Consider the following 57,671-nt stretch of genomic DNA (forward strand, 5'->3'; position numbering starts at 1 on the left):
GCCGGGTACTCGATGAAGCGGTAGAACGCTCGTTGCGTGGTGCTGCGCTGTGGGATGAAGTAAAAGACCGTCTTAACGACAATGCTTTTGGTTTATCTGGCGGTCAGCAGCAACGTTTAGTGATTGCCCGCGCCATTGCGATTGAGCCAGAAGTGTTGTTGTTGGATGAACCAACATCGGCATTGGATCCAATCTCAACACTGACCATTGAAGAGCTGATCAATGATTTGAAAAAGCAATTCACGGTTGTCATCGTGACCCACAACATGCAGCAGGCTGCTCGTGTATCTGACCAAACAGCCTTTATGTATATGGGAGAAATGGTCGAATACTCAGACACCAATACGCTGTTCACCACGCCAGCGAAGAAGAAAACAGAAGACTATATTACTGGTCGTTACGGTTAAGCATTGTCATTGCTTTGCAGAATAGAGGAATTACCGTGGATACAGGTCATTTAAACAAACACATTTCTGGCCAATTTAACGAAGAGCTGGAAAATGTTCGTAGCCAGATTCTGGCGATGGGCGGTTTGGTCGAACAGCAATTGATGGATGTATTGGCTGCCGCTCGTGACAAGGACAATGATTTAGCCCATGAAGTTATTAACAATGACGTCAAGGTCAATAACTTCGAAATGGAAATCGATCAGGAATGCACTCGGATTATTGCTAAGCGTCAACCGACTGCAAGCGATTTACGCCTGATGATGACTATTGTCAAAACCATTACCGATTTAGAACGTATCGGCGACTTGGCTGAATCAATCGCTAAGGCGTTGCTTCGCAACGATAGCAAAGCGCCCGACGTGGTGAAGTTCAACCTTGAAGCAATGGGTGAGCAAATTGTCAAAATGCTGCGTGAGGTCCTTGATGCATTTGCTCGAATGGATGTTAAAGCGGCATGGAAAGTTCATTTGCATGACAAGAAGATTGACTCCTTGCATGAAGGAATCGTCCGCCAATCATTGACTTACATGATGGGGGATTCTCGCTCAATTCCAGAAATGTTGGATTTGATGTCGATTAGCCGCTCGTTAGAGCGCGTCGGTGATCACTGTACAAACATTGCTGAGTACGTGGTTTACAATGTCACGGGTAAGGATATTCGCCATACGTCGGCGGCCGATATCGAAGCGATTATTGACGACCAATAGGCAGTTGTTTATGTCGGAAAAACCCTGCAATGCAGGGCTTTTTTGTCGCCAAATTTCAATCAAAAAACATCAGGGACTATGGTTTGATCACTATGAGGTGCTCTGACGTAGCCACTTTTATCGATCTTCGGTAGCTTAATGGTGTCGTATTTGATCTTTTTGTATGGGATTTGCTGAATAAAGTGGCTGATGCAATTGAGCCGGAGTCGGCGTTTATCGTCCGACTGCACCACGAACCAAGGTGATTGCTTGGTGTCTGTGTATTTAAACATGTCGTCCTTGGCGGCGGAGTATTCTGCCCATTTTGCTCGTGATTCAAGATCCATTGGCGAGAACTTCCAGCGCTTGATTGGGTTTTTGATTCGCTCTTGAAAGCGCTTCTCTTGTTCCTCATCAGAAACCGAGAACCAATACTTGATCAGGACAATGCCACTGCGGGTCAACATGCGTTCAAATTCTGGACATGAACGCATGAACTCATCGTATTCTTCATCGGAGCAAAAGCCCATGACTCGTTCTACTCCAGCTCTGTTGTACCAAGAACGGTCAAACAATACGATTTCGCCTGCCGCAGGCAGATGCTGGACATAGCGTTGGAAATACCACTGCGAACGTTCGCGTTCGGTTGGTACACCCAGAGCGACGACACGACAAACCCGTGGGTTGAGTTTTTCGGTGATGCGCTTGATAGTGCCGCCTTTACCGGAAGCGTCTCGTCCCTCGAAGATCACCGCGACTTTCAATCCTTGTGTTTTCACCCATTCTTGCAAATGAACCAGTTCAACTTGTAATCGCGCTAGCTCGTCTTCGTATTTTTTCTTGTCCAACTTGGGGAGCTGCTTTTGCTTCTTATCGCCTTCCATTTGCTACCTCTTTGCGCCAATAAAAACTTGTTTATTCACTATAGCCTTAAGCTGAAAGTAGTGAGAACTCTTGTCATCATGCTGTCGGGAGCGGCAAAAAAAAACTTCTTTTGTAAAATTTCACATGTGTAAATGCGCAAAATCTAAACTGTAATTGGTGTTTTAGAGTTAAAGCTCAAAAAATGATTAGTTTCGCTCTGAAAATCTTTTATGCCAACAAATCTAGAGACTTATTCTATTAACCCGGCTCAGCTATGAACCTCTTTCGTGCCAAAGCATTGTTTGAATAGCTTTCTGAGTAAGACAATTCGTGTAGTAAAATTACGTAAATAAATTTAATTTCGATCAAATGCTTGTCAGACCGAAACCTACCATTTATAACCAAAATAACTCGTTAATGAGGTGGATTACTCACTTGATTTAATTCTATGTGAGTGAAAATAAATAAAAAAATTCATCTTAAAAAGTTTTTCTGAGTGATTTTTATTCGACTAATGGCTAATGGAAAGAACTCAAAAACTAAACGAGATTGTAGTTGCAAGATTACAAATGTTTTGACGCGACGCTAAATACAAACTGCCTGAACGCCCAAGCAAGAGGCGTGTATAAAACCGAGAAGAGGACGCACCATGTCTTTAACACGTGAACAACAAATAGCTGCGATTGAACAAGACTGGCTCACCAACCCACGCTGGAAGGGCGTGACGCGAACGTACAGCGCTGAAGATGTGGTTAACTTGCGCGGTTCGTTTGTGCCAAGAAATGACTTGGCTCAGCGCGGAGCAGATAAGCTTTGGCAACTGATCAACGGCGATGCCAAAAAAGGCTATGTCAACTGCTTGGGAGCTTTGACTGGCGGTCAAGCCGTACAGCAAGCCAAAGCAGGGATCGAAGCCATCTATTTATCAGGGTGGCAAGTTGCTGCCGATGCCAATCTAGCGTCGAGCATGTACCCAGACCAGTCACTTTATCCTGCCAATTCAGTACCAGCGGTCGTTGAGCGGATTAACAACTCGTTTGCTCGAGCCGATCAGATTCAATGGTCTAATGGCCAAAACCCAGAAACTGGCATTGATTACTTCCTCCCGATCGTTGCCGATGCAGAAGCCGGGTTTGGCGGGGTTCTCAATGCCTATGAATTGATGAAAAACATGGTCAATGCCGGTGCTGCTGGCGTGCACTTTGAAGATCAGCTGGCGTCGGTGAAAAAGTGCGGCCACATGGGTGGTAAGGTATTGGTGCCAACCAAAGAGGCCGTGCAAAAACTCATTTCAGCTCGACTTGCCGCTGATGTCGCTGGAACGACAACCTTAGTTATCGCAAGAACCGATGCCAATGCGGCGGACTTGTTGACCTCTGACTCTGACCCCTATGATCAGGAGTTTATTACCGGTGAACGCACCAGCGAAGGTTTCTATCGAGTGACGCCAGGCATTGATCAAGCTATCTCGCGGGGCCTAGCATATGCACCCTACGCCGATATGGTGTGGTGTGAGACTGCAACGCCGTGTTTGCAAGAGGCGAAGAAATTTGCTGAAGCGATTAAAGCGAAATACCCCGACCAAATCCTAGCTTACAACTGCTCGCCGTCATTCAACTGGCGGAAAAATTTGGATGACACCACCATTGCCAAATTCCAGCAAGAGTTGTCGGATATGGGGTACAAGTACCAATTCATTACACTAGCTGGCATTCACAACATGTGGTTTAACATGTTTGAGTTAGCGCATGCGTATGCGCAAGGTGAAGGTATGCGCCATTATGTTGAAATGGTACAAGAGCCCGAGTTCGCTGCAGCCAATAAGGGGTATACCTTCGTGGCCCACCAGCAAGAAGTGGGGACCGGCTACTTTGACAAGGTCACTAACATAATTCAGGGCGGCCAGTCGTCGGTGACGGCGCTTACTGGCAGCACTGAAGAGGCTCAGTTTAGCTGAGCCATCGCGTTCTGGTGATTGCAGCTAGGTGCTTTGCTATTGCTGCAATCAACGGATCACCTCGTGCACTTTGGGTGACCATACGGTCACCCTTTTTTGTTAGTTGGCTGTTTGACAATCCAACCAGGTTGTCAGCTGTGTCATCAATTCAGGGTAGTCTTGAGTGATTGCTCGTTCTAGCTCTGGTCGGCAATACTGCAAACAAAGTGCACCGATGTCTGCTAAATCGACTTGCCGTTTAAGGCGCAAACTGATTCTGTTTAGCGCGTATAACACCTGTTCTTCACTCTGGTAATGACAGAGCCAATTGCCTTCGCTCATCGCCGCTCTCACCTTTTCGTAGCGGGGAGCCATGTGTGGCAGCGGTGTGAGTTGCTGGTAGATGCAGTGGGCAAATGTAGTGAGTGGCGTCGAACAAAATTCGCTCCAGTGCTGACTCAGTTTATGATCAAGCAGCATGTCGGTAACAATGCCCAGGTAACGGCGCTGGCCTTGTTTAAACTTTGGACGTATTGATGCTAAATACGGCATTCGATCGCTGTAGGCATCGACTTTTCGATGCAACAAAATGCCCAATTGCACGTCAGGTGAGAAGTGCAGGTACTGGTTACCACGGACAAAGTCACCCAGCAAAGCGCCCGTTATGCTGGTTTGAGTTGCACTGGCAATATGAAAGTGGGCAAGAAAATTCAATCGATGGTCATATTGGTTGCGGCCGATGATTAATCATACTGCTATGGCAACCAGAATAAAGCCAAAAAAAAGCCCGCTACTTTTGAGCGGGCAAACCAGAAAAGGCTTCAATAACGTGATTCAGCGAATCAATTGGGGGGAAAAGGCGCGTCGGCGAGGTGGTCACCAACGTCGCACATTTACTTGTTGTAAGCGAAGTTGTATCGCTTAGTAGCAGGTGCCAAAGTTGTTGGCTCTTCAGCTGCAGAAATCTGGTCGCCGGAGAGCACTTTGCTGAAAATATCAATCAAAGGTTGCATGGTTTGTGTCCTCCAAAGAACTGTGTTCTCGTTTCGTTGATGGGAATAATAGTGTGACATTCATCACGCGTCAAACTTTTTTTGTAATTAAATTACTTAAAATTGTGAGGTGGGGGCTTTAAACGCAAAAAAGAGTGATGCTATTCACTCTTTTTTGGTTGTTTTTGTTGGAATTTTACGGTTAGAGCTCGTCGATGGGGTCTGGCACAACATTTTCTGCCATTGTCATTAACTGGATGGCAACCTCCACAAAATCGGAGCCGGTCACCATGCCAACTAGCTTGCCATTGTCGACCACGGGCAAGCAGCCAAAGCGCTGTCGCTTAAGCAGGCGTGCGGCTTGAACAACACCTGTTTTGGAGCTGATGGTATAAGGATGATCTGTCATAATGGATGATACAGGCGCAGAGTCTTGCTCGTTGGCATCCATCCCTCCGTGGCTAAGCACATCACGTTGACTAATGATTCCGAGTAGTTGTTGATCAGAGTCGACGACGGGAATATGGCGAATCGGGTGCTCCGACATAAGGTGTTTTGCGTTAGATAGCAAAGCGTCGGGGCCTAGGGTAAATAACTCGGTGTTCATGATTTCATCAACCTGCATTGTCATGAGCTTTCTCCTAGTTGACCGTTACACCTCAAGACTATGACTCCGCACAGAGGCAAAGTTTGATTTACTGCAATAAAGCTTCCGATACTCCGGTCAAACCAGGAGCAATAGTAAGATGTGTAAAGGCGATCAAAAAATGAATCTCAGCATGACTTTAAAAGCGGCATGTCTATCTGTTTGCTTTTCTTTTGGCGCCTCGGCTCAGCAGCCATTAGACACGACGACCAAGATTATCGGTGGTGAGGCTGCTGATATTGGTCCTTATGGGTGGATGGCTTCAGTACAATTCATTGGCAATGATGGTCAGTTTATCGATCAATCCCAACACTTCTGCGGCGGCTTGCAAATCAATGACGACTGGGTGTTAACCGCTGCCCATTGCCTTACCTCGTTTGGTTTGGCTCCCGCAGATCTTGCTGTGGCAGTAGGAGTTGAGCAGCTTAATGCTGTGAATCGTTCGAATCTAAAACGCGTCGAGCAGTTCATCGTGCATCCGCAATACGATGAACAGAGCAATGACAATGACGTTGCTCTCATCAAGTTACTGCAATCAAATCCGTTAGCAGAGTATCCAGAGTTGGCGACTGCTGCTGAGACATCTGGGTTGGTAAATGGCGACGATTTGCTAGTCCTGGGGTGGGGCGATACCGAGGACGAAGAGTCTCCAGTCAACCAGTTGATGCAAGCTTTGGTGGCTTATGTTGCTCCTCAACAATGTCGAAATGAATTTAACCGCACAGGAGTCAGTGTCACAGACAACATGCTCTGTGCCGGCGGCAACAATAGCGCAGATACTTGTTTTGGCGACAGTGGAGGACCACTACTAAACCAAGATAACCATGTTTTTGGCATTACTAGTTGGGGCATTGAATGCGCCGGGCGTTTTCCTTCTGGCTATGCGCGAGTAGCCAGTTTTTTGCCATGGATTGATGAAACAACGGCGGGTCTTGTGACGACAACGCCATTGTATTTTGGCTTGCTGCCAATTGGCCAGTCGACAATACAAACGGTACTGATTACCAATCAGTCGACGGTCACGCCCATTGATATTGGTTCAGCTAGCGTGGCAGGTAACTCCTATTCCATTATTACTGACGATTGCTCAAATCAAACATTGCCAGCGCAGCAGCAGTGCGCACTAGAAATCGAGTTTGAAGCACGTAGCCTTAACTCCACTGCCGGAGTGATTAACTTTGCAACGTCCAGAGAGCCGATTGAAATTGATTTGGTGGCTGATGTCGCCGCTGAGGTGAATTTTGGTAGTGAAGCAGTGCCATCTTCTTTGGCGACCTTCGCTTTTGGCCAAAGCCAATTCGAGCAACAAGGCGCCGAGTTACTCGCATCTCTGGCAGCGGTTGCTCAAGATGAAACAGATTTATTGATTCAGTTTGCTGAAGCGGGGCAGGTATCGTTTGACGTTTCTTTCAGCAACGACGAAGGCCAAAGCCTTTGGATTAGCGAACTTGATGGCGATGTTATTGCTATTTTTTCTTCTCCAAACGGCAACTTCGACTACCAAGTCTCTGCTGGTGATACCTTGCTCATCAACTACACGGTTACCGAAGTAGGAACCGCCACTATTAGTGAAATTGAATTTGAACCAGAGCAACAGCCGCCTGCCGATGTATGTTGTACTAACGATGTCATTACCCCATCAGGAGGCGGCGGAGGATTTGGCGAGTTTGCCATCATGGCGTTAGTCGGTTTGTTGGTCGCGCGGCGTTACCGGATCAGGCGGTAAAAGCCGCTTCAGTTGGGTAATTACTTGATCCCTTACCTGTGGCACTCTAGACTAGCCGCCGCTTAAATTCCGCCCATTGACCAAGACAACACCGGAGCATCGGATGAAAGTCGCTGATTTCTCGTTTGAATTACCTGACGAGTTAATTGCCCGTTATCCTCAACCAGATCGCAGTAGTAGCCGATTGCTGTGCCTTGATGGCAACTCCGGTGAGCTTCAGCATCGCCAGTTCACCGACATTATCGATCATGTTAACCCCGGTGACTTGTTGATTTTCAATGATACTCGAGTGATCCCTGCGCGAGCATTTGGCCGCAAGGTCACTGGTGCCAAACTGGAAGTTTTGGTTGAGCGAATCATCTCGCCACAACAAGCCCTTGCTCACGTCCGTTGCAGCAAAGCGCCAAAACCCGGCACAGTGATCATCCTCGAAGACAAAGTAGAGGTGGCAGTTACCGGGCGCCAAGATGCCTTGTTCGAACTTGAGCTAAGCGAGCATCAAAGTTGGCTCGATGTGCTTGAAGACATTGGACACATGCCGCTTCCGCCATATATCGACCGACCAGATGAAGATTCCGATCGCGAGCGCTACCAAACGGTTTATAACGACAAACCAGGAGCCGTAGCCGCACCGACTGCAGGTCTGCACTTTACCGATGAGTTGATGGCAGCAATCAAAGCGAAAGGGGCAGACATTGGGTTTGTTACTTTGCATGTTGGCGCCGGCACATTCCAGCCTGTGCGGGTGGATGATGTCAAAGACCATGTGATGCATGCAGAATGGGCCGATGTACCGCAAGCTACGGTGGATAGAATCAATCAAACGAAAGCTGCTGGTGGTCGCGTTATTGCGGTGGGAACCACTTCGGTACGCTCACTAGAGTCAGCAGCAAAGGCTTCAGGAGTGGGCAACCAGCTGCAATCGTTTTGTCAGGACACTAGCATCTTTATCTATCCTGGCTATCAGTTCCAGTTGGTTGATGCCATGGTGACCAATTTTCACCTGCCGCAATCGACCTTGATCATGTTGATTAGTGCCTTTGCTGGGTATGATCATGTGATGGCGGCATACAAGGCCGCAGTCGAACAGCAATACCGCTTTTTTAGTTACGGCGATGCCATGTTCATCACGCGTAACGAGCACTTATAGTGGTAACTAGTAAGTTACTACTTACTTCTCTATAAACAACGAGTCAGCACCGGACTGTTTTTCCGGTTAGCGAGGACCTATGAAATACGAACTCATCAATACCGATGGTAAAGCCCGTCGTGGCCGCTTGCATTTTGAGCGTGGCACGGTTGAGACCCCTGCTTTTATGCCGGTAGGCACCTACGGCACAGTGAAGGGCATGACCCCAGAAGAAGTGGCAGGAACAGGAGCAGAAATCCTCCTCGGCAACACCTTCCACCTTTGGCTTCGCCCGGGCATGGAGATCATGGAAATGCATGGCGATTTGCATGATTTCATGAACTGGCAGGGTCCTATTTTGACTGATTCCGGTGGATTCCAGGTATTCAGCTTGGGTGCCCTACGCAAGATCACTGAGGAAGGTGTCAGCTTTAGTTCACCAGTTAATGGTGACAAGATCTTCCTGACTCCAGAAGAATCGATGGAAGTACAAACCTCACTTGGCTCAGACATCGTTATGATCTTCGATGAGTGTACGCCGTATCCAGCGACCTTTGATGAAGCCAAAACGTCGATGGAAATGTCGCTGCGTTGGGCTGAGCGGTGCCGGACTCACTTCGATAAAATTGAAAATCCTAATGCCTTATTTGGCATTATTCAGGGTGGCATGTACGAACCGCTTCGTGAAGTGTCATTGAAAGGCCTGACCGACATTGGTTTTGATGGTTATGCCATTGGTGGTCTGTCGGTTGGCGAGCCGAAAGAAGACATGATCCGCATTTTGGATCACACTACCCCCTTGATCCCCGAAGATAAGCCCCGATATCTGATGGGAGTCGGCAAACCTGAAGACTTGGTTGAAGGCGTGCGTCGCGGCGTTGATATGTTTGATTGCGTGATGCCGACCCGAAATGCGCGCAATGGCCATTTGTTTGTCACCGATGGCGTGGTAAAAATCCGCAACGCCAAGCACAAGACAGATACCGGACCACTTGATCCAGAGTGCGATTGCTACACCTGTAAGAATTACAGTCGAGCGTATTTGCATCACTTAGACAAGTGTAATGAGATCTTGGGAGCTCGTTTGAACACCATCCACAACTTACGTTTTTACCAACGAGTGATGGAAGGTTTGCGGGCTGCGATAGAGCAGGGTAAATTATCCGACTTTGTAACCGATTTTTATGCTCGCCGGGGGCTTCCAGTGCCACCTCTCGAGCAACAAAACACAACTGACTAACTGTTAAGGAAGTATTCATGAGTCTGTTTATTGCAGATGCCTGGGCTGATTCAGGTGCACAAGCGCAAGGCGGTGGCTTTGAGTTGATTTTCATGCTGGTAATGTTCGCCGTGATTTTCTATTTCATGGTGTATCGCCCGCAAGCTAAGCGCGTGAAAGATCACAAAGCTTTGGTTAGCGCGCTGAAAAAAGGCGATGAAGTTCTGACCAATGGTGGTCTGGTTGGCAAAATTGCCAAGGTAAGTGATGACAAAGATTTTGTTGTCATCAGCTTGGCCGAAGGCCTAGATGTTACTGCTCAAAAAGCAGCTATTTCAGCGGTGCTGCCGAAAGGCACAATGAAGTCACTGTAATAAACTCGGCAGGAGCCGATTGTGTTAAATACAAATCCTATTTGGAAAGTGCTGATGGTGATCCTTGTGGTCGCCATTTGCGCACTTTATGCTTCACCAAACTTATATGGTGAGGATCCCGCTGTACAGATCTCTGCTGCCCGCGGTGCGACCGTTGAAGCGCAGACCCTAGACACAGTGAAACAAGCCCTTGAGGCCGAAGGCGTTGAATACAAGCGCTTGACCCTTGAGAACAATCAAATTGAATTACGCCTGCTTAATTCAGATCAACAGCTACCTGTTCGTGAATTGGTTGCCAATGCCCTCGGTGACCGCTTTGTCGTGGCGTTGAACCTCGCGCCAGCGACGCCTGAGTGGCTCGAAAGTCTCGGCGCTAGCCCAATGAAGCTAGGACTCGACTTACGTGGCGGTGTTCACTTTCTGATGGAAGTGGATATGGGCGCTGCGATTGCCAAGACCGAAGAGCAAATGGTGCAGGATTTTCGCTCCGATTTGCGCGAGGAAGGGGTGCGCTACAAAGGCATCCGTCAACGTTCGCAAGGTGGCGTAGAGCTGCGTTTTCGTGATGAAGCTGGCCGCGATGAAGGTACCCGTGCCCTCGAGCGTAAGTATCCAGACTTAGTCTTCACTGATACCGATAGTGACACCGACACCATAGTTACCATGAGTGAGCAGAAGCTGAAAGAAACGCGTGATTACGCTGTTCAGCAGAACATCACTATTATCCGTAACCGGGTTAACGAGTTAGGTGTTGCCGAGCCTTTGGTACAACGCCAAGGTGCTGACCGTATTGTGGTTGAATTGCCAGGGGTTCAAGACACTGCTCGCGCCAAAGAAATCTTAGGTGCTACGGCGACTCTCGAATTCCGCATGCAAGATACCAAGGGCGATGTCGCCGCTGCTGTCGGTGGCCGCTCGATTCCTGGTAGTCGATTATTTACCGACCGCGATGGCCGTCCGGTACTTCTGAAGAATCGGGTGATCCTGACCGGTGACCATATCGTTGGTGCGCAGTCTGGCTTTGATGAGTATTCGCGCCCACAGGTAAACATTTCACTGGATGGCAAAGGCGGCAATAAGATGGCTGCGGCCACCAAAGATGCCATTGGCCAACCGATGGCAACGGTATTCATCGAATACAAGCCTACCGGCAAACGTGATGCCGATGGCCGCCCAATCTTCGATAAGCAAGAAGAAGTGGTGAACGTTGCGACAATTCAAGCTCGCCTCGGACGCAGTTTCCGGATTACTGGTATCGACTCTCAAGCAGAAGCGCACAACTTGGCGTTGGTACTGCGTGCCGGTGCCTTGATTGCACCAATTCAGATTGTTGAAGAGCGTACTGTTGGTCCAAGCATGGGGGCGGAGAACATTGAACGAGGTCTAACCTCGATCATTTATGGCCTTGCCGCCACCATTGCATTCATGCTGTTCTACTATCGTGGTTTTGGCTTGGTTGCCAACGTTGCGTTGGTAATGAACTTGGTACTGATCGTTGGTGTTATGTCGATGCTGCCGGGGGCGACGTTATCGCTGCCAGGTATCGCCGGTATCGTTTTAACCATTGGTACAGCAGTCGATGCTAACGTGCTTATCTTTGAACGAATACGTGAAGAATTGAGGGCTGGGCGCTCGGTACAACAGTCGATTCATATGGGTTATTCCAATGCCTTATCATCGATTGCCGATGCCAACATTACCACCTTTATCACGGCGGTTATCTTGTTCTCTATCGGTAGTGGCCCAGTGAAAGGCTTTGCTTTGACACTGGCTATTGGTCTTGCGACCTCAATGTTTACCGCGATCGTTGGTACGCGTTTGGTCGTTAACTCAGTTTGGGGCGGTCGCCGTCTCGATAAGCTGCCGATTTAAGGAGCCGACAATGTTTCAAATCTTAAAACTCGACAGCGATATCAACTTCATGCGTTGGCGCGGTCCTGCCGGCATTTTATCGGCTATTTTGGTCATTGTGTCATTAGCTCTAGTTGGTGTTCGTGGCTTGAACATGGGGCTTGATTTTACCGGCGGTACATTGGTTGAACTTGAGTTCTCTAAATCTGTCGTTGCCTCTGATATCCGCGGCGTATTGGAAACTGAAGGCTTTGAGTCGGCAACGGTTCAGGCTTACGGCTCTAGTCGTGATATGTTGGTGCGTTTGCCTCCGATTGAACAAGCTTCTGCGGAAACCCTAAACAACAAGATTACCGACGTACTGAAAACTCAGCTTGACGACCAAGTGATTATCAAGCGTACGGAGTTTGTTGGTCCTGTAGTGGGTCAGGAGTTGATGGAATCAGCTCTGCTGGCGATGGTTGTCGCACTCATCAGTATTCTGATTTATGTCGCCTTTCGTTTCGAGTGGCGCTTGGGTGCAGGTGCTGTGGCGGCTTTGTTCCATGATGTGTCGTTGATCTTCGGTTTCTATGCCCTGACTCAGTTGGAGTTTAACCTGACCACCGTGGCTGGTGTACTCTCGGTCATTGGTTACTCGCTTAACGACACCATCGTGGTATTTGACCGCATTCGGGAAAATTTCCGCAAAGTGCGTAAATTGGGTGAGATTGCGATTACTAATGCATCATTGACCCAAACCCTAAGCCGTACCCTGATTACCTCGTTGACTACCCTCGTCGTGCTGTTTGCCTTGTATTTTGCTGGTGGTGAGTTGCTAGCGACATTCTCGGCATCTTTGATCGTTGGTGTTGTGGTCGGTAGCTACTCGTCGATTTACATTGCTACCACAACGGCGTTGGCTCTTGGTCTCACTCGTGAATCTCTGATTCCAGAGGAAATCGAGAAAGAAGGTGCTGATCAGCAAGCCATGCTGTAACGACTGAGTTACTAGCTCTTACACAAGCGGCCCTGATGGCCGCTTTTTTTATGAGCAATCCTCTGACATAAATTATTACATTGGTCTTTTGAGCTTGGAGTCGTTTGCTTACGTTTTACCTTTGGCTAGCAACCAAACTGGAGACCAAGCATGACTTTATTATCAAGTATCTTTGCAGTATCCCTTTTGGCCACTCCCACCGATGTTGAAGTATTTCGAGTGACCAACTATTACCCGCAACAGCTCGAACTACAATCTTCTGAGTATGCCCAACAAGCTCGCATATTGGTCAAGTATGAAGTGGGGCGTGATGTTCGAGAAGCCAAACAGCGAGTGCTGGAACAGGCTCAGCAACAACCCAACTGACCAGTGAATTCGGCGCTCAAGTGCGCGGTGTTGTTACTAGGTACACAACTTTGTTATTGCAGTAGGGGTGTTGATGTAGAAGGGTAACAATTGATGTCGATTATCAGCTTACGACATATTTGCTTACCACCTCGATAGGAACAGCAATCAGAGTTCGGCTTTACTTAGCTGCGGCAAACAACGCTGGAGAGCGACCATGATTATTTCTGCATCTATTGTTATTTCTGCATTGGCATCCCAACCGGTTGATGTGCCGGTGTATACCGTCAATTATCTACATCAACAACAAACAATCGAGTTACCCCGATATCTGCGACAGGCCCATCAAGCAATACATTACGACGTGGTGATGGATGTCCATCAAGCGAGGTTGCGCGTTATTGAATCCGCCGAGCAATTATCCAAGGTTGGTTAATTGCGTCAATGCAGCTGTTGGTTTGGCAGTAATTGTTGAACGAATTGTGGTCAGCCGCTGGATACAAAAAAGGCCCTAGCGAGAGCTAGGGCCTTTTCTATTCGATATCAATAGCGACCATTTAGCGCTTTAGCGCCTCGCCTAAGTGAGGTTGCATGGTCTTCACCAAACGTTGAGTGACACGAGGGTTAGCTGCCACAACGTTGCCGCTTTTCAGGTGGTTGTGACCACCGACGAAGTCACAAACGATGCCGCCAGCTTCGCGAACAATCAATTCGCCTGCTGCGATGTCCCATGGCTTAAGGCCAATTTCCCAGAACCCATCGACGCGGCCAGCTGCGACATAAGCTAAGTCCAGTGCTGCCGAACCGGCGCGGCGCATGTCGCCAACATGCTCGAACAAGTCAGCAAAAATCGCGGTATAAGCTGGCAGGTGGTGTTTCGCCTTGAATGGGAAACCGGTGGCCAGCAGAGTGCCGTTCAAATCAGGTTTGTTTGTTACACGAATACGATAACCGTTCAGCTGGGCGCCTGCGCCACGGCTCGCGGTAAACAGTTCGTCACGGATTGGATCATAGATAACCGCCTGGTCGAGACGATCTTTGTGTTTCAGTGCAATTGAAATTGCAAAGTGAGGTACACCACGCATGAAGTTGGTGGTGCCATCGAGTGGGTCAATTATCCATTGGAAGTCACTTTTCTCTGCGCCACTAATGCCGCTTTCTTCGGCTACGATGCTGTGATCAGGATACGCATTTAATAGCGTTTCGATAATAACTTGTTCGGCATCCTTATCGATGTTGGTGACAAAATCATTGGCACTTTTAGTTTCCGCTTCGACACGGTCCAGTCGTTCGTAACCTTGCAGGATCACTTTTCCTGCCGCTCGTGCTGCACGCACGGCGATATTCAGCATTGGATGCATTCCACTACCACTCGATGTTTTGTTAAAGAACTAGGTCGGCGGCGGAGTATACACGTGGTTGTAGGCTTATTCCAGCTTAAATTTTGACCAGTTTAAATTGGTGCTTTCGTCATTATCAAAAGATCTCAACAAGGTCTAGGATCTCCATCTATAAAACAATGATCTGGCGTGATAAACTTCGTGCCCGCAAAAATTCCAGGTGCATTTCAATCATGTTGGATCAAGTTCGCATTGTGTTGGTCGGCACGACTCATTCCGGCAACATCGGCTCAGCTGCCCGAGCGATGAAAACCATGGGGCTTAAACATTTGTACCTCGTTGATCCTCAGGCAATGCCTGATGGTAAGTCGGTTGCGTTGGCCGCTGGCGCCGTGGATGTGCTTGAAAACGTAACTATTTGCGATTCGCTGCAACAAGCTATCGCTGACTGCGGTCTAGTCGTAGGGACGAGTGCCCGAAATCGCACCTTTAGCTGGCCGATGTTGGACCCTCGCGAATGTGGTGAAAAGGTGATTGCCGAGGCGCCTAACTACCCGGTAGCGATTGTCTTCGGTCGCGAAGCTCATGGTTTGAGTAATGATGAGTTACAGCAGTGTCATTTTCATGTGTGTATTCCGGCAAATCCGGACTATAGCTCGTTGAATTTGGCTGCCGCCGTCCAAACCTTATGTTATGAGGTGCGAATGGCCTGGTTAAGCCATCAGCAACATGAGAGTGAACAAACGGAGTATCCGCTAGCCGAGCAATTGGAAGGGTTTTATCAGCACTTGGAACAGACCCTGCGCCAAACCGGATTCATTATTCCACAGCATCCAGGTGCTGTAATGACAAAGCTAAGGCGACTGTTTAACCGCGCGCGGCCAGAGGTAACAGAGCTAAATATTTTGCGAGGCATGCTGAGTTCAGTGCAAAAACCTGGACGTAAGAAGCATGCATCACATCAGGAAGACGCGCAGCAAGCGAGTGATGTTGACAACAACGACAAGGAATAAGGAGAACAACTCAAATGTTTAGGCACATGAGAGAAGACATTCGTTGTGTGTTTGGGCGCGATCCAGCAGCCCGCAATACATGGGAAGTGCTCACTTGTTACCCTGGGCTTCACGCTCTTTGGCTTCATCGTTTGGCAAATTGGTTTTGGCGTCATCGGATGAAATGGCTAGGCCGTTTTGTGTCGTCCTTTTCGCGATGGATGACAGGAATCGAAATTCACCCTGGAGCCACCATTGGTCGGCGTTTTTTTATTGACCATGGGATGGGCATTGTGATTGGTGAAACGGCTGAGATCGGTGATGATGTGACGCTATACCACGGTGTTACGTTAGGTGGTACCAGTTGGGATGCAGGAAAACGTCATCCGACATTAAAAAATGGCGTAGTGATCGGCGCCGGCGCTAAGGTGTTAGGGCCTTTCACTGTCCATGAGAATGCCCGAATTGGATCCAATGCTGTGGTGGTCAAGGAAGTACCCGCTGGAGCTACCGTAGTGGGGATCCCCGGGCGAATCGTGAAGGCACAGACTAGCACCGACGAAAAACGAGAACATCGTGATGCATTAGCCAAGAAATATGGCTTTAACTCCTATGCGGTGTCACCCGATAATCCAGACCCGGTTGCTCAAGCCATTGGCCAGTTAGTTGACCATATTCATCTGATGGATGCCAAAGTCAATGACATGTGCGGTGCAATTAATGACCTCGGTGGCGACGTTTGCAAAGAAATTCCAGAGCTCGACGTGATTGATTTAGCCGAGGCAGAAAAGGAAGCAGCGCAGGCTCGGCAGCGAGAGCGTGAAGCATTTGATCCAGGAATTTAGCTTGCCGGTTGATCCGGTCGAATAAAACTTGAGTAAATTAGTATGATATTTACTTGACTGTTTTACTCGGGTATGTGACCATTCCCGGCACTGCTGAGAGAGACCGGACATTATAATGCGTTTAACATCAAAAGGCCGCTATGCGGTAACAGCCATGCTTGATGTGGCTCTGCACTCTGAAGATGGCCCTGTGCCATTGGCCGATATTTCAGAACGTCAGGACATCTCATTGTCCTATCTGGAGCAGCTTTTTTCTCGCTTGCGTAAGCAAGGGCTAGTTTCCAGTGTCCGTGGCCCCGGCGGCGGATATCGTCTCGGCAAGGAAGCAGCTGATATTTCCGTCAATATGGTGATCGCAGCAGTCGATGAGTCGATTGATGCAACGCGTTGTCAAGGCAAAGGCGACTGCCAGAGCGGTAATCGTTGCTTAACCCATTCGTTGTGGCTGGGTCTCAGCGAACGCATAGAGAACTTCCTAGCTAGTATTTCGCTGGCTGATTTGATGCAAGAGCACGACGTTCAAGGCGTGACCGAGCGTCAAGATACTCAACTGAACAATAATAAGATTAATATTCCCCTCCACATGGTGGGTTGATAGCCGTACGCGGCGCAGACGAGATTTATACGGAGTAATTCATGAAGCTTCCGATTTACTTGGATTATTCAGCAACCACCCCTGTTGACCCTCGGGTTGCTGAAAAAATGATGCAATACATGACCACCGATGGTGTGTTTGGTAACCCAGCTTCGCGCTCTCACAAGTTCGGCTGGCAAGCGGAAGAAGCGGTTGATATCGCCCGTAACCAAATCGCCGACTTGATCAATGCTGATCCACGAGAAATCGTCTTTACATCCGGCGCGACCGAATCGAACAACCTTGCTATCAAAGGTGCAGCCCACTTCTATCAGAAGAAAGGCAAGCACCTAATCACCTGCAAAACCGAGCACAAAGCTGTTTTAGATACCTTCCGTCAACTCGAACGAGAAGGTTTCGAAGTGACTTACCTTGAGCCTGAGAGCAATGGCTTGATTGACCTGGCCAAGCTTCGGGATGCCCTTCGTGAAGACACCATCGTTGTTAGCATCATGCATGTCAACAACGAGATCGGCGTGATTCAAGACATTACCGCTATTGGCGAGCTATGCCGCGAGAACAAAGTATTGTTCCACGTTGATGCAGCGCAAAGCGTCGGTAAGGTGCCGATCGACATGGTCGAGCAAAAGATCGACATGATGAGTTTTTCTGCTCACAAGTGTTATGGCCCAAAAGGCATTGGTGCTTTGTATGTGCGCCGCAAACCGCGGATCCGTTTGGAAGCACAAATGCACGGCGGTGGCCATGAACGTGGGATGCGCTCTGGCACTTTGCCGACTCATCAGATTGTTGGTATGGGTGAAGCCTTCCGCTTAGCAAAAGAGGAAATGGCGCAAGAGAACGAACGCGTACTAGCGCTACGTCAACGCCTGTGGGATGGCATCAAGGACATGGAGGAAGTCTATGTCAACGGTGACCTAGAACAGCGCGTAGCGGGCAACCTCAATGTCAGCTTTGCTTTCGTTGAAGGTGAGTCACTGATTATGGCATTGAAAGATCTCGCCGTGTCGTCCGGCTCCGCTTGTACATCAGCTAGCCTCGAACCATCGTATGTGTTGCGTGCCCTAGGGCTCAACGATGAGCTTGCGCATAGCTCAATTCGTTTCAGCATTGGCCGTTTCACTACCCAAGAAGAAGTGGATTACACCGTCAACTTGCTGCAAAACGCGATTGGCAAATTACGTGAAATGTCGCCGTTGTGGGAAATGTTTAAAGACGGCGTCGATTTGAATAAAGTCGAATGGACTCACCATTAATTGCGGACGGACAAAGTAGGAGTAAATAGATATGGCTTACAGTGAAAAAGTAATCGACCACTACGAGAATCCTCGCAACGTTGGCTCGTTTGAAAAAGATGATCCACAAGTTGCTACCGGTATGGTCGGTGCACCCGCTTGTGGTGACGTGATGAAGCTTCAACTTAAGATTGATGATGATGGCGTAATTGAAGATGCCAAATTCAAAACCTATGGCTGTGGTAGCGCCATCGCTTCGTCATCGCTAGTAACTGAGTGGGTGAAAGGCAAGACCCTCGATGAAGCGGCAACAATCAAGAACACTGAAATTGCCGAGGAGTTGGCATTGCCACCAGTTAAGATCCACTGTTCAATTTTGGCAGAAGATGCCATTAAAGCAGCGATTGAAGACTATAAAAGCAAGCAACCCGCTTAATCTCAGGAGACATAAGGCATGGCAGTAACAATGACTGACGCAGCAGCCGATCGAGTCAGTGCATTTTTATCAAATCGAGGTAAAGGTGTGGGCCTTCGCCTCGGGGTTCGAACGACTGGTTGTAGTGGCCTTGCCTATGTCCTGGAGTTTGTTGATGAACTGGAAGATGGCGATGAAGTATTCGAGACCCATGGCCTGAAAGTCATCATTGATGGCAAAAGCCTGGTATACCTCAACGGCACTGAGCTTGATTTCGTCAAAGAAGGATTGAATGAAGGCTTCCAGTTCAACAATCCAAATGTAAAAGACGAGTGTGGCTGCGGCGAGAGCTTTACCGTATAGCTTTTTTTGAGCCTTGTTAACGCGCACTGATCATTATGGACAATTACTTTCAACTGTTTGGTTTGGGCGAGCGCTATAGCCTTGACCAAGCAGAGCTAACCAGTACCTTCCGAAACCTGCAAAAATCGGTTCATCCGGATCAATTCGTCAGCCAAGGTGAGCAAGCTCAACGCTTAGCGGTGCAAAAGTCAGCACAAATTAACGACGCTTACCAAACGCTTAAAACGCCGTTGCGCCGCGCTCAATACATGCTCGAATTAGCTGGTATCGATTTGAAGTCCGAGCAACACACCTTGCGCGATCCAAGCTTTTTGATGCAACAAATGGAATGGCGAGAGCAACTGGAAGAACTGAAGCAGGCCGAAGATATCGACGGCTTGGAGCAATTCTCTGATACCATTGCAGCGGCTCAGCGGCAGCTAACTCAGCAAATCGCGCAAGCGCTTGACGCTGGCCAACATCGCCAAGATGCTCCGAAGTGGGCCAATGAAGTGCGCAAGTTATCGTTTATGGATAAGCTGACCGCCGAGATAGCTCAGGCTGAAGACGCACTCGACTACTAATTTTTAGTTTCAATACAGTTAGGCTAATTACATGGCATTGCTGCAGATCGCAGAGCCCGGACAAAGCGCGGCTCCGCACCAAACCAAACGTGCTGTAGGCATTGATTTGGGTACCACTCACTCTCTTGTTGCTACAGTACGTAGCGGTCGAGCGGAAACACTGGTTGATAGTGATGGCCATGCCATCTTGCCATCCGTGGTGAGCTATCAAACTGACGCTATTCTCACCGGTTACCAAGCGATCGCTAAAAGCGAAATTGATCCGGTCAATACGATTGTTTCGGTGAAGCGCTTTATGGGCCGCTCACTGGCCGATATAGAAGCGCGACAACAGAGCTTTCCTTATCAGTTTTGTGAAACTGACAACGGTCTCGTCGCATTTGATACACCGCAAGGTAAAGTCAATGCCATAGAAACTTCCTCGCACTTGCTCACAACCCTTCGTGAGCGCGCCGAGCAATCGCTTGGCGGGGACATTGATGGCGCGGTGATCACTGTGCCTGCCTACTTTGACGACGCCCAACGCCAGGCAACTAAAGATGCCGCGCAGTTGGCCGGGTTGAAGGTTTTACGGTTGATTAACGAACCGACAGCAGCCGCTGTTGCCTATGGTCTCGATAGTGGCGATGAAGGCGTTATCGTGGTCTATGATCTCGGTGGCGGTACGTTCGATGTGTCGGTGCTGCGATTACAAAAAGGCATATTTGAAGTACTCGCTACGGGGGGCGACTCGGCCTTGGGAGGCGATGATTTTGATCAACTACTGGTTGATGATTTTATTGCCCACACAGGACTGACCAACGAGCAACTTTCACAAGCCGATTTGCGCCATTTGGCCAATAGTGCCCGCAGTGTGAAAGAACAACTCAGCGAACATGCTGCTGTCGCTGTGACCCTAAAGTTGTCGTCTGGCGATTATCAACTTGATGTTGCTCGTCAACATTTTGAGGGCCTTATCGATAAATTGGTCCGTAAAACATTGCTAGCCAGCAAACGAGCACTGAAAGATGCCGATATCAGCGCTGACGAGGTGCTACAAGTCGTGATGGTTGGTGGTTCCACTCGGGTACCAAAAGTCCGAACCGATGTCGCCGAATTGTTTGGTAAAGAGCCGTTAACTAGCATTGATCCTGATAAAGTCGTTGCCATGGGGGCTGCGTTGCAGGCCGACGTGTTAGTTGGCAACAAGAATGCCGATGAAATGCTTTTGTTGGATGTTATTCCGCTGTCGCTCGGTTTAGAGACCATGGGTGGCTTGGTGGAAAAAGTAATTCCCCGCAACAGCACTATTCCGGTGGCGAAGGCACAGGAGTTTACCACCTTTAAAGATGGCCAGACTGCAATGATGATTCATGTCCTTCAGGGCGAGCGTGAACTGGTTGACGATTGTCGTTCACTGGCACGATTCACTTTGCGCGATATTCCGCCGCTGGCCGCCGGAGCCGCCCACATTCGAGTGACATTCCAAGTTGATGCTGATGGCCTACTGAGTGTGTCGGCGATGGAAAAATCGACCGGTGTATCGGCATCGATTGACGTCAAGCCATCATATGGCTTGAGTGAAGATGAAATTACTCAAATGATTAAATCGTCGATCACCCACGCCAAACAAGATATGACGGCTCGGATGTTGGCCGAGCAGCGTGTTGAAGCCGATCGCGTGATTGAGGCTCTCGATGTTGCAATTGCCGCTGATGGCGATACATTGCTCAGTTGTGATGAACGTGATGCTTTGCTGAATGGTATCTCCGAACTGAAAGATGTTGCCCAAGGGCAAGATGATAAGGCGATTGAATTAGCGATTGAACGCGTCAATCAGTTATCTGAAGTATTTGCGGCACGCCGGATGGATGTGTCGATTCGGTCGGCATTGGCGGGCCATAAAGTGGATGAGGTTTAAAATGCCAAAAATCGTATTTCTACCCCACGAAGAACTTTGCCCTGAGGGCTTGGTGGTTGATGCCGCAGCTGGAGATACTGTCCTTGATGTGGCACTTCGCAACGACATCGATATTGAGCACGCTTGTGAAAAATCGTGCGCCTGCACAACTTGTCATGTGGTGATCCGCGAGGGCTTTGATTCACTGGAAGAAAGTGACGAGTTGGAAGACGACATGCTAGACAAAGCTTGGGGGCTCGAACCTGAATCTCGGCTTGGTTGTCAGGCTCAAGTCGCTGATGAAGATTTAGTTGTTGAAATTCCCAAGTACACCTTGAACATGGTGTCTGAACAGCACTAGGAGCATAGCTATGGCGTTGAAATGGACCGATTCGCTAGAGATTGCATTAGAACTGATTGATGCTCATCCAGATGTTGACCCAACGCAAGTGAGATTTACCGATCTGATGCAGTGGGTAGTCGAGCTGGATGAGTTTGATGATGACCCCGCGCATTGCGGAGAACGCATCCTGGAAGCGATTCAACAACACTGGATCGATGAAGCAGATTAAAGAAACGGCCGATAGGCCGTTTTTTTTCGCCTTTCGACTTATATTCGCACCGCTCTTCGCTTTATGATGGTTGCGTCACATCTGGTATTTTTTTAACGCTGTTCATTCAGCCTGTTCGATGCGTATAATGCGCCGCGATAATTAAACCTGTGACAACAACAGGAACCTTTGTATTCTTCCCTCAAGGAGAGCTGAAAGATGGCGATTCAACGCACCTTTTCAATCATCAAGCCCGATGCCGTCGCTAAAAACCTGATTGGCGCTATTTACAACCGTTTCGAGTCTGCTGGCTTGACCATTGTTGCTTCAAAAATGATTCACATGAGTCAAGAGCAAGCTGAAGGCTTCTATGCTGAGCACAAAGAGCGTCCGTTCTTTGCAAGCTTGGTTGAGTTCATGACTTCTGGCCCTGTCATGGTTCAAGTGCTGGAAGGCGAAAATGCGGTGCTAGCAAACCGTGAAATTATGGGCGCAACCAACCCTGCAGAAGCTGCTCGTGGCACTATTCGTTCTTGTTTTGCTACTGAAGTTAGCGAAAATGCAGTTCATGGTTCAGACGCGGTCGAATCAGCTGCCCGTGAAATCGCATATTTCTTCTCTGATGATGAAATTTGCCCACGTACTCGTTAATTCGAATGTGGCAACAAAAAGCCCCGCGGAGCGGGGCTTTTTTGATCGTGAGCTAGCGCTCTGACGATTACATCATTGACTGTTGGTAGTTCGCCAGACCAATGCGTTTGATTAATCCCAGTTGTTGCTCTAACCAGTAAGCATGATCTTGTTCGGTATCTTCTAACAGCGTTTGCAAGATATTGCGGGTTTGATAGTCACGTTCCTGTTCGCAGATTGCTATCACGTCACGCAGTGCTTCGGCGACGTCATACTCGAGATCCAAATCGCCTTGCAGCATGGATTCAACATCGGCACCAATCCGCAAGTCGTCGCGCTTGGTCATACATGGCGTGCCTTCTAAAAACAGAATGCGCTCAATAAGCAATTTGGCATGGCCTTTCTCATCATCAAATTCGTGTGAGATTCGCTCGTATAGTTTCGTCAGCCCCCAATCAGCGTACATTTCTGAGTGTATGAAGTACTGATCCATTGCGGCTAGCTCGGCAGCCAGCAATCGGTTCAAAGAGTCGATAACTTGTTGATTACCTTTCATTGCAATTCTCCTCTGGCTGCAGTTTATAGTTGCGCCTGTAAATAGTTTTCGGTGCCAAGTTCTTTGAGTTGATGCTGTTGTGTCTCAATCCAGTCTACGTATTCTTCTTCGTACTCTAAAATTTCCTCAAGTAGCTGACGTGACACGTAATCAGCCTTCTGCTCACACAGCGCAATTGCTTCGCGAAGGATTGGCAGTTGTTCAACTTCAAAAGCCATATCGCAATCGAGCATTTCTTCAGGATGCTCGCCGATACGCAAATGTCCGAGTTGTTGTAGATTTGGTAACCCTTCTAAAAACAGAATGCGCTCGATTAGCTCATCGGCTTGCTTCATGTCTTTGATGGATTTTTTATATGCTTTGTCATTCAGCTTGGAAAAACCCCAGTTTTTGAACATGCGGGCATGGAGGAAAAACTGGTTGATAGAGGTTAGCTCGCTGGTAAGGACTCGGTTGAGTGCCTGAATGACTTCTTTGTCGCCTAACATGTTGCCTCCAATAGCTATTGGTATTGCTTTCAGTTGCTTCAATTTATAAGCCAGAGCTTAGTTCAAAAATTGATGTAGAACAATAAAAACCTTTTATTTTTCATGTGCTTGCAAATGATAATGGTTGTTGTTATTAGTCGCAACAATGGCCGATAACAACAACTCTTTATAATTCTTGTAGTTAACGCTTTGACATTAGAGTGACGCGATAACTTACCGCCATTCGAAGACTTTATGAGATGTCGAGGGTTTTAATATTCTATACTTGGCTAGTGCTGGGCGTTGAACGATGCTTGCTGTCGCTATCTGCCAGCGAATACTAAAGCAATCTTTGTCTGGTCAGATCTCGTAGAAACGTTTAGTCTTCAACGTCATAGTAGTTTTAAAGTCGAGGTGGTGGAATGAATTTGCGATTATCAACCCTGTTGTTCGCTTTGATTATGGTCGTCAGTGGTTGCGCCAGTAAACCAAACATTGAATCAGACTTCACCGAAGAGTTTACCTTTACCTTCCTCAAAACCTATTATTTGATTCCCGCCAATGCCCAAACCTATGACGGTCAAGCTGGAACTAGCTTAGAAGAACAACGGGTCGAAAAAGCCATTAATGATGCACTGCAAATGCGTGGCATGACAGCTGTTGCGCGTGACAAAGCCGATATCTTGGTGAGCTATCATTTGACCAGCAAGGATCGCACGCGGATCCGAAGTTATCACAATAATTTCAACTACTATGGCCGCTACTACCACCGCTATTGGGGGGCTGGTTGGGGCAATGATATCGATGTCGATCAGTTTACCGAAGGGCAGTTGCTCATTGATTTAGTTGATCCAGAGGCCAATCGCGTGGTGTTTCGCAGTGTTGGTAAAAAACGGGTCAGACGATCTACGGTAGATGAGAAGATCGAAGCCGCAAATCGTTATGTTCAAGCCATGTTTGCCGAAGTGCCGGGCTGGTAGTAATTAGCCTGGTTGAGCTCGGACGACTATTAAGGCCACAATCCGATAAGCTGATAGCAGATTGTTCTCCATAATTTGCAGTAATAGGACGCAGTGATGTTTGTTCGTGAAGATACCGATGACAAAACATTTTTTTCTCGCTATGACAAGGCACATCCGTTGTCGAGCCATGTGGAGCGGCCCTTTGAATTAGACGGCATGACCTGGTTGACCATTGAACACTATTTTCAGGCCATGAAATTCTCTGATGAAGAACTGCGGCAACGCATTAATCAAGCTGCATCAGCAGAGCAGGCTGCGAAGATAGGCTCAAAGTGGTATCGACGTCCGCGAGCTGATTGGAAGAAAATTCAAACTGTGGTCATGACCCGGGCTGTTTATGTGTCAGCCAAAACTTACCCCGAGGTGGCGCAAGCACTGCTCGAATCGCTAGGCCAAACTTTGATCGAAAACGATGCGTACGATTATTTTTGGGGATGTGGTAGAGATAAACGCGGCGAGAATCAATACGGGCAAGTACTGATGAAGGTGCGCGAAAAACTAATTGAAGAGCAACCTAGCTCTTAACATCTTGGCCCACATATGCGTGGTTAGGAATAGGGTTAGGTTACCGATAACAGTCATAGCTCACGCAACGATACTTTTCCTCCCTAGGAAGCTTGTGCCAGCACACAGTTACGCTTGTTGATTGGTGAGAAAACTAAGTCAGTGTGGTTCAATCGAGGCAATGATGTTCGCGTAACTTGCCCATACGTTGGGCTGATAAGGGCGTCCGTTTGATTGTTTTGTTCTCTCGCGTCTTGCTGTGTTGTTCGTTACTACTGGTGCTTGCTCTTCCTGCTGCGTTGGCACAACAACCTGTTCGCATTACTCTGCTGTCGCCGGGGGCTGCGGATGACCCCTTTTGGAGTGAATTAGAAGGTGCGATGCAGGTTGCCGCAAGGCAGTTTGAATTTGACTTCAAGATAGAACGACTCAGTCACAAAGAGCATAACCGCTTTTCGGTCTTGTCCCGCTACCAAGAAATAATTGAAGGCCCGAATAAACCCGATTATTTCATTAGTTTCTTTCAGCGCGGTATCGAGCAAAACTCACTGGAAATGTTCGAGAAAAATCGCGTTCACTTCATTTCCATCAACACCGGTTTGCCTAGTGATTACGCCGAACAATTTGGCAAGCCTGGCGAGCGCTATCAATATTGGTTAAGTCATGTCTCGCCAGATGATTATTTGGCTGGCAAGCAGTTAATGCATTCGCTTGTCCAACAAGCATCGCAGAAAACCCCTGACAAAGACGTATTGACGGCTCTCGCCTTTGGTGGTCCAACCCATAGCCAAGTCGGTCGTCAACGCCTGTTAGGAATGAGGGCTGCGTTGGCTGAGATTAATAGTGAAGGTGAGAAAGTTGCGCTGTTGCAACGGGTCTTTTCTGACTGGCGAGGTGAAGAGCTAGTACAAAAAGCGCAAGCTTTGTTTAAGCGCCACTCATACCCCGACGTGCTTTGGGTGCCATCCGATGGCACTGCGATTGACTTGCTTGCCATTATGCCGGAACAGGCCAAACGCCATACCACCGTGGGCAGCTTTGATTGGAGTGATTTGGGAATTGCTAAGATTCAACAAGGCCAGCTATATGCATCGATTGGTGGTCACTTTTTAGATGGTGTGTGGGCACTGGTGATCGCATTCGACCATGCCAACCGGGGAGAGTTGGCAATGAGTGAAACCGTGTTTAACACCAAGATGAACATTATCACTATGGATAATTTGCTGGACTATCAACAGTGGTTGGCAAATAAAGATTGGTTGAAGGCCGATTACAGGCGCTTTACCAAAACCCATAACTCGTTTGTTCGCGCCAATGGCTATGACTTCAATCTAGTGCCAGGAGACTAGCTGATAGAAGCCAAAGCAAACTATTTTTTGCTCGCCAATGCCCGGCCGCCATCCAAATCAATACAACTGCCTGTCAGGTAGGTATTACTGAGGATATAGTTGACCGTGTCAATCACGACGTTAGCGCCGGGTTCTATAGCCATCAGCGATTTTGTTTTGGCCTTTTGCCGATATGCCTCATCGTCGTCTTCATTAAACATGATCAAACCAGGAGCGATGCTATTAACCTTCACGGTCGGAGCTAACAATGCTGCGAAGGACTTGGTCATGTTATGCAATGCAGCCTTGCTGGCCGCATAGGCGATGTGCTTTTTGCTCCCGGTTTTCTCGACGTAGTCGGTCATGTGAATAATATCGCCACAGCCATTGCTGCCGAGTAGCTCCGCCAATGCCAAGTTCAGTTGATACGGCACCATGGCGTGGATCTGCATCATTTGTGTCATCGTGTCTTGTGGCGAGACATTGACCGATTCTGGTTGCCAGTCAGAAGCATTATGGATCAGCGCACGAATAGAGTTGCAGCAAAGCTTCACGGCCGCAATAAATTGATTGATGCCTGTTTGGCTTGAGAAGTCTGCTTGTATGCAAGTAATACCGAGCTGTTGCAGCTCCTCGAGAGATGCCTTATCGCGTCGGTAACTAATGACCACCGAGTGCCCTCTTGCAGCTAAATCCTTCGCCACAGCCATCCCCACTCGCTGAGCGCCGCCGGTAATAATGATCGCATTGGTCAGAGGATCTGTGCTGGGGGTGGAATTGCTCATACTTAGTTGTCCTTAAACAGGCGCTTTTGGCGACATGCTATACACTTAGGAGTGATTATAATTGCTGGATTCAAACAGTTAACGATCAGAATACAAAGACTGATCAATCTTAAATGCTGTCATTTGCGTACATCCAAACATAAAACGAAAACGAGAACAAAGGATGATGATGTCGCCACAAGCCAACGCGGTCAGACAAGCGCTTGTCGATGCAGGATTGGAAACTCCCCTGCGAGACAACGGCCTAAATCGCGATCAAAAGTACCAGAAAATAATGGAAAGCATGACGGACGTAGTCAGTGCCCTCGGCCTTGATTTGCAAGATGATAGTCTGGCAGAAACACCACATCGCATTGCCAAAATGTACGTAGACGAAATCTTTTGCGGATTGGATTACGGTAATTTCCCCAAAATCACTCAGATCGATAACAAAATGGGCTGTGACGAGATGGTCAAGGTTCGTGATATAGCGGTTACGTCAACCTGTGAGCACCATTTCATCACCATCGACGGCTCGGCAACGGTGGCTTACATTCCGCGAAATAGTGTTATCGGTTTATCGAAAATTAACCGCATCGTCCGTTTTTTCGCACAGAGACCACAAGTTCAAGAACGATTAACCAGGCAAGTATTGATCGCGTTGCAAACCTTGTTAAATACCCAAGATGTAGCCGTGAGTATTCGAGCGACTCACTACTGTGTTAAGTCCAGAGGTGTGATGGATTCGAATTCATCAACAGAAACAACGGCTTTGGGAGGCGTTTTCAAGAGCAGCTCGAAAACCAGAGCGGAATTCCTAGCGTGACCCGCATGGGGGGAAGCGAAGAACTGGCATTAGCGTGCTAAAATTTGTACAATTCCGCGCCCCAAAATCGGGGGTCGTTGTAGAAGGGCAAACGCGTGTCAGAAAAAATCAACTTATTGGACCTTAGTCGTCAGCAAATGCGCGAGTTTTTCGCCGAAATGGGCGAGAAGCCGTTTCGTGCCGATCAAGTGATGAAGTGGATTTATCACTACGGCTACGACGACTTTGAGCAAATGACCAATATCAACAAGGTACTGCGCCAAAAGTTGACGGATTGCGCTGAAATCAAAGCTCCCGAAGTCGCGACTGAACAACGTAGCTCTGATGGAACCATCAAATGGGCCTTAACAGTTGCCGGTGGCCAAGAGGTTGAGACCGTCTACATCCCCGAAGAAGGACGGGCAACGCTGTGCGTGTCTTCACAAGTTGGCTGTGCTTTAGAGTGCACGTTTTGCTCGACTGCGCAGCAGGGCTTTAATCGCAACCTTTCTGTTGCAGAGATCATCGGCCAAGTTTGGCGAGCGGCTAAAATCATTGGCCCGGCGGCACTAAATGACGACCGTCCGATCACCAACGTGGTGATGATGGGCATGGGTGAGCCGTTACTCAATGTGAAGAACGTCGTGCCTGCGATGGAATTGATGATGGATGACTTTGGCTTTGGTTTGTCTAAGCGCCGCGTTACGTTGAGTACATCGGGTGTGGTTCCTGCATTAGACAAGTTGGCCGACCAAATCGATGTGGCGTTGGCGATATCCTTGCACGCACCAACAGACCAGTTACGAGATGAGATCGTACCGATCAACAAAAAGTACAACATCGAAGCATTCTTAGGTTCGGTGCGTAATTACTTGAGTAAGTCAAATGCCAATCAAGGCAAAGTTACCGTTGAATATGTCATGCTTGACCATGTCAACGACAGCATGGAACAGGCTCATGAACTAGCGCGGGTGATGAAGAATACACCATGTAAAATCAACCTCATTCCATGGAACCCATTCCCCCAAGCTCCCTACGGTCGCTCATCAAATTCTCGTATTGACCGATTTGCCAAGGTGTTGATGGAGCACGGCTTTACCGTGATTGTCCGCAAGACTCGAGGTGACGATATTGATGCCGCTTGCGGTCAGTTAGCTGGCGATGTTGTTGACCGCACCAAGCGTACTCTGAAAAAACGGATGCAAGGCGAATCTATTTCGGTCAAAATGGCGTAATTCCCTGTAACGTACGTGATTTTTCATGCGCTATTTTCTGCTGCTGTTATCCGTCTTGAGTGTCGCTGGTTGCGTCACTGAGACCCGCGTTGCTGGCTCCAATAAACAAGTTGTTGAACAACAAGCTGATCCCGTCGAAGCGGCTCGGACACGAGTCGCCCTTGGTCTTCGTTATTTACAAAATGGCGATCCTGCTCAGGCTAAATATAATCTGACCAAAGCTAAAGAACATGCGCCGCAGCTACCCGAGGTACACTCAGCTTTAGCCTACTACTACCAACGCGTTAGTGAACCGCAGCTTGCTGAGGAGGCATACCGAGATGCTTTGCGTTATGGTGCTAATGACGGCTCTGTGATGAACAACTATGGCGTGTTTCTTTGCCAGCAAGGGCGATATGAAAAAGCCATTAAACAATTTTCTGCTGCGGTTCGCGAACCCACTTATATCCGAGTCGCAGATGCATATGAAAATGCTGGCCTTTGTGCGTTGGGGCAATCGAAGCCAGAAGATGCTCGCGACTTTTTTGATAAGGTGTTGAGCTACGATGCCTCGCGGCCTAGAACCTTGCTGGGATTGTCGGACTCCTATTTGCAACTTGGTTTGATTGATTCGGCAGATTTCTATTTTCAGCGTTACCTCAATCGAAATTCGCTCGATGTCGATAGTACGGTTCTTGGCTATCGATTGGCAGTAAAGCAGAACAATCGGCAAGACATTCAAAAGTATCGGCTGATACTGCAGTCGCGCTATCCACAAGCCTATGATGCGTTGATCCGAGTCCCAGAGGCATCGAATCAAGTCTCTGAGCAAGTGAGAACAGAAAAAGCCGCTAAGCCAGAGGTAGCGAGCAAAGCGACGGCTGCCGAGACGGCTATTACCATTTATAAGATTCAAGTGGCAGCCAGCGTAGAGCCCCTATCGGCGACTTATTTGCAAGGTCGCCTAATTGATAAGAACCTCAACGTTGTTGAATTTGAACACGATGGCTGGTTCAAGTACTTTGCTGGCGAGTATGCCACTGTAGAGGCTGCTGAAAAGGCAAAAGCCCTAGTAAAACCTAAAAAAGCATTCATCGTTGGCATCGCCAATGGTCAAATTGTGTATAGCAAGTATTAATAGAGAACATCGGATTTTTATCTATGGCAGACGACAATCACACAATGCCTGAGCCAAAAACTGCCGGCCAATTATTGCAGGAAGCTCGGAAGCAGGCGCAAATTCCAGTAGCAGAGGTCGCTACGCGGTTGAACTTGCGACCGACAGTGATCGAAGCATTGGAAGCTGATGATAACGACAATCTGCCTTCTAGTACCTTTGTTCGAGGCTATCTTGGTAGCTATGCACGGTTGCTGGGAATTGCTGAGAGTGAGGTCCTGCAAGCCTATCAAGGTCGTGTAGAGCAGGCTCAGATGCAGAGTTTTTCAAATCGTACCTCCACAGAGCGGTCTGATAGTCGGGTGATGTGGTTGACCTACTTGATTGTTTTGGTGCTGATTGGTTTTTTGGTGGTTTGGTGGTGGCAAAAACAGCAAAACGGACAATTGAACTTGAACCCGCAAACAACAACCGAAGTTCAACCCGCTGACACGACTAATCAGAGCGATGATGACGTCGGTCACCCAGACATTAGTGCCGCGCTTGAGAGCGATATTGCCGAACAACCTCAACAGTCCACTTTGCCTACGGAGCCTGCAACAATAGTCAGTGCGCCACAAGATGAACTAACCGTTGCAGAGCCGTCTGCTGAATTGCCTGAGACGGCTAATGAGGTTGAGGCTTCTGTTGAAGCCGATGTTGATAGCGCCGGCGCAGTTGCAATACTTGATGAAGTTGAGCGCTCCTTGGTGGAGCAGCAGGTTGAAGCTGTATCGGTTGAGCAAGTGGAGCAGGCTCAAGTTCGCTTTATGTTATCGAAAGATTGCTGGATGCGTGTTGAAGACGCGACCGGTGAAGTCGTTGTTGAGGGAGTAAAAACTTCAGCGCGAGCTGTCGAGTTCTCTGGTGTGCCACCATTTCACGCAATATTTGGCGTGCCCGATGCTGTGACGATAGAATATCAAGGTGAAGCTTATCCGTTTAAGGTGGACAATCCGCTTAAAACATTGCGTTTAACATTCCCGGCAGAGTAATCAGATGATTGATAATCCTATTAAACGTCGCCAATCAACTCGCATTATGGTTGGCAATGTGCCAATTGGCGATGGTGCACCGATTTCTGTTCAGTCCATGACCAATACTTTGACCAATGATGTAGAAGCAACGGTCGCACAAATTAAAGCATTGGAAAGTGTTGGCGCAGATATCGTGAGGGTATCCGTACCGACCATGGATGCCGCGGAGGCGTTCAAGCTGATTAAACAGCAAACTAACATTCCACTGGTGGCCGACATCCATTTCGACTATCGCATTGCGCTAAAAGTTGCTGAATATGGCGTCGATTGTTTGCGCATCAATCCTGGCAATATTGGTCGTGAAGATCGGGTAAGAGCGGTCGTTGATGCCGCTCGAGATCGTAATATTCCGATCCGAATTGGGGTCAATGGTGGTTCGCTAGAGCGTGATTTGCAGGAAAAGTATGGCGAGCCAACGCCTGAAGCTTTGGTGGAATCGGCAATGCGCCATGTCGACTATCTCGACAAACTCAATTTCGACCAGTTCAAAGTCAGTGTTAAAGCGTCTGACGTGTTTTTAGCGGTCGATGCTTACCGACTGCTTGCCAAGAAAATTGATCAACCGCTGCATCTAGGGATCACTGAAGCGGGTGGTGCTCGTGCCGGTGCAGTTAAATCCGCCATAGGCTTGGGCATGTTATTGGCCGAAGGTATTGGTGATACCTTGCGCGTGTCTCTTGCTGCCGATCCAGTTGAAGAAATTAAGGTTGGCTTTGATATTCTGAAATCACTTCGAATTCGCTCTCGTGGCATCAACTTTATTGCTTGTCCGTCTTGTTCACGGCAGGAATTTGATGTGATCGGTACTGTCAATGAGCTCGAACAACGATTAGAAGACGTCGTGACGCCAATGGATGTGTCGGTTATTGGCTGTGTGGTCAATGGCCCAGGTGAGGCGCAAGTATCGGATATTGGCGTCGCTGGTGGTCACAAGCGCAGTGGTTTCTATGAAGATGGCGAGCGTCAAAAAGAACGTTTCGACAACGATCATCTCGTCGATCAATTGGAAAGTCGCATTCGTGCTCGACTCAACAGAGAGCTGCCAGAGCAGCGGATCGATGTGACCGAGATCGGTGATTCGTAAAAAAACATCACTCCTGCTTCCAACGGACATTTGGTAATGCGGCCCGGCTTCCTTATAATGCCGGGTCTTTAATTATCTTTCTCAGGTAAAACATCACTGTGGCGAAACAAATTCAAGCCGTTCGCGGTATGAACGACTGTCTTCCTGATCAGTCTCCTGCTTGGCAATACATTGAACAAGGTTTGCGAGACTTGGTTGCCGGTTATGGCTATGCCGAGATCCGTACGCCAGTAGTAGAGAGCACTGACCTGTTCAAACGTTCAATTGGTGAAGTGACCGACATCGTTGAGAAGGAAATGTATACCTTCGACGATCGTAACGGTGACAGCCTGACCTTGCGCCCAGAGGGAACAGCGAGCTGCGTCCGTGCGGGCAACCAAGCCGGATTACTATACAACCAAGAACAGCGCTTGTGGTACATCGGTCCGATGTTCCGTCATGAACGCCCGCAAAAAGGTCGCTACCGCCAGTTTCATCAGTTTGGTGTCGAACTCTACGGCTTGTCAGGGGCCGATGCCGATGCAGAAGTCATCCAGTTAACTGCCAAGATGTGGCAAGACTTTGGTATTGCCGATCAGGTTACCTTGCAATTGAATTCGCTCGGCTCTAATCAAGCTCGCGCCGATTACAAAGATGCCTTAGTCGCGTTTTTGACTGCCCATGAAACTCAACTTGATGAAGATAGTAAGCGCCGCTTACACAGTAATCCGCTGCGGGTATTGGATAGCAAAAATCCCCAGACTCAAGCATTGTTAGTTGATGCGCCTAAGTTGTCTGAATATTTGGACGACGATAGCCAACAACACATGACTAGGCTTTGTGAACTGCTGGATTCGCTCGGGATTGGCTACCAGATCAATGAGCGCTTGGTGCGCGGGCTGGATTATTACAATAAAACCGTGTTTGAATGGGTCACTGATGCCTTGGGCGCACAAGGTACAGTTTGTGCCGGTGGCCGTTACGACGGTTTGGTCGAGCAGCTCGGTGGCAAAGCGACCACTGCCGTTGGTTTTGCCATGGGCATGGAGCGGTTGCTGTTGTTGCTCGAAACTTTGGGCAAGCTAAATGAGCTGCCAGCACCAGTGGATGTTTACTGCATGGCGAGTGGCGAAGAGTGTATGGCTGCCAGTATGAAACTAGCGCAGCAGTTACGCAGTGAGTTGGCTGGTGTTCGGATCATGCAACATCTCGGCGGCGGCAATCTGAAAAAGCAGTTTAAACGTGCTGATAAGAGTGGTGCGCGTTACGCCTTGATCCTCGGCCAGCAAGAATTAGCTGATGGTGTCGTCGGCCTCAAACATTTACGAAATCATGATCTGCCACAGGAGCAAGTTCCTTTGGCTGAAGTAGCAACACGCCTCGCGGCGGTAATGAACGAAACGGAGTAAGGTGTGGAAGGTTACCAGACCGAAGAACAACAGGTTGAAGCCATTAAGAGCTTTTTGCGTAAAAACGGCAATCAGATCCTCATTGGCATTGTGATTGGCCTTGGCGGCATTTATGGCTTCCGCTATTTTCAGCAACAACAAGTAGTTGAAAGTGCCCAAGCTGCTGATGCTTTCTCGAAAGCGCTGACGGCAGAACAGCTGCAAGGGTTTGCCAGTGATTACAGCAAATCAGGCTATGTCGCAGTTGCTGAACTGAAACTCGCTAAAACGCAAGTCGAAGCAGGAGAACTTGACGCTGCAGCGGCAACATTGCAGCAGGTTATCTCTGGTGCAAACGAAGTGGCGTTACAGCAAGTTGCCAAAATTCGCCTAGCCCGTATTCAAGTCGCTTTAAACCAACTGGATGCTGCATTAGCAACATTGGCTGGTGAATGGCCGCAGTCACTGCTCGGTGAAGTTGAAGTGGTTAAAGGTGAAGCTCACATTGCTGCCGGTAATGTCGATGCAGCTCGACAAGCGTTTCAAACTGCTTTGATGAATGTATCGCCGCAACAAGCGGCAACGATTCAAATTCGTTTAGATGATATCGCTGCACCTGCAACGCAGCTTCCGCCGGTAGAGACGGCTAGCAAGGAGTAAACTTGTGACGAACTGGTTTCGCCCATTGGCCGTAGTTGCTCTGGCGACTTTTACATTGTCTGCATGTTCACTGTTTGGTGATGATGAAGAACAGATCATTGTCGCTGAGCTGGTAGATTTTGAGCCGCAGTTTGAAGGTGAAGAATTATGGTCTGCGTCAGTCGGCGATGGTGTTGGCGATCATGCCTCTCGACTTCGCCCCGCGGTTGGCTACGACAAGGTCTTTGCTGCGAGCCGAGATGGCGTCGTTAAAGCCCTCGATCAGGCAACCGGAGACACCGTGTGGGAAGTCCATGTTGGTGAACGAGATACTGACCGCTGGTTTGGCGGTTATCGCTCAGCGATGGTCTCTGGTGCAGTGACGGTTGCTTACAAGAAAGTTTTCCTCGGCACCGAGCGTGGTTTTGTTATTGGCCTAGATGCTGAAACCGGTGAAGAAGCTTGGCGTGTGGCTGTAGCGGGTGAAGTACTGGCACCGCCTGCTGTTGCTAACGGTATTGTTGTTGCCAACACGCTATCTGGCAAAATATTTGGTATTGATGCTGAGAGTGGCGAAGAGCTGTGGAGTTTTGAAGGTGCTGTTCCGCCACTGACTTTGCGTGGCTCTGGCACCCCAGCAATTGACAATGGCGCAGTATTCGCCGGTACCTCGGATGGCAAGTTAACAGCGATATTCCTAGAGCGCGGTTTTCAGATTTGGGAAGAGCAAGTGACCTTGCCTGTCGGTACTAACGACCTCGAACGCATGGTTGATGTTGACGCCGACGTGTTAACAGGCGGGGACACAGTCTACGCTGTAGCCTACAATGGTGACTTGGTGGCGGCAGAAATGCGCTCTGGTCGCGAAAGGTGGAAGCGCCCCTATTCGTCTTATCAGGGCATGGTCATGGACGGTTTCCAGATCTATCTGAGCAGTTCATCGAGTTATGTTTTTGCCATTGACCGCCGTGATGCCACTGAGTTGTGGGCCAATAGAGAGCTAGAGAATCGTCAAATTACCACACCAGCGTTTGTCTCTCGTTATGTCATCGTTGGTGATTTTGAAGGTTATTTGCACTGGCTTGATGCCAATACCGGGCAGTTCATGGCGCGGATGCATATTGATTCCGATGGCCTTTATGCCACGCCAGTTATTGATGGCGACGTGGCCTACCTACAAACTAGAGGTGGTGACGTTTACGCCATCAAGACACCTTAGCGTTGACCCGGTAGCTCGCTGTATTTTTAAAGCCCCGGCCTCGGGGCTTTTTGTTGGAGAAAGAAAGAATGACCCCTGTGATTGCTTTGGTTGGACGACCGAATGTTGGCAAGTCGACCCTTTTTAATCGTCTGACCCGAACCAGAGATGCGCTGGTTGCGGATTTTCCTGGTTTGACACGCGATCGCCAGTATGGTCGAGCTCGCTTTCATGAGCGCGAGTATATCGTCATTGATACCGCTGGTATCTATGGTGATGAAGAGGGAATTGATGCCTTAATGGTTGAACAATCGCAACAGGCGATTGAAGAGGCCAATATTATTTTCTTTATGGTTGATGGTCGCGACGGCTTGACACCAACAGACATTGAGATCGCTGAGCATTTGCGTCGTGGTGAGAAAAATGTCGTGCTGCTGGTTAATAAGATTGACGGTGTCGATGCCAATCAAGTGATGGCCGACTTCTATCAACTCGGGATCAGTGAAATGTATGGCATAGCAGCAGCTCAAGGCCGAGGCGTCACTCAGGTGCTGGATGAATCCTTAGTGCCGTTGCTTGAAGAGTTGGAAGCAGAGCCGAACTTTGATGATTTGGTTGATGATTTAGTCGACGATTCCGAGTTTGAAGACTTAGATGATGAGCTATCCGAGCAAGAACTGGAGCAAGATGATGAAGCTCAGCCGTTCGAAGATCTACCGATCAAACTTGCTATCGTTGGCCGACCGAATGTTGGTAAATCGACTTTAACTAATCGTATTTTAGGCGAAGATCGGGTGGTGGTGTACGACATGCCCGGTACCACGCGCGATTCGGTATACATTCCAATGGAACGCGATGAGCAAGACTATATCTTGATCGACACCGCGGGTATTCGTCGGCGTGCGCGGGTCAATGAGGCAATCGAGAAATTCTCCGTGATCAAAACACTGCAGGCTATTGAAGACGCCAACGTGGTGTTGTTGGTGTTGGATGCTCATGCTGGCATTAGCGATCAAGATATGAGCCTATTGGGTTTTGTATTGAACGCAGGGCGATCGTTGGTCGTTGCGGTTAATAAGTGGGATGGTCTGGATACCCATGCTCGTGACCGGATCAAAGATGAACTTGACCGCCGTTTGGGGTTTGTCGATTTTGCCCGAGTGCATTTCATCTCTGCATTGCATGGCAGTGGCGTTGGCCATTTGTTTGAATCGGTGCAGGAAGCTTATCAGTCCGCCACGCGTCGAGTGTCGACCTCAATGCTAACCCGAATACTGCATGGCGCGGCAGAAGATCACAACCCACCGATGGTCCGAGGTCGTCGAAGTAAGCTGCGTTATGCCCACGCTGGTGGTTACAACCCGCCGGTTATTGTGGTTCATGGCAACATGGTAACGTCATTGCCTGGCTCTTATAAGCGCTACTTGACCAATTACTTCCGACGTTCGCTACAAATTATGGGCACACCTATCAAAATGGAGTTTAAAGAGGGTGATAACCCATATAAGGACAAAAAAAATACACTAACTTTGAGTCAAATCAGAAAAAGACGGCGTTTAATGAAGTACATCAAAGGTAGACAAAAATAATAAAACAAAACTACCTCTGAGGTGACCTATGACCCTACGACCGAAATGCCCGAAGTGCCAGGGCTACTTAATCGCCGACGACGGCCATCATCGTTGCGAGGAGTGCAGTTCGCAATATGAGGCGCAAGCAGTATGTGATGTCTGTGGCGACCCACTCAGCATTTTAAAAGCCTGTGGTGCAGTTGATTACTTTTGCAATCACTGCAATGAACTGAAGTCGAAATCGGTGGTTCGACACCGATACCTAGAAGTCTCTTTTGAACCCGCGCGAGCTGGATTTTAGTTTTACTCGCTATTGTTAATCACTATTGCCGCTCCAGCTGCATAGGAGCGGCCCAGCAATTCCTCTGTGATCAATTTGTCGTCTTGCCGGCTGTGATCACCGTACTTTCGATTTGGCCATCTTCGAGCAAGGTTATCAATTTTTGCCCCTGTGACACTTGCTGAATACTCCGAATAACCTGCTGTTTTTCATTACGGCTGATGCTGTAGCCTCGACTTAAGGTCGCCAACGGGCTCACGACATTGAGCTTGGCGGCAAGCACTGCCAACCTATTTTGTTGTTGTTGAAGACGTTGGCTGAGCGCTGATGAGAGTCGTTTGTTTAGACTGTCTAGTTGATTGCGCTTGCGATCCAATATTAGTGATGGTCGTTGTGCGGATAATCGATGGTGGCCGTTTAGCTGCCTACTCTTGCTATGTTCCAAGCGTTTCTGCATTGCTTGTTGCAGTTGGAAGTGCAATTCGTCAGCACGCTGGCTTTGTTGTTGGATCCTCAGGCGCGGGTGTTGTCGCTCTAGCCGTTGAGATAGTTGTGATAGCGCTAGCCGATGGATTTGTTGCTGATGACGCCAAGCATGGTTGAGCCGATTGATCATATTATTGAAGGCTTGCAATCGATGTTCGGCATCGGAAGTAACCAACTCTGCCGCTGCTGAGGGCGTCGCTGCCCGCAGATCAGCAACCAGATCGGCAATGCTAACGTCGACTTCATGACCGACGGCGCTAATTATTGGTAGGCGACTGTTAATGATCGCTGCAGCAACCACCTCTGTATTAAAACACCACAGATCTTCCAGGCTGCCGCCACCCCGACCAACAACCAATACATCCACTTCATTGCGTCGATTGGCGAGGGCTATTTGAACTGCGATTTGCTCTGCTGCGCCTTCACCTTGCACCGCCGTTGGATAGATCACTATCTCGACACTGGCATCACGCCTAGCCATGACGGTCAATATGTCGTGGACTGCGGCACCTGATGCTGATGTGACGACGCCTACTTTTCGTATCGACTCTGGCAGCGTTTGCTTGCGTTCATGGTCAAACCAACCACGTTGTTGCAACGCCCGTTTCATTTGTTCAAACGCTTGCTGCAAACGTCCGATTCCTGCCGGCTGCATGGCGTCGATGACCAGTTGGTACTCACCTCGCGGAGCATACAAACCCACTTGAGCTTTCACGAGTACCGCATCGCCGACATTAGGCTGCCAACTGAGCTGGCGGTTGCGCATTCGAAACATGGCACAACGAACCTGAGAAGATGGATCTTTTAGTGTTAGATACCAATGACCCGATGCCGCGCGAGTCAGCTGACCGATTTCAGCTTCTAGCCAGATGGTACCGATTTGTTGACTTAACAGCTGGCTGACATGCTGATTCAGTTGAGACACGCTAAAGATGTTGTCAGCAGATATCATCGTTTTGGGACTACTCTTGCTATGGGAACAGGAAAAAACAGGTTGCTCGACATTATGCATCAAGTAAACGAGATAGTTGTTTAAAATTGCTGCCTGAGTTTTTGCGACACTGTATATTGAGTTAATGCATTAGTTTGGAGCTGCGATTGAATCAACCACAATCCGACATGTACCTGTTGGCCAACAAGGTCGCTAACAAAGTAGGTATTCAACCTTTCCCAGACTTGCTGGAAGACCACTATCAGCGTCACTTTTTGCAAGCTGAGTTACCAAAGATTCGTACCAGCACGCAATTTTCATTCATTATTTTTGGCGCTTTTTCAATCTACGACTGGCTTACTTTTCCCCATTTATGGGAATCTTTGTGGCCCCTTCGGCTAGCTTTTTTGCTTGTTGCTGCGGCAGTCTATTTTGTTTCTTTCTCTTTGTTATCGGCACCCTGGATTCACCGTATGATTTTTGTCACCAGCCTGTTTTGCAATGCGGTGGTGGTTGAGGTCGGTCAAGTTGTTGCCCAATCTGGAGGTTACAGCTATCAGAATGGCACTGCTGCGGTCATCTTGGGCACTTGTGTGTTTTTTCAACTGCCGCCAAGGTTGCTGGTCGTCGCGGTGGTAATGATGATTGGTAACTATTTATTGGTTATTGGGGCAGGGCCTTTACCCACTGATGTCATTGCAACTCACTTGACTCTATTTGTGACCATTGGCGGGATCGGAGTGTATGCGGCATTTCGGCTGGAGACAGATCGCCGCCAGCAATACATCCACAACTTAGTATTACAAGGCGAACGAGAACGCTTAACGAGCGCCCAAGCAAAGCTCGAGCAGCTTTCTATCACTGATACATTGACGGGCTTAAATAATCGCTTGTACTTCGACAAACAGATCAAATTGGATTGGCAGTCGTGCCGGCGCCATCAGCAATGGCTATCTGTGATTTTGTTGGATGTCGATCATTTTAAATCGATCAACGATGGCTTTGGTCACCCGGTCGGTGATGCGGCACTGCAACATGTTGCCGATTTAATGAAGCAAATGGCTCAACGATCGACCGATTATGCAGTGCGCTATGGCGGTGAGGAATTCCTGCTGGTGCTGCCGGGCATTGAACCGGATGAGTTACAAGCCCACGCCGACAAGTTACGACAACGAATAGAATTAACGAGCTTGCCGGACCAGCCTTCGCTGCGTTTCACTGCTAGTTTGGGCTGTGCATCCATCAAACCAACGGCAAAACCAGCTGTTGAACGACTCATTAAAGAAGCTGATACGGCACTTTACCAAGCCAAGAACAGTGGCCGCAATAAAGTATGTCAAGTCATTCTCTGACACCAAGATTAACGAACTCACCTTAGCGAAACTGAGCCTCAGCCTTAACTGGGGGTTGGCAAAACCCTTGTCGTAGTGCTGGCTTTACAGCTAATTGCCAAAAACAATAGTCATGGCGTGATATTCCTCAAATATTTATTTGTTTCAACTCTGCCTTATCGGTAGAATACGGCCGCAACCAAATGACCGTCACTTGCTAGGTTGAGAGTTGCATCATGCTAAGAATTGCTAAAGAAGCACTAACGTTTGATGACGTTTTGCTTGTCCCAGCCCATTCAGAAGTTTTACCAAATACGGCGGACCTTCGTACCCGTCTGACAAAGACCATTGATCTCAATATTCCGATGCTGTCTGCCGCCATGGATACGGTGACCGAAGCGCGTCTTGCGATTGCGCTTGCCCAGGAAGGTGGTATTGGCTTTATCCACAAAAATATGTCGATCGAAGCGCAAGCTGAACAAGTTCGTATTGTTAAAAAGTACGAGAGTGGCATGGTCGACGAACCAACCACTGTTGGCCCCGAACTTTCGATCGGTGAATTGATTCACTTGCAGCAGAAGCTAGGCTTCTCAGGCTTCCCTGTAGTCAATGCTGACAATGATTTGATCGGCATTGTGACTAGCCGTGATGTTCGTTTTGAGCGCGACCTAGGTAAGCAAGTCAAAGACATCATGACGGCAAAAGACAAGCTGGTTACTGTGCATGAAAGCGCCAGCCGAGAAGACGTACAACATCTGATGCACGAACACCGAATTGAGAAGATTTTGGTGGTCAATGATGGCTTTAAACTACGCGGTATGATCACCGTAAAAGATTTCAAAAAAGCCGAACGTAAACCGAATGCCTGTAAAGATGCTCAAGGCCGCTTGCGTGTTGGTGCAGCAGTTGGTGCCGGTGAAGGCAACGAAGAACGAGTTGCAGCGCTGGTGGAAGCCGGTGTTGATGTGTTGCTGGTGGATTCCAGCCATGGTCATTCGCAAGGCGTACTAAACCGTATTCGTGCCACCAAAGATGCTTATCCACAGGTGCAAATTATCGGTGGTAATGTTGCTACGGGCGCTGGTGCCATCGCCCTGGCTGATGCTGGCTGTGACGCAGTAAAAGTCGGAATTGGTCCAGGTTCGATTTGTACCACTCGGATCGTTACTGGTGTCGGTGTACCGCAAATTACTGCGGTTTCTGATGCCGTTGAAGCGCTCAAAGAGCGCGGTGTGCCAGTGATCGCTGATGGCGGTATTCGTTATTCTGGTGATTTGGCTAAAGCGATTGCCGCTGGCGCCTCATGCGTCATGGTGGGTTCCATGTTTGCCGGTACGGATGAAGCGCCTGGTGAAATCGAGCTATATCAAGGCCGAGCGTTCAAGAGCTATCGCGGTATGGGCTCTCTTGGAGCAATGTCAAAAGGGTCGTCTGATCGCTATTTCCAGAGTGATAATGCCGCAGACAAGCTCGTTCCTGAGGGCATTGAAGGTCGTATCCCATACAAAGGCACATTGAACGGTATTATCCACCAACAAATGGGTGGTTTACGTTCATGCATGGGCCTGACGGGCTGTGCCACTATTGATGAGCTGCGCACCAAGGCCGAGTTTGTCAAAGTGACTAGCGCCGGTATGGGTGAATCGCACGTTCACGACGTGACCATTACTAAAGAAGCACCAAACTACCGTTTGGGCTAAATTAATTGCTGTTTGCTGGCTTGAACTCATTATCGTCAAGCTGGCTGTGCTCGAGGACGACCGCTGTTTGGAGACAGTTGCCGTCCTCGTTTTGTTATTTCGCAAAGTGAGAATTGCAACATCATGAGCAAAGACATCCACGACCATAAAATTCTGATTCTGGACTTTGGTTCCCAGTACACCCAACTTATTGCCCGCCGCATTCGTGAATTGGGTGTTTATTGTGAGCTTTGGGCGTGGGATGTGACCGAGCAGGACATTCGCGATTTCAACCCACAAGGCATCATCTTGTCAGGTGGCCCTGAAAGTGTCACTGAAGCTGGCTCTCCGCGAGCGCCAGAGTATGTGTTCAACGCTGGTGTCCCTGTTTTGGGTGTTTGTTATGGCATGCAAACGATGGCACACCAACTCGGTGGGTCGGTACAAGGTTCTGAGCATCGTGAATTCGGTTATGCGCAAGTTGAGTTGATTGCCAAAAGCGCGCTGTTTGATGCCATCGAAGATCACGTCGGTGACAATGGCAATGCGTTGCTGGATGTCTGGATGAGCCACGGCGATAAAGTTGCCAGCATTCCAGAAGGCTTCACCACCATTGCTCAGACTTCGTCTTGCCCGTACGCCGCAATGGCCGATGAGTCACGCCATTTCTACGGTGTTCAATTCCACCCTGAAGTAACCCATACCCGCCAAGGTATGCGTATTCTAGAGCATTTTGTTGTTCAAATTTGTCAGTGTGAGAAGCTGTGGACTTCCGCTTCAATCATTGAAAACGCCATTGAAACCATTAAAAAGCAAGTGGGTAATGACAAGGTCATTCTTGGCTTGTCTGGCGGTGTTGATAGCTCAGTTGTTGCCATGTTGCTGCATCGCGCTATCGGTCCAAACTTGACTTGCGTTTTTGTCGATAACGGCCTGCTGCGGTTGAACGAAGGCGAACAAGTGATGGAAATGTTCGGTGATCACTTCGGTCTCAACATTGTTCATGTCAAAGCCGAAGAACGCTTCTTAAATGCACTTGCTGGGGAAGCCGATCCAGAGGCCAAGCGTAAGAAAATCGGCCATACCTTCATTGAAGTATTCGATGAAGAGGCCGGCAAACAAACTGATGTGAAATGGTTAGCACAAGGCACCATTTACCCTGATGTGATTGAATCAGCGGCGTCGAAAACGGGTAAAGCCCATGTGATTAAGTCACACCACAATGTCGGTGGTTTGCCAGAAGACATGGAGCTCGGTTTGGTCGAGCCACTCAAAGAGCTGTTCAAGGACGAAGTCCGCAAGATCGGCCTTGAGCTAGGCTTGCCATACGACATGCTGTATCGCCACCCATTCCCTGGTCCTGGCTTAGGTGTTCGGGTGCTTGGTGAAGTGAAAAAAGAATACTGCGATCTGCTGCGCCGTGCCGATGCTATCTTCATCGAAGAGCTTCATGCAGCTGACCTGTACCACAAAGTTAGCCAAGCCTTTACTGTGTTTCTGCCGGTTCGTTCAGTTGGTGTGATGGGTGACGGCCGTAAATACGATTGGGTTGTGTCACTGCGTGCGGTGGAAACCATCGACTTTATGACCGCTCATTGGGCACATTTGCCATATGATTTCTTGGGTAAGGTGTCAAACCGCATCATTAACGAAATCGACGGCATTTCGCGTGTGGTTTACGATGTATCAGGCAAGCCGCCTGCTACCATCGAGTGGGAGTAATTGCGCTCGTATCAACATAAAAAAGCCAGCGTTTGCTGGCTTTTTTATTTGCTGTGGCTTGGCGTTACCAAGCGCTCATCGTTAGTCAGCGTTTTCTAACTTGGCTTTACGAGGATTATGAAGGCGCACCGTTTTCTGGCGTTTCTTTTTCATTCTCAGGTTGAGCATTTCGACTCCCAGTGAAAACGCCATGGCAAAGTAGATGTAACCTTTCGGAATATGCAGTTCAAACCCTTCTGCGATCAAAGTGAAGCCGAGTAACACTAAGAAGCTCAGTGCTAGCATTTTTACTGTCGGGTGATTCTCAACAAATTCAGCAATGCTGGATGCCGCCAGCATCATCACCACTACGGCGATAACCATAGCAATAATCATCACTGGCACATGCTTGGCGATGCCGACAGCGGTGATCACAGAATCAAAACTGAAGACGATATCAATCAGTACGATTTGAATAATGACGGCGCCAAAAGTTGCTTGTACGGCTGAGGCATGCTGCTCTTCGTCACCTTCCAGCGAATTATGGATTTCGTGAGTACTTTTGGCGAGCAGAAACAAGCCGCCACCGATCAATATCAAATCACGACCACTGATGGCATTGCCCATGATTTCAATGATTGGCGCCGTCAACCCCATTACCCAAGTAATTGATAGCAGCAACGCAATTCTGGCGAACAATGCCACTGATAAGCCAATGTAACGGGCCTTGGCTCGCATCGCTTTGGGCAACCTACCACACAGAATCGAAATAAATATAATGTTGTCGATTCCCAGCACAACTTCCAGCAGCGTTAAGGTTCCCAGCGCAATCCAAGCTTCTGGCGAGTTCATCCATTCCATCATTCGCTTGCCGCCTCTATTCGTTATTGTTCTTCAATGATGCTGTTGCTGTAGGCAGTATGGATTGCTTTCCGCTGTTCGCCAGTTTTGCTAATCGCAATCATCGAATAACACAATCATTATTCATTTAAGAACAAATGCTGCATAGCTCATGTGAGCAAGCTTCGGAGCTAGGCTTTTGCAGCCTTTTCAAATAGGCTTGCAGCAGACAACTTATTCTCGAAGGATAGCGAGCAAATAATGAAGGGTAGATTGAAATCGTTGGTAATGGCGGGGCTGGCAATAGTTCTATCAAGCAGTGCAATGAGCGAGGAGCCAAGCGCTGTCGATCCAAATCATCAACTGTTCGCTCGTTCAGTGATGTACCAGTCTCTTAGTGACATGTGTTGGCAGCAGAATCAACTATCACCGATCAAGACCGCCTATCAACAATGGCTAGTGGGTCATCAATCAGATATCGAACTGGGCCGCCAAACGATCACCTCTATGGCTGCTGAGCAGGGAAGGACAATGGAGTCGGTGGTTGATGTCTTTCTCCATATGGTTGAGCAAAACTGGGGGCAGCTAGATGATGCTGGACGCGCCCAACAATGCGAAGAGTTAACTCGCTACTTATTGCAAAACTTACCGGCGACAAGAGCTATGACACCCAATACCCCGACGCCACAAATAGCTGAGTGACTATGAGCTGACTGCAAGCATGAAGTGGATCATAGTTTGTAAGCGTTCACTATAGCTTCGAGTTTTTCCGACAGACTAACAACCTTATCGCTAATGGCATTATCTGTCGCTGCATCTTCAGCGGATTGTTCTGCTATTTGCCGAATGGCACCAAGATGACGATTGATTTCTTCCATCGCCTTCGTTTGCTCGTTGGCAGCTTGTGCAACTTGGGCATTTAGCTTCGATATTTCATCACTTTGGGTTTCTATGGTCTGGAGTTGCTCAGCTAAATGTTGAATACTGCCAGACGAATCCTGTGCCGATTGGATAACTTGTTCGATGATAGTGAACACCTGATTTTTTTGCTGCCGCAACTCCTCATTAATAGCCTTTATTTCGTCGGTGGAATCATGGGTACGATTGGCCAAAGAGCGCACTTCATCTGCAACAACTGAAAAACCTCGGCCTTGCTCGCCAGCACGCGCCGCTTCAATCGCGGCATTTAACGCCAACAGGTTGGTCTGTTCGGCTATCGACGATATGACCTCGACCACGGTACTGACCTTATCACTGCGCTCTTCTAATTGTTCAAGGCTGTCGCTGGCAGAAGCAACTAACTTAGCCAACTGTTCGATCTGCTCCCGAACTCGTTGCGATTCTTGGGCGCCACTTCGTGCTTGCTGATTGGCCGATGCAGAACGCTCTGCGGTGTACTTGGCATTTTGCAGTACTTCAGCAGAAGAGGATTCCATTTGCGTCATGGTGGTCGCGACAGAATCCGTACCTTCTTTTAATTCAACCACTGATTTTTCTGTTGATGCCGCGACGTGATGGACTTGCTCGGCGGTATCATGCAACAGGTGAGTGTGCGATGCGAGTTGCTCAACACTGTGGTGAAATTGCTTCAATAATTGCTCGATAGAGCGATAAACCTGACCAATTTCATCTGAATGCTGATTTCTCAACTCAATCGATAGATCAGACTGATGGGAAATCAGAGCCAGCTTTTTGCGAAGATCGTTTAGTCTCGCAACGACGGTCCGCCTGAAAACCAATGCCAGCGCAGCAATGCCTATTACGAATACCACGGCTAACAAGCCTGCTTGTTGCCAAAGGGCTTGATAGATTCTTTGTTCGGCATCGGCCAGAGAGTAGTGAATTCGCACGGCGCCACCTATTTCCCCTTCGGTACTTGTCGCATGGCACATTAGACAATCAATGCCATCATGGTTGGACGTCATCACGATAGGAGTCAGGATGGTGAGTAAGGGCTCGCTTGCTGAAGAGCTGAATTGTTCAATCGCTTCACCATTGAGCGCGCGGCGGCTCAATTCATCATCCGTGGTCGCTTGCTTGCTGCTGCCAAACATCGCGGTCACCGATTGTCCTCGAATGATCTCAAGTTGCTCCACATTGGCTTGCGATAGCATCTTTTGATGGAGCAAGGGTTGTTGTGTCATCGCGCCAGAGAGCATCAGGGTGTTGACCGACTCAAAATAACTACTGGCTAATGCGGTTGCTTGATTCGAAGCCATTTGACGAACCAAGTTACGTTCGTGCTGATAGGTAAATGACAGTGTCATCAGCAGTAGCGTGAGGCCGACCAATGACATGGTCAGATAAAGCTTGGCTGCGATGGAGAGTTGCTTCATTAGCAGATAACAATCAGTGACGAGTGTTGCAAAAACTATAATCTCAAATGCCAGTATCGGTGGTGTCAGATACCGGCATTGTTATAACAGTCACACTTAATCTGTGGTTATTAGGTGTATCGCTGTCCTAGGGGGAGCTAGAGTTTTGTGGTTCAATAGCGAGCGCAAATTGTTTCGGAGAAAACTGTGGATCAAAAGTGGATGCAACGTGCTATCGAATTGGCCGAGCAAGCAGAGCAGCTTGGCGAAGTGCCAGTTGGTGCGGTATTGGTTGATGAAAACGGTGAATTGCTTGCTGAAGGATATAACCAAAGTATTTGTGGCCACGACCCAACCGCTCACGCTGAGATCATGGCTTTGCGCCAAGCCGGTGAGCGGATCAATAACTATCGCCTGACAAACACCACGCTATATGTGACGTTGGAGCCTTGCCCAATGTGCGCAGGCGCCATGGTACATGCTCGAGTCGGCCGGCTTGTTTACGGTGCTTCCGATCCGCGCACGGGCGCTGCGGGTTCAGTGTTTCAATTACTGCAATCGGCACAGCTCAATCATCAAGTTGAAGTGGTTGGCGGGGTCGAGCAAGAGCGTTGCGCCGAGCAGTTGCGGCGCTTTTTCCGAAACAAACGAGAGCAACAAAAGGCGCTGAAAAAAGCGCGCCAGCAGTCAGAGTCTGCCGACTAATTGTCGGCTAAAAACATTGTATGTTGCTTGCGCAAGCGCGCATAAATATTGCGCTTGGTTCGTTTTACTTGCATGAATCGTCTTAAGTTTTGGCTTCTGGTGCGAGTTTTACGCATTGGTTTCAACCTCATTTTCAGTTCTCCGCCATTACACTTGCCAATTATTACAATTCGATGAACGTTACTGCTGAGGAGTTGCCTGAGGTTCTGCCGCTGGCACTGCTTCTGCTTCGTCGGTGTTGCTCGGTTGTTCCTCGGGTTCCTCTAATTTCTCCATTAGCTCGTTAATGTTAGAGAAGCGATCTTGTTGACGCTCAAGTTCCTTTTTTCGGGAAGCTTGGCGCTCTAACCACAATAATGTTTCATAATAGCGGCGAATATTGCGAACGTAGCGAACGGGTTCATCACCGCGGGCATAGCCAAATTTAGTTTGCTTGTACCACTGTCGTTTGCGCAAAAGCGGTAAACTTTCTTGCACGTCCAACCAAGCATAGCGGTTTTTGCCGCGAATCTCCGTGATCCTCATTGCATCGACAAGGTGACCATACCCAACATTATAGGCCGCAAGGGCAAACCACATGCGTTCATTTTCTGGCACTTTGTCGGGGATTCGAGCCAGCATCTTCTCCAGATACTTGGCCCCGCCCATGATGCTTTGTTCCGGATCGAGCCTATCTGTGACGCCGACCCCAGATGCTGTTGCTTGGGTCAACATCATCATGCCGCGGACACCAGTAAAGGATGTCGCCTTTGGGTTCCAGTGAGATTCTTGGTAGCTGATAGCAGCCAATAACTCCCAGTCAATGGGTTGGGCATAGCGTTCAAATAGTTTCCGATAACGCGGCAATTTACGCTTGGTAGCGCGAATAAATGCGCGCGTATCGACATAATCAAATTCATTGATATGGCTGAAATATTTATGCTCGATTTCGGCCAGCAAGCCTTGCTCGTTGATCCAACTAAAATATTCAATAGCGATGCCGAACAAGCTGTCGTCGTCGGAATCGGAAAAGGCCCAAGCAATGTTTTGCTCATCATCGAGCGAGAAAGCAACTGACAGCTCGGGGTGAAAACGGCGCATTGAATCAAGTTGAGTGGAGTCGACCAGAGTGTAGTCGATATCGCCAGACAACACCTTCATCAGCAGCGAGTCACTATTATCGTTGGCACTTTCACGCCATTTCAGATCAGGGTATTGCTGTTGCTTCTCTGTTAGCTTTTCGGCATGGGCACTATTTGCCATCACCACCAGCTCGCCGGGTACCTGACTCAAACTCAGCGGCCAACGATTACCTTTCTTGAATACCACTTTCTGAGTGACTTGATAGTAGCTGGGACCAAAGCGGAATTGGTTGCGGCGCTTTGATGTTGGCGTTAAGCCAGCAGCGGCCAAATCAATTTCATTGGCCTCGAGTTTGCTGAACAGCATGTCAATGTGATGGACTGGCACCATCTGCAGTTCAACGCCAAGATATCTGGCAAATGAATGGGCTAGGTCGTACTCCAGTCCTGTTTCACCTGATTGCGCTTGCATGTAGGTGGTGGCACCAAACAAGGTACCGACTCGCAAAACACCACGCTGTTGAATCAGTTGGAGGTGGGAGTCGGCCTGCTGAGTTTGCGGCAAACATCCCGCCAGCACGGTAGATAACGCCAGAATAAACCAAACAAACAACTGCTTTGAACGCCAACTTCTCATAAATTTTTATTTATTAATCATATAGCTGAGCTATTAATCTAAGCCTCATTTTAGCTTCATTAAAAGATCTTGCACTCGATTGTTGGTAATCGCTGCATTTGAACGAATTTTTGCCTATAATAGCGCGCCTCAATACCTTCTATCCTTTCAGATATAGAGTCCAATACCGTCTATGGAAATTCTACGCGGCGCGCCTGCATTATCCGACTTTCGTATCCAGAAATTACTGGCTGCTTGTTCAAAAAATCAGCTTCCTATCGTTGATATTTATGCTGAGTACATGCACTTCGTTGAGCTTAACGGCCAACTGACCACGGAGCAACAGGCTGAGCTGGCTCAGATCCTGACCTACGGTCCAACGATTGCGGAACACGAACCCATTGGTGCACTGATGTTGGTGACGCCGAGGCCTGGCACGATTTCGCCGTGGTCGACCAAGGCAACTGACATTGCTCACAACTGTGGTCTAGATGCTATCGTACGCATTGAGCGTGGCACTGCCTATTACATCAAGGTCGAAGGTGAGTTAACTGTGGAGCAAACCACAGTGCTGAAATCTTTATTGCACGATCGCATGATGGAAGTGGTGTTTGCTGATATGAATGAAGCGGAAGCTTTGTTCCAGCATCACACCCCAGCCCCGCACAGTTCGGTCGATATTCTTGCCGGTGGTCGAGAGGCATTGGCCAAGGCGAATGTTGATTTAGGTTTGGCTCTGGCCGAAGATGAAATCGACTACTTGGTCGAGAGTTTCATCAAGCTTGGGCGCAACCCTAACGACATTGAACTCTACATGTTTGCGCAGGCCAACTCTGAGCACTGCCGCCATAAGATTTTCAATGCCGATTGGACCATTGATGGCGTCGAACAGCCGAAATCGCTGTTCAAAATGATCAAGAACACCTTCGAGCAAACGCCAGATTACGTTCTGTCTGCATACTCAGATAATGCCGCTGTGATGGAAGGCACCGCAGCAGGCCGCTTCTTTGCAGACCCTCAGACTCGCGAATACGGTTATCATCAGGAAGACATTCAAATTCTGATGAAGGTTGAGACTCACAACCACCCAACGGCCATTTCTCCTTGGCCCGGCGCGGCAACCGGCTCCGGCGGTGAGATTCGTGACGAAGGTGCAACCGGTAAAGGCGCCAAGCCAAAAGCGGGCTTGGTGGGGTTCTCGGTATCTAACCTGCGTATTCCAGGTGCTGAACAGCCTTGGGAAACTGATTTTGGTAAGCCTGCCCGTATCGTTTCTGCCTTCGACATCATGATGGACGGCCCATTGGGTGGCGCAGCCTTTAACAACGAATTTGGCCGCCCGGCTTTGCTTGGCTACTTCCGAACCTATGAAGAACAAGTCAACAGCCACGCGGGCGAGGAAGTTCGCGGCTACCACAAGCCAATTATGTTGGCTGGCGGTATTGGTAATATCCGAGACGAGCACGTCATTAAAACCCCATTCGAAGCTGGCTCTAAGCTAGTTGTGTTGGGTGGCCCGGCAATGAACATCGGTTTGGGCGGCGGTGCTGCTTCATCAATGGCATCTGGCCAATCAAGCGAAGATTTGGATTTTGCTTCGGTACAGCGTGATAACCCAGAAATGGAACGTCGCTGTCAGGAAGCCATCGATCGCTGCTGGCAGTTGGGCGATAACAACCCAATCGCCTTTATCCATGATGTTGGTGCTGGTGGTCTATCAAACGCATTCCCTGAGCTGGTTCATGATGGCGGCTGTGGTGGTGAATTCCACTTGCGCAACGTACCAAACGATGAGCCGGGCATGAGCCCACTTGAGATTTGGTGTAACGAATCGCAAGAGCGCTATGTGCTGGCAATCAACCCTGACCAATTGGATGTCTTTGAAGCCATTTGTAAGAGAGAGCGTGCGCCATTTGCGGTGATTGGTGATGCTACAGCGGAGCAATCGCTGAAGTTGCACGATAGCCATTTCGAAAACACCCCAATCGACTTGCCACTTGATGTATTGCTTGGCAAGCCGCCGAAGATGCACCGTGATGTGCAATCTGCCAAAGCTGCTGGCCAAGCGCTGAAGTTGGATGACGTAACTCCAGCTGATGCAGCAGAGCGCTTATTGCGTTTACCAACCATTGCTGAGAAGACTTTCTTGGTGACCATTGGCGACCGTACTGTGACCGGTATGGTGGCGCAGGATCAAATGGTTGGCCCTTGGCAGGTACCGGTAGCCAACTGTGCGGTGACCACTGCGTCGTTCGATACTTACGCAGGTGAAGCCATGTCGATGGGCGAGCGCACGCCGGTTGCGCTGCTGGACTTCGGAGCTTCAGCTCGTTTGGCGGTTGCTGAATCCATTACCAACATTGCCGCTAACTCCATTGGTGAGCTTAAGCGCATTAAGCTGTCAGCCAACTGGATGTCAGCTGCCGGTCACCCAGGTGAAGACGCCGGTCTGTACGAAGCAGTAAAAGCTGTCGGTGAAGAGTTGTGTGCTGAAGTTGGTTTAACCATCCCTGTGGGTAAAGACTCGATGTCGATGAAGACTCGCTGGCAAGATAACGGTGAAGATAAGTCGGTAACAGCGCCAATGTCTCTGGTTATTACTGCGTTCAGCCGTGTGCTGGATGTTCGCCAATCGGTGACGCCACAGCTGCGCACAGACAAAGGTGACACTGAGTTATTGCTCGTTGACTTAGGTAAAGGTCAAAACCGTTTGGGCGCTTCTTGTTTGGCACAGGTTTACAAGCAGTTAGGTGATGTTGCGCCAGATCTAGATGACAACCAATTGTTGTTGCAATTCTTCAATGCCATCCAAGCCTTGGTGCAAGACGAGAAGTTACTCGCTTACCATGACCGCTCTGACGGTGGCTTGTTCACCACGGTGGCGGAAATGGCCTTTGCTGGCCACACCGGCGTGACCGTTGATATTGCCAATCTTGGTGACAATGATCTGGCTGCGCTCTACAGCGAAGAACTTGGTGCTGTTGTGCAAATTGCCGCAGCCGAGCGTGCTGCGGTATTGAAAGTATTCGCGGACAACGGTTTGGCTGATTACGTACACGTGATTGGTGGTCTAAACGATACTGATACCATCGACTTTGTTCGCGGTGACACAAACGTTCTGAGTAACACTCGTACTCACTTCCGTATGGCGTGGGCTGAAACGACTCACAACATGCAAGCGCTCCGTGATAACCCAGAGTGCGCTAAGCAAGAGTTTGATGCCAAAGCTAATGCTGCCGACCCGGGCATCCAAGTTGATCTAGGCTACGATCTAAACCAAGACGTGGCGGCGCCATACATTGGCACCGGCGCCGCACCTAAGATCGCTATCTTGCGCGAGCAGGGCGTGAACTCTCACGTTGAAATGGCGGCAGCTTTTGACCGTGCGGGCTTTGCTGCAATTGACGTTCACATGAGCGACGTACTGGCGGGCGATATCGACTTTGATCAATTCAAAGGTCTGGTTGCTTGCGGTGGCTTCTCATATGGTGACGTGTTGGGGGCAGGTGAAGGTTGGGCTAAGTCTATTCTGTTCAACAGCCAAGCTCGCGATGCCTTCCAAGGCTTCTTCCATCGCCAAGACACTTTTAGTTTAGGGGTGTGTAACGGTTGCCAGATGATGTCTAACTTGAAAGGCCTGATCCCAGGTGCCGAGTTGTGGCCACGATTCGTTCGTAACAATTCTGAACGCTTTGAAGCGCGCTTTAGCACAGTGAAGATCGCCGAAAGCCCATCGGTGCTGTTCAAAGGAATGGCAGGGTCACGCATGCCTATCGCAGTATCGCACGGCGAAGGTCGCACTGAATTTGCCAACACGGATGCCCTTGCTGCACTGCAGCAATCAGGTACAGTGGCGATGAACTACGTGGATAATAACGGTCAGTTTACCGAACAATACCCACTCAACCCTAACGGTTCACCGCAAGGTATTACTTCGGTGACTTCTGCTGATGGTCGCGCCACTATTATGATGCCGCACCCTGAACGAGTCTTCCGTGCAGTAAGTAACTCCTGGGCGCCAGATAGCTGGCAAGAAGATAGCCCATGGATGCGGCTGTTCCGCAATGCTCGCGTATTTGTTGGCTAATAGGCCTGAGAGCGAATTGATAAAAAACGGAGCTTAGGCTCCGTTTTTTATTATGTGATTCTCTATTTCTTGAAATTTAACAACTGTTAATCGAGCTCCGGCTCCGTGGGCTTGATGTCGTCGCTGGGGTAGCAGCCTAGCACTTTGATAAAGGTTGTAATGTCTTGCAACTGCTCCATCGCCAATTGCATATTGCTGCTTTTAACGTTGCACTCAACATCCACGTAAAACATCTCTTCCCAAGGGTTGCCCGGAATTGGTCGCGATTCTAGCTTGCACATGTTGATATTGTTTTGCTTCAAAATCAGCAAGGCATCTACCAGCGCACCAGGACGTTGTTTTACCGACATGATAAAGGTTGTTTTAGCCGGAATTTGCTCAGCAACATCAACTGGTTTACGAGCAATAACGATAAAGCGGCTAAAGTTCTGCGCTTGATTGGCCAACCCTGTGCGGATTGGCGTTAAGCCATAGAGTCTGCCTCCTTCGGCGTTGCCGATGGCAGCGACATCATCACGCTTCATGTTGGCGACCACTTCAAAGGCATGGGATGTGGCATCGGTTCGCTCGACCGTGACATCGGAAAGCATGCCAAGATAGTCGCTGCATTGCGCGATAGGTTGGAAGTGAGAGTAAATGGTTCGAATTTTTTCTTCGGTCGTGTCGGTGGCAACCAGTAAACAGTGCTCTACTGGCACGGATAGTTCACCGATGATATGTAAGCTGGTGTGCTGCAGCACATCGTACACCTCATTGATACCACCAGAAGAGGTGTTTTCAATCGGCAACAGTGCATAGTCAGCTAAGCCATTTTCGACTTTGGCGATAATTTCTTTGAAGTTCTTACAGCCGTGTTCAATGACCTCTTCGGCTCGGCGAGCGAAGTATTTATGTGCCGCTAGGTGACTATATGACCCCTGTTGACCGAGAAATGCCACTCTGACTTTATTGGCGATGGTCTCTGGATTGATGTGTTGCTGTAAGTAAGCCTGTTGGAGTAACACCGAATCTTCAATCACGCTATGAAACACTTGCGTCACGTAATGTGAATCGAGCTCTAGCGGTTTGCCTTGCTCAATGAGTTCAACAAGTAGCTGTTGCTCGCGGCTGGTATCCCGAATTGGCTTGCTGCTGGCGAGTTTACTTTTGGCAACTTCAATGCTCAGCGCGCGTCGCTGGGCCAAAAGCTTGAGCAAATCGCTATCCGTTTGCGAGATCTGTAGGCGAACCTCGTTCAAATCAGGTGAAGACATGGCTTGTCCTTGCAACTTTTACATCTAAAACAAAAAAGGCCTCCCGTTGTGTGGGAGGCCTGTGTTTGGTATCCGCTCAATACAACACAACCACCCGCTATGAGGTGGTAAAAAACGAAAAAATCAGGTGTTGTTGGAGTCGTTTCATGGCTGACAATCTAAGGAATAGGGCGGCTGCTGTCAACCAAAATTGACGCGAGTACGCCCTTGACGTACTCGCTTTGACTTGAAGTTTTATGCGGCTTGAGTTCTCGCTGTTGTTTGTTTGCCCCGATGACGGATCACCTGCTGTTTCAGCTTATCGACAAGACGATTGGTGGCCGTTTGAAAGTTCTCATGATTCGCCTTGGCGAAGATTTCATTGCCCGGAGTGAGGATACGGGCTTCGACCATAATGTCGTTGCCATCTTTTTCAATAACGACACGAGGGTTGATCAGCTGGACGTCAAGACGCTCTAGTTTGCTAAATGCATAGCTGATGTGCTCGCGAATGGAAGGGGTAACAGGCATTGTTTTACAGGTGATTTCGATATTCATCGTGGGCTCCTTTTTTGCTTGCCTCGAAATCAGAATACGAACTGACACGGAGAATAATGTGATGCAAATCAATTTCGTGAAGGCGGAAAAAAGTTCCCAGATTATTTGTGAGAAGGACTGCAATAACGGCTTGAGGAAGATGGCTCTTTGCAACCACTCAGTTACATTAAGCTAATATATAGAGCCTGCCGAGGACAGATAGGTGGTAGTAATTTAACCCGTGCTACTGGCGAGAACCGTCTTTTCTGTTGCTTCGCAAGCCAAGGCCAAACATAAACTCTAAAGCAAACACTATTGCTAACAATCCAAGCACCAAATAAATCGTCATCGAATCAGCCACTTTAGTCTTAAACGGTTAAAAGATGAGCTATTGAAAGGCGCAACAGCTTCTGCTGTCAAGAATTTGGCGAACATTATGATATTAATGTGAGTTTTATCTCGTTACACCGATACCACGTTGCCTGAGCGGCCTAGATTACTGGTACCGCCTTGGGCATTGTATGTCACCCCTGACTGCTTGCTCGCTTTTGCCAGAACATTTTGTAAGCGGCCGATACTGGTCATTGCCAGAGCGATCATCCGGCCATTGCTCTCGTTGAGCTCTTTGCAAAGTTTGAGCAGCGATTTGGCTTTGGTGGCTTGTTGCTTTAGTTCGGCGGTATCTAGTTGATGTTTGGCAAGTGCCTGATCGCCAATTTGAAGCTCTTTCAGTAAGGCTGTTTTCTGCGGCGGGATACTCGCTAAGGAATCTAGTTGGCGCTCGACCAAAACGCGCTGCTCCTCGGTTAGAAGCTGCTGCAGTAGTTTGAGTCGTTCAAGCTGTTTTTCTAATAGGGCTGTTGCTGCGTGTTGCTGGTTCATTAGGCGCCTGTCAGATTTCCGAGTTCTTTCTCGAAAGCCTGCAGTTTTTGGGCCAATTTTTCAGGGTCAACTTTGTATTGGCCCTCAGCGATCGCTTTTTTGATGTTCGCAACTCGCTCCTGGCTGAATGAAGGGGAACTTGCCATGGCTCGTTGCATGCTACCTAATGATTGGGCTTGTTGAGTGAGTGACACCGAATCTTTTACCGCAGCAGGGCTTGCCTGCTGGTTTGATTGGCTTTGGGATTGGGTAGTTTGTCTATTTTGTTGAATCTGAACTTCAGACTTACCGGCAGTCGAGCCTTTCACCTGATTGCCAGGATTTCCTTGCACGCGGTTTGTGTCGATAGCCATAATTGATTCCAACTCGAAAGATCGTTTCTCTGCCTAGTATATCGGAGCGATTAAAAAAATCTTTAATGAATTTATCAAATTTTTATCTGAACCTTGCCGGTGGCAACGACAACGGCATTTATTTTCCGGCCAGACCGCTTGTTTTGAACGCGTATGGTATCGCCTTGGGTACCATTGTTGAGTGCGAGCCCTTCGGTTTTGATGCGCAGGCCGCTGCCCGCTGCTTCGATAATGACGTCTTCACCTTTACACACTTGGCATAACGATCGTTTGCGAATGACTTGATTGGCACTCACCGATTGTCGCGATTTGGAGCCTAGTACTTCCGATGGATCGGTGAAATAGCCACCGCGTAATGAAAATGTATCACGGTATTCTATGGCCACATCAGCCTCTTCGAGCACGTGCCCGCTGGCTATTGCCGTTGTTGTGATGACTGCTGCTTGCAGTTTTTTTATCTGTGTCGGTACATAAAGTGACCAAATTACGTCACCAGACTCAGCAATGCATTGGGTGTGAATCGTGCTATTTCGAGATATAGCTTGTTTGTTGCCACTTACTTTAAAGCTCAAATCATTCGGGCAATCTGCCAGCTTAATCCGCGGGTCTAAACCACGAATACCGATTTCCCAGCGGGTCGTGTCATTGCTTTCCACTTGCGACTCGATAAACTCTCGCACTTGCTGACGAAGATCATCGAGCGAAAAGGCTGCTCTCGATGTGAATGATGTGACGCAACCGACAGTCAGGATAAGCACTGTAAGTAAGGTGCTAAATCCGTTTGGATTTTTCATCTGATTTCCCATAGATTCAGCTATGATGTATAAACCTGCGAGTGTCGAGACTCTGACACAAGCAATTAATTTCAAAGGTGTCACGCAAAGGCTGTGCCACCTAGTTGCACCAGAAGTGAGGTTGCATTCATGGCTGGGATCCTGGATTCAGTAAACCAAAGAACTCAACTTGTTGGCCAAAACCGGTTAGAGCTGTTGCTCTTCAAACTGGGGACTCGTCAGCGATATGGCATTAACGTGTTTAAAGTAAAGGAAGTGCTTCAATGCCCAACCTTGACTGCAATGCCAAAACGTCATCCGTTTATCCGCGGCATTGCGCACATACGTGGTAATACCATATCGGTCATTGATATGAGTTTGGCAACCGGCGGTCGCGCCATTCAAGATATTGAAAATTGCTTTATCGTAATTGCCGAATACAACCGCTCCACCCAAGGCTTCTTGGTTTCCAGTGTTGAACGCATTGTGAATGTTAATTGGGAGTCGATTCAGCCGCCGCCTTCAGGTTCGGGACGAGCAAGTTAT

Annotated in this window: 58 protein-coding genes (2 of these 58 only partly in view); 42 read left to right on the forward strand and 16 right to left on the reverse strand. The window is 48.7% G+C overall.

Going from position 1 to position 57,671, the window contains the following annotated elements; all coding sequences use genetic code 11:
- Both pstB and phoU read left to right on the forward strand, forming a co-directional pair.
- Nucleotides 1–407, forward strand: partial view of a phosphate ABC transporter ATP-binding protein PstB gene (gene pstB / locus CBE68_RS03085; protein ID WP_087504582.1) — the final stretch only. The gene continues 409 nt to the left of window position 1, outside the view; the window shows 407 of its 816 coding nt (coding positions 410–816); the start codon falls outside the window, past its left edge; it ends in the stop codon at nt 405–407.
- 35 nt (nt 408–442) lie between these two features.
- Nucleotides 443–1,156, forward strand: coding sequence for a phosphate signaling complex protein PhoU (gene phoU / locus CBE68_RS03090; RefSeq protein WP_087504583.1), 714 nt, complete (start codon nt 443–445; stop codon nt 1,154–1,156).
- A 59-nt stretch (nt 1,157–1,215) separates the two neighbouring features.
- Here the strand turns inward: phoU and ppk2 are convergent, their stop codons facing one another.
- Entirely contained in the window at nt 1,216–2,019 is an 804-nt protein-coding gene (ppk2, locus tag CBE68_RS03095; RefSeq protein WP_087504584.1) for a polyphosphate kinase 2, read from the reverse strand.
- A gap of 629 nt (nt 2,020–2,648) precedes the next feature.
- Here ppk2 and aceA point away from each other — a divergent pair.
- On the forward strand, nt 2,649–3,956 hold the full coding sequence (aceA, locus tag CBE68_RS03100) for an isocitrate lyase (protein WP_087504585.1): 1,308 nt from the start codon (nt 2,649–2,651) through the stop codon (nt 3,954–3,956).
- Nucleotides 3,957–4,055: 99 nt separating this feature from the next.
- On the opposite strand, the gene CBE68_RS03105 is transcribed toward aceA, so the two are convergent.
- Both CBE68_RS03105 and CBE68_RS03110 read right to left on the reverse strand, forming a co-directional pair.
- Nucleotides 4,056–4,649, reverse strand: a complete 594-nt coding sequence (locus CBE68_RS03105; protein ID WP_087504586.1) for an acyl carrier protein phosphodiesterase — start codon at nt 4,647–4,649, stop codon at nt 4,056–4,058.
- 480 nt (nt 4,650–5,129) lie between these two features.
- A complete protein-coding gene (locus CBE68_RS03110; RefSeq protein WP_087504587.1) occupies nt 5,130–5,558 on the reverse strand; it encodes a CBS domain-containing protein in 429 nt (142 codons plus the stop codon).
- Between the two features lie 148 nt (nt 5,559–5,706).
- Here CBE68_RS03110 and CBE68_RS03115 point away from each other — a divergent pair, with 148 nt between their 5' ends.
- From CBE68_RS03115 to CBE68_RS03150, 8 genes are all read left to right on the forward strand, one after another.
- On the forward strand, nt 5,707–7,299 hold the full coding sequence (locus CBE68_RS03115) for a S1 family peptidase (protein ID WP_158100479.1): 1,593 nt from the start codon (nt 5,707–5,709) through the stop codon (nt 7,297–7,299).
- 103 nt (nt 7,300–7,402) lie between these two features.
- Nucleotides 7,403–8,449, forward strand: a complete 1,047-nt coding sequence (gene queA, locus CBE68_RS03120; RefSeq protein ID WP_087504589.1) for a tRNA preQ1(34) S-adenosylmethionine ribosyltransferase-isomerase QueA — start codon at nt 7,403–7,405, stop codon at nt 8,447–8,449.
- A 79-nt stretch (nt 8,450–8,528) separates the two neighbouring features.
- Nucleotides 8,529–9,668, forward strand: a complete 1,140-nt coding sequence (tgt, locus tag CBE68_RS03125; protein ID WP_087504590.1) for a tRNA guanosine(34) transglycosylase Tgt — start codon at nt 8,529–8,531, stop codon at nt 9,666–9,668.
- 17 nt (nt 9,669–9,685) lie between these two features.
- Nucleotides 9,686–10,021 carry a preprotein translocase subunit YajC gene (yajC, locus tag CBE68_RS03130; protein WP_087504591.1) on the forward strand — a complete coding sequence of 112 codons (336 nt, stop codon included), beginning with the start codon at nt 9,686–9,688 and terminating at the stop codon, nt 10,019–10,021.
- Between the two features lie 21 nt (nt 10,022–10,042).
- On the forward strand, nt 10,043–11,893 hold the full coding sequence (gene secD / locus CBE68_RS03135; RefSeq protein ID WP_087504592.1) for a protein translocase subunit SecD: 1,851 nt from the start codon (nt 10,043–10,045) through the stop codon (nt 11,891–11,893).
- 10 nt (nt 11,894–11,903) lie between these two features.
- Complete coding sequence (gene secF / locus CBE68_RS03140; RefSeq protein WP_087504593.1) at nt 11,904–12,851, forward strand: protein translocase subunit SecF; 948 nt, start codon at nt 11,904–11,906, stop codon at nt 12,849–12,851.
- Nucleotides 12,852–13,001: 150 nt separating this feature from the next.
- The gene (locus CBE68_RS03145; RefSeq protein ID WP_087504594.1) at nt 13,002–13,217 is read left to right on the forward strand and encodes a hypothetical protein; all 216 of its coding nucleotides are present in this window, start codon (nt 13,002–13,004) and stop codon (nt 13,215–13,217) included.
- Nucleotides 13,218–13,413: 196 nt separating this feature from the next.
- Nucleotides 13,414–13,632: a hypothetical protein gene (locus CBE68_RS03150; RefSeq protein ID WP_087504595.1), complete on the forward strand. Its 219-nt coding sequence runs from the start codon at nt 13,414–13,416 to the stop codon at nt 13,630–13,632.
- Nucleotides 13,633–13,753: 121 nt separating this feature from the next.
- Here the strand turns inward: CBE68_RS03150 and suhB are convergent, their stop codons facing one another.
- Nucleotides 13,754–14,557 (reverse strand): inositol-1-monophosphatase, encoded by an 804-nt coding sequence (suhB, locus tag CBE68_RS03155; protein ID WP_087504596.1) that lies wholly within the window; start codon nt 14,555–14,557, stop codon nt 13,754–13,756.
- Between the two features lie 212 nt (nt 14,558–14,769).
- Here suhB and trmJ point away from each other — a divergent pair, with 212 nt between their 5' ends.
- From trmJ to ndk, 11 genes are all read left to right on the forward strand, one after another.
- Nucleotides 14,770–15,549 (forward strand): tRNA (cytosine(32)/uridine(32)-2'-O)-methyltransferase TrmJ, encoded by a 780-nt coding sequence (gene trmJ, locus CBE68_RS03160; RefSeq protein WP_087504597.1) that lies wholly within the window; start codon nt 14,770–14,772, stop codon nt 15,547–15,549.
- Between the two features lie 14 nt (nt 15,550–15,563).
- Entirely contained in the window at nt 15,564–16,373 is an 810-nt protein-coding gene (gene cysE, locus CBE68_RS03165; protein ID WP_087504598.1) for a serine O-acetyltransferase, read from the forward strand.
- Nucleotides 16,374–16,488: 115 nt separating this feature from the next.
- On the forward strand, nt 16,489–16,968 hold the full coding sequence (gene iscR, locus CBE68_RS03170) for a Fe-S cluster assembly transcriptional regulator IscR (protein WP_087504599.1): 480 nt from the start codon (nt 16,489–16,491) through the stop codon (nt 16,966–16,968).
- Nucleotides 16,969–17,009: 41 nt separating this feature from the next.
- On the forward strand, nt 17,010–18,224 hold the full coding sequence (locus tag CBE68_RS03175; RefSeq protein ID WP_087504600.1) for an IscS subfamily cysteine desulfurase: 1,215 nt from the start codon (nt 17,010–17,012) through the stop codon (nt 18,222–18,224).
- Between the two features lie 31 nt (nt 18,225–18,255).
- Nucleotides 18,256–18,639: a Fe-S cluster assembly scaffold IscU gene (gene iscU, locus CBE68_RS03180; protein ID WP_087504601.1), complete on the forward strand. Its 384-nt coding sequence runs from the start codon at nt 18,256–18,258 to the stop codon at nt 18,637–18,639.
- Between the two features lie 18 nt (nt 18,640–18,657).
- A complete protein-coding gene (iscA, locus tag CBE68_RS03185; protein WP_087504602.1) occupies nt 18,658–18,981 on the forward strand; it encodes an iron-sulfur cluster assembly protein IscA in 324 nt (107 codons plus the stop codon).
- Between the two features lie 35 nt (nt 18,982–19,016).
- A complete protein-coding gene (gene hscB / locus CBE68_RS03190; RefSeq protein ID WP_087504603.1) occupies nt 19,017–19,544 on the forward strand; it encodes a co-chaperone HscB in 528 nt (175 codons plus the stop codon).
- A 31-nt stretch (nt 19,545–19,575) separates the two neighbouring features.
- The gene (hscA, locus tag CBE68_RS03195; RefSeq protein WP_087504604.1) at nt 19,576–21,444 is read left to right on the forward strand and encodes a Fe-S protein assembly chaperone HscA; all 1,869 of its coding nucleotides are present in this window, start codon (nt 19,576–19,578) and stop codon (nt 21,442–21,444) included.
- 1 nt (nt 21,445) lies between these two features.
- Entirely contained in the window at nt 21,446–21,784 is a 339-nt protein-coding gene (fdx, locus tag CBE68_RS03200) for an ISC system 2Fe-2S type ferredoxin (RefSeq protein WP_087504605.1), read from the forward strand.
- Between the two features lie 10 nt (nt 21,785–21,794).
- Entirely contained in the window at nt 21,795–21,995 is a 201-nt protein-coding gene (iscX, locus tag CBE68_RS03205) for a Fe-S cluster assembly protein IscX (protein ID WP_229744610.1), read from the forward strand.
- Nucleotides 21,996–22,193: 198 nt separating this feature from the next.
- Nucleotides 22,194–22,625 carry a nucleoside-diphosphate kinase gene (gene ndk, locus CBE68_RS03210; protein WP_087504606.1) on the forward strand — a complete coding sequence of 144 codons (432 nt, stop codon included), beginning with the start codon at nt 22,194–22,196 and terminating at the stop codon, nt 22,623–22,625.
- Nucleotides 22,626–22,692: 67 nt separating this feature from the next.
- Here ndk and bfr (CBE68_RS03215) read toward each other — a convergent pair whose 3' ends face one another.
- On the reverse strand, nt 22,693–23,160 hold the full coding sequence (gene bfr / locus CBE68_RS03215; protein WP_087504607.1) for a bacterioferritin: 468 nt from the start codon (nt 23,158–23,160) through the stop codon (nt 22,693–22,695).
- Nucleotides 23,161–23,183: 23 nt separating this feature from the next.
- Nucleotides 23,184–23,648 (reverse strand): bacterioferritin, encoded by a 465-nt coding sequence (bfr, locus tag CBE68_RS03220; RefSeq protein WP_087504656.1) that lies wholly within the window; start codon nt 23,646–23,648, stop codon nt 23,184–23,186.
- A gap of 401 nt (nt 23,649–24,049) precedes the next feature.
- Here bfr (CBE68_RS03220) and CBE68_RS03225 point away from each other — a divergent pair, with 401 nt between their 5' ends.
- The 3 genes from CBE68_RS03225 (at nt 24,050) to CBE68_RS03235 (ending at nt 26,502) form a co-directional block, all read left to right on the forward strand.
- Nucleotides 24,050–24,607, forward strand: a complete 558-nt coding sequence (locus CBE68_RS03225; protein ID WP_087504608.1) for a DUF4136 domain-containing protein — start codon at nt 24,050–24,052, stop codon at nt 24,605–24,607.
- 96 nt (nt 24,608–24,703) lie between these two features.
- Nucleotides 24,704–25,174, forward strand: coding sequence for an NADAR family protein (locus tag CBE68_RS03230; protein WP_087504609.1), 471 nt, complete (start codon nt 24,704–24,706; stop codon nt 25,172–25,174).
- 176 nt (nt 25,175–25,350) lie between these two features.
- Nucleotides 25,351–26,502 (forward strand): ABC transporter substrate-binding protein, encoded by a 1,152-nt coding sequence (locus CBE68_RS03235; RefSeq protein WP_143824471.1) that lies wholly within the window; start codon nt 25,351–25,353, stop codon nt 26,500–26,502.
- Between the two features lie 20 nt (nt 26,503–26,522).
- On the opposite strand, the gene folM is transcribed toward CBE68_RS03235, so the two are convergent.
- A complete protein-coding gene (gene folM, locus CBE68_RS03240; RefSeq protein ID WP_229744621.1) occupies nt 26,523–27,236 on the reverse strand; it encodes a dihydromonapterin reductase in 714 nt (237 codons plus the stop codon).
- A 196-nt stretch (nt 27,237–27,432) separates the two neighbouring features.
- Between folM and folE the strand changes: the two genes are divergently transcribed.
- The 10 genes from folE (at nt 27,433) to CBE68_RS03290 (ending at nt 37,617) form a co-directional block, all read left to right on the forward strand.
- Nucleotides 27,433–28,071, forward strand: a complete 639-nt coding sequence (folE, locus tag CBE68_RS03245) for a GTP cyclohydrolase I FolE (protein WP_087504657.1) — start codon at nt 27,433–27,435, stop codon at nt 28,069–28,071.
- 95 nt (nt 28,072–28,166) lie between these two features.
- Nucleotides 28,167–29,285, forward strand: a complete 1,119-nt coding sequence (locus tag CBE68_RS03250; RefSeq protein ID WP_087504612.1) for a bifunctional tRNA (adenosine(37)-C2)-methyltransferase TrmG/ribosomal RNA large subunit methyltransferase RlmN — start codon at nt 28,167–28,169, stop codon at nt 29,283–29,285.
- 25 nt (nt 29,286–29,310) lie between these two features.
- Nucleotides 29,311–30,402: a type IV pilus biogenesis/stability protein PilW gene (gene pilW, locus CBE68_RS03255; RefSeq protein ID WP_087504613.1), complete on the forward strand. Its 1,092-nt coding sequence runs from the start codon at nt 29,311–29,313 to the stop codon at nt 30,400–30,402.
- Nucleotides 30,403–30,425: 23 nt separating this feature from the next.
- Nucleotides 30,426–31,415, forward strand: a complete 990-nt coding sequence (locus tag CBE68_RS03260) for a RodZ domain-containing protein (RefSeq protein ID WP_087504614.1) — start codon at nt 30,426–30,428, stop codon at nt 31,413–31,415.
- Nucleotides 31,416–31,419: 4 nt separating this feature from the next.
- The gene (ispG, locus tag CBE68_RS03265; protein WP_087504615.1) at nt 31,420–32,541 is read left to right on the forward strand and encodes a flavodoxin-dependent (E)-4-hydroxy-3-methylbut-2-enyl-diphosphate synthase; all 1,122 of its coding nucleotides are present in this window, start codon (nt 31,420–31,422) and stop codon (nt 32,539–32,541) included.
- A 98-nt stretch (nt 32,542–32,639) separates the two neighbouring features.
- Nucleotides 32,640–33,929: a histidine--tRNA ligase gene (gene hisS, locus CBE68_RS03270; protein ID WP_087504616.1), complete on the forward strand. Its 1,290-nt coding sequence runs from the start codon at nt 32,640–32,642 to the stop codon at nt 33,927–33,929.
- Nucleotides 33,930–33,932: 3 nt separating this feature from the next.
- The gene (locus CBE68_RS03275) at nt 33,933–34,568 is read left to right on the forward strand and encodes a YfgM family protein (protein WP_087504617.1); all 636 of its coding nucleotides are present in this window, start codon (nt 33,933–33,935) and stop codon (nt 34,566–34,568) included.
- 4 nt (nt 34,569–34,572) lie between these two features.
- Nucleotides 34,573–35,766, forward strand: a complete 1,194-nt coding sequence (gene bamB, locus CBE68_RS03280; RefSeq protein ID WP_087504618.1) for an outer membrane protein assembly factor BamB — start codon at nt 34,573–34,575, stop codon at nt 35,764–35,766.
- A 68-nt stretch (nt 35,767–35,834) separates the two neighbouring features.
- Entirely contained in the window at nt 35,835–37,334 is a 1,500-nt protein-coding gene (gene der, locus CBE68_RS03285) for a ribosome biogenesis GTPase Der (RefSeq protein WP_087504619.1), read from the forward strand.
- Between the two features lie 28 nt (nt 37,335–37,362).
- Nucleotides 37,363–37,617 carry a zinc ribbon domain-containing protein gene (locus CBE68_RS03290; protein ID WP_087504620.1) on the forward strand — a complete coding sequence of 85 codons (255 nt, stop codon included), beginning with the start codon at nt 37,363–37,365 and terminating at the stop codon, nt 37,615–37,617.
- A gap of 70 nt (nt 37,618–37,687) precedes the next feature.
- Here CBE68_RS03290 and xseA read toward each other — a convergent pair whose 3' ends face one another.
- Nucleotides 37,688–39,007 (reverse strand): exodeoxyribonuclease VII large subunit, encoded by a 1,320-nt coding sequence (gene xseA / locus CBE68_RS03295; RefSeq protein ID WP_229744608.1) that lies wholly within the window; start codon nt 39,005–39,007, stop codon nt 37,688–37,690.
- A 173-nt stretch (nt 39,008–39,180) separates the two neighbouring features.
- On the opposite strand from xseA, the gene CBE68_RS03300 reads away from it, so the two are divergent.
- From CBE68_RS03300 to guaA, 3 genes are all read left to right on the forward strand, one after another.
- Nucleotides 39,181–40,365, forward strand: coding sequence for a GGDEF domain-containing protein (locus tag CBE68_RS03300; RefSeq protein WP_143824472.1), 1,185 nt, complete (start codon nt 39,181–39,183; stop codon nt 40,363–40,365).
- A 215-nt stretch (nt 40,366–40,580) separates the two neighbouring features.
- Entirely contained in the window at nt 40,581–42,044 is a 1,464-nt protein-coding gene (guaB, locus tag CBE68_RS03305) for an IMP dehydrogenase (RefSeq protein ID WP_087504623.1), read from the forward strand.
- Between the two features lie 123 nt (nt 42,045–42,167).
- Complete coding sequence (gene guaA / locus CBE68_RS03310; protein WP_087504624.1) at nt 42,168–43,745, forward strand: glutamine-hydrolyzing GMP synthase; 1,578 nt, start codon at nt 42,168–42,170, stop codon at nt 43,743–43,745.
- Nucleotides 43,746–43,826: 81 nt separating this feature from the next.
- Here the strand turns inward: guaA and CBE68_RS03315 are convergent, their stop codons facing one another.
- Nucleotides 43,827–44,588, reverse strand: coding sequence for a TerC family protein (locus tag CBE68_RS03315; protein WP_188708037.1), 762 nt, complete (start codon nt 44,586–44,588; stop codon nt 43,827–43,829).
- A 300-nt stretch (nt 44,589–44,888) separates the two neighbouring features.
- On the opposite strand from CBE68_RS03315, the gene CBE68_RS03320 reads away from it, so the two are divergent.
- Nucleotides 44,889–45,266, forward strand: coding sequence for a hypothetical protein (locus tag CBE68_RS03320; protein WP_143824473.1), 378 nt, complete (start codon nt 44,889–44,891; stop codon nt 45,264–45,266).
- A 29-nt stretch (nt 45,267–45,295) separates the two neighbouring features.
- On the opposite strand, the gene CBE68_RS03325 is transcribed toward CBE68_RS03320, so the two are convergent.
- Nucleotides 45,296–46,900, reverse strand: coding sequence for a methyl-accepting chemotaxis protein (locus CBE68_RS03325; protein WP_087504627.1), 1,605 nt, complete (start codon nt 46,898–46,900; stop codon nt 45,296–45,298).
- A 186-nt stretch (nt 46,901–47,086) separates the two neighbouring features.
- On the opposite strand from CBE68_RS03325, the gene tadA reads away from it, so the two are divergent.
- A complete protein-coding gene (tadA, locus tag CBE68_RS03330) occupies nt 47,087–47,584 on the forward strand; it encodes a tRNA adenosine(34) deaminase TadA (protein WP_188708035.1) in 498 nt (165 codons plus the stop codon).
- 180 nt (nt 47,585–47,764) lie between these two features.
- On the opposite strand, the gene mltF is transcribed toward tadA, so the two are convergent.
- On the reverse strand, nt 47,765–49,282 hold the full coding sequence (gene mltF, locus CBE68_RS03335; RefSeq protein ID WP_087504629.1) for a membrane-bound lytic murein transglycosylase MltF: 1,518 nt from the start codon (nt 49,280–49,282) through the stop codon (nt 47,765–47,767).
- Nucleotides 49,283–49,454: 172 nt separating this feature from the next.
- Here mltF and purL point away from each other — a divergent pair, with 172 nt between their 5' ends.
- A complete protein-coding gene (purL, locus tag CBE68_RS03340) occupies nt 49,455–53,348 on the forward strand; it encodes a phosphoribosylformylglycinamidine synthase (RefSeq protein ID WP_087504630.1) in 3,894 nt (1,297 codons plus the stop codon).
- Nucleotides 53,349–53,434: 86 nt separating this feature from the next.
- Here purL and CBE68_RS03345 read toward each other — a convergent pair whose 3' ends face one another.
- From CBE68_RS03345 to flgA, 5 genes are all read right to left on the reverse strand, one after another.
- Nucleotides 53,435–54,601 (reverse strand): chorismate mutase, encoded by a 1,167-nt coding sequence (locus CBE68_RS03345; protein ID WP_087504631.1) that lies wholly within the window; start codon nt 54,599–54,601, stop codon nt 53,435–53,437.
- Nucleotides 54,602–54,835: 234 nt separating this feature from the next.
- Nucleotides 54,836–55,138: a ribosome hibernation-promoting factor, HPF/YfiA family gene (gene hpf / locus CBE68_RS03350; protein WP_087504632.1), complete on the reverse strand. Its 303-nt coding sequence runs from the start codon at nt 55,136–55,138 to the stop codon at nt 54,836–54,838.
- A gap of 441 nt (nt 55,139–55,579) precedes the next feature.
- Nucleotides 55,580–55,999 carry a flagellar protein FlgN gene (gene flgN / locus CBE68_RS03355; RefSeq protein ID WP_087504633.1) on the reverse strand — a complete coding sequence of 140 codons (420 nt, stop codon included), beginning with the start codon at nt 55,997–55,999 and terminating at the stop codon, nt 55,580–55,582.
- Nucleotides 55,999–56,352, reverse strand: coding sequence for a flagellar biosynthesis anti-sigma factor FlgM (gene flgM, locus CBE68_RS03360; protein ID WP_087504634.1), 354 nt, complete (start codon nt 56,350–56,352; stop codon nt 55,999–56,001). Before flgM ends, flgN begins: the two co-directional genes overlap by 1 nt.
- Nucleotides 56,353–56,426: 74 nt before the next feature.
- The gene (gene flgA, locus CBE68_RS03365; RefSeq protein WP_158100480.1) at nt 56,427–57,146 is read right to left on the reverse strand and encodes a flagellar basal body P-ring formation chaperone FlgA; all 720 of its coding nucleotides are present in this window, start codon (nt 57,144–57,146) and stop codon (nt 56,427–56,429) included.
- 129 nt (nt 57,147–57,275) lie between these two features.
- Between flgA and CBE68_RS03370 the strand changes: the two genes are divergently transcribed.
- Nucleotides 57,276–57,671 carry the start of a chemotaxis protein CheV gene (locus CBE68_RS03370; protein WP_087504636.1) on the forward strand. It continues 531 nt past the right edge of the window, so the window shows 396 of its 927 coding nt (coding positions 1–396); it begins with the start codon at nt 57,276–57,278; its stop codon lies off the right edge, out of view.

The sequence above is a fragment of the Neiella marina genome (assembly GCF_002165625.1).
GTDB lineage: Bacteria > Pseudomonadota > Gammaproteobacteria > Enterobacterales > Neiellaceae > Neiella > Neiella marina.

Coding starts and splice junctions, on each gene's coding strand:
- mltF (WP_087504629.1), bottom strand. CDS start 49,282: ATGAGAAGTTGGCGTTCAAAGCAGTTGTTTGTTTGGTTTATTCTGGCG.
- iscX (WP_229744610.1), top strand. CDS start 21,795: ATGGCGTTGAAATGGACCGATTCGCTAGAGATTGCATTAGAACTGATT.
- CBE68_RS03175 (WP_087504600.1), top strand. CDS start 17,010: ATGAAGCTTCCGATTTACTTGGATTATTCAGCAACCACCCCTGTTGAC.
- folE (WP_087504657.1), top strand. CDS start 27,433: ATGATGTCGCCACAAGCCAACGCGGTCAGACAAGCGCTTGTCGATGCA.
- guaA (WP_087504624.1), top strand. CDS start 42,168: ATGAGCAAAGACATCCACGACCATAAAATTCTGATTCTGGACTTTGGT.
- ppk2 (WP_087504584.1), bottom strand. CDS start 2,019: ATGGAAGGCGATAAGAAGCAAAAGCAGCTCCCCAAGTTGGACAAGAAA.
- yajC (WP_087504591.1), top strand. CDS start 9,686: ATGAGTCTGTTTATTGCAGATGCCTGGGCTGATTCAGGTGCACAAGCG.
- flgA (WP_158100480.1), bottom strand. CDS start 57,146: ATGAAAAATCCAAACGGATTTAGCACCTTACTTACAGTGCTTATCCTG.
- CBE68_RS03290 (WP_087504620.1), top strand. CDS start 37,363: ATGACCCTACGACCGAAATGCCCGAAGTGCCAGGGCTACTTAATCGCC.
- bfr (WP_087504656.1), bottom strand. CDS start 23,648: ATGTTAGGCGACAAAGAAGTCATTCAGGCACTCAACCGAGTCCTTACC.
- CBE68_RS03115 (WP_158100479.1), top strand. CDS start 5,707: ATGACTTTAAAAGCGGCATGTCTATCTGTTTGCTTTTCTTTTGGCGCC.
- flgM (WP_087504634.1), bottom strand. CDS start 56,352: ATGGCTATCGACACAAACCGCGTGCAAGGAAATCCTGGCAATCAGGTG.
- CBE68_RS03150 (WP_087504595.1), top strand. CDS start 13,414: ATGATTATTTCTGCATCTATTGTTATTTCTGCATTGGCATCCCAACCG.
- queA (WP_087504589.1), top strand. CDS start 7,403: ATGAAAGTCGCTGATTTCTCGTTTGAATTACCTGACGAGTTAATTGCC.
- iscA (WP_087504602.1), top strand. CDS start 18,658: ATGGCAGTAACAATGACTGACGCAGCAGCCGATCGAGTCAGTGCATTT.
- CBE68_RS03325 (WP_087504627.1), bottom strand. CDS start 46,900: ATGAAGCAACTCTCCATCGCAGCCAAGCTTTATCTGACCATGTCATTG.
- CBE68_RS03320 (WP_143824473.1), top strand. CDS start 44,889: ATGAGCGAGGAGCCAAGCGCTGTCGATCCAAATCATCAACTGTTCGCT.
- aceA (WP_087504585.1), top strand. CDS start 2,649: ATGTCTTTAACACGTGAACAACAAATAGCTGCGATTGAACAAGACTGG.
- CBE68_RS03315 (WP_188708037.1), bottom strand. CDS start 44,588: ATGATGGAATGGATGAACTCGCCAGAAGCTTGGATTGCGCTGGGAACC.
- CBE68_RS03260 (WP_087504614.1), top strand. CDS start 30,426: ATGGCAGACGACAATCACACAATGCCTGAGCCAAAAACTGCCGGCCAA.
- cysE (WP_087504598.1), top strand. CDS start 15,564: ATGTTTAGGCACATGAGAGAAGACATTCGTTGTGTGTTTGGGCGCGAT.
- fdx (WP_087504605.1), top strand. CDS start 21,446: ATGCCAAAAATCGTATTTCTACCCCACGAAGAACTTTGCCCTGAGGGC.
- flgN (WP_087504633.1), bottom strand. CDS start 55,999: ATGAACCAGCAACACGCAGCAACAGCCCTATTAGAAAAACAGCTTGAA.
- CBE68_RS03145 (WP_087504594.1), top strand. CDS start 13,002: ATGACTTTATTATCAAGTATCTTTGCAGTATCCCTTTTGGCCACTCCC.
- pilW (WP_087504613.1), top strand. CDS start 29,311: ATGCGCTATTTTCTGCTGCTGTTATCCGTCTTGAGTGTCGCTGGTTGC.
- secF (WP_087504593.1), top strand. CDS start 11,904: ATGTTTCAAATCTTAAAACTCGACAGCGATATCAACTTCATGCGTTGG.
- trmJ (WP_087504597.1), top strand. CDS start 14,770: ATGTTGGATCAAGTTCGCATTGTGTTGGTCGGCACGACTCATTCCGGC.
- iscR (WP_087504599.1), top strand. CDS start 16,489: ATGCGTTTAACATCAAAAGGCCGCTATGCGGTAACAGCCATGCTTGAT.
- guaB (WP_087504623.1), top strand. CDS start 40,581: ATGCTAAGAATTGCTAAAGAAGCACTAACGTTTGATGACGTTTTGCTT.
- hscA (WP_087504604.1), top strand. CDS start 19,576: ATGGCATTGCTGCAGATCGCAGAGCCCGGACAAAGCGCGGCTCCGCAC.
- CBE68_RS03345 (WP_087504631.1), bottom strand. CDS start 54,601: ATGTCTTCACCTGATTTGAACGAGGTTCGCCTACAGATCTCGCAAACG.
- purL (WP_087504630.1), top strand. CDS start 49,455: ATGGAAATTCTACGCGGCGCGCCTGCATTATCCGACTTTCGTATCCAG.
- tgt (WP_087504590.1), top strand. CDS start 8,529: ATGAAATACGAACTCATCAATACCGATGGTAAAGCCCGTCGTGGCCGC.
- CBE68_RS03110 (WP_087504587.1), bottom strand. CDS start 5,558: ATGACAATGCAGGTTGATGAAATCATGAACACCGAGTTATTTACCCTA.
- der (WP_087504619.1), top strand. CDS start 35,835: ATGACCCCTGTGATTGCTTTGGTTGGACGACCGAATGTTGGCAAGTCG.
- ispG (WP_087504615.1), top strand. CDS start 31,420: ATGATTGATAATCCTATTAAACGTCGCCAATCAACTCGCATTATGGTT.
- ndk (WP_087504606.1), top strand. CDS start 22,194: ATGGCGATTCAACGCACCTTTTCAATCATCAAGCCCGATGCCGTCGCT.
- suhB (WP_087504596.1), bottom strand. CDS start 14,557: ATGCATCCAATGCTGAATATCGCCGTGCGTGCAGCACGAGCGGCAGGA.
- hscB (WP_087504603.1), top strand. CDS start 19,017: ATGGACAATTACTTTCAACTGTTTGGTTTGGGCGAGCGCTATAGCCTT.
- hpf (WP_087504632.1), bottom strand. CDS start 55,138: ATGAATATCGAAATCACCTGTAAAACAATGCCTGTTACCCCTTCCATT.
- CBE68_RS03230 (WP_087504609.1), top strand. CDS start 24,704: ATGTTTGTTCGTGAAGATACCGATGACAAAACATTTTTTTCTCGCTAT.
- bfr (WP_087504607.1), bottom strand. CDS start 23,160: ATGAAAGGTAATCAACAAGTTATCGACTCTTTGAACCGATTGCTGGCT.
- iscU (WP_087504601.1), top strand. CDS start 18,256: ATGGCTTACAGTGAAAAAGTAATCGACCACTACGAGAATCCTCGCAAC.
- CBE68_RS03225 (WP_087504608.1), top strand. CDS start 24,050: ATGAATTTGCGATTATCAACCCTGTTGTTCGCTTTGATTATGGTCGTC.